The sequence below is a fragment of the Archangium gephyra genome (assembly GCF_049060025.1).
Classification (GTDB): Bacteria; Myxococcota; Myxococcia; order Myxococcales; family Myxococcaceae; genus Archangium; species Archangium gephyra_A.
This window is the reverse complement of sequence record NZ_JBMEQQ010000002.1, coordinates 1,377,446-1,435,116: the sequence shown is the minus strand read 5'-3', so window position 1 is coordinate 1,435,116 and position 57,671 is coordinate 1,377,446. Positions and strand designations below refer to the sequence as shown.

Annotated in this window: 43 protein-coding genes and 6 pseudogenes (2 of these 49 running past the window's edge); 30 read left to right on the top strand and 19 right to left on the bottom strand. The window is 69.4% G+C overall.

Going from position 1 to position 57,671, the window contains the following annotated elements; all coding sequences use genetic code 11:
- Window positions 1–2,534: the 5' portion of an FG-GAP-like repeat-containing protein gene (locus ACN28I_RS06440; protein ID WP_420941231.1), read on the bottom strand. It extends 3,667 nt beyond the left edge of the window; 2,534 of the gene's 6,201 nt are visible here — the first part of the coding sequence; it begins with the start codon at window positions 2,532–2,534; its stop codon lies off the left edge, out of view.
- Between the two features lie 205 nt (window positions 2,535–2,739).
- Between ACN28I_RS06440 and ACN28I_RS06435 the strand changes: the two genes are divergently transcribed.
- Both ACN28I_RS06435 and ACN28I_RS06430 read left to right on the top strand, forming a co-directional pair.
- The gene (locus tag ACN28I_RS06435; RefSeq protein WP_420941230.1) at window positions 2,740–3,471 is read left to right on the top strand and encodes a hypothetical protein; all 732 of its coding nucleotides are present in this window, start codon (window positions 2,740–2,742) and stop codon (window positions 3,469–3,471) included.
- Window positions 3,472–3,481: 10 nt separating this feature from the next.
- Window positions 3,482–4,222: a hypothetical protein gene (locus ACN28I_RS06430; RefSeq protein ID WP_420941229.1), complete on the top strand. Its 741-nt coding sequence runs from the start codon at window positions 3,482–3,484 to the stop codon at window positions 4,220–4,222.
- A gap of 10 nt (window positions 4,223–4,232) precedes the next feature.
- On the opposite strand, the gene ACN28I_RS06425 is transcribed toward ACN28I_RS06430, so the two are convergent.
- Both ACN28I_RS06425 and dhaL read right to left on the bottom strand, forming a co-directional pair.
- The gene (locus tag ACN28I_RS06425; RefSeq protein WP_420941228.1) at window positions 4,233–5,000 is read right to left on the bottom strand and encodes an alpha/beta fold hydrolase; all 768 of its coding nucleotides are present in this window, start codon (window positions 4,998–5,000) and stop codon (window positions 4,233–4,235) included.
- A 3-nt stretch (window positions 5,001–5,003) separates the two neighbouring features.
- A pseudogene (gene dhaL / locus ACN28I_RS06420) lies at window positions 5,004–6,702 on the bottom strand (dihydroxyacetone kinase subunit DhaL).
- A gap of 63 nt (window positions 6,703–6,765) precedes the next feature.
- Between dhaL and ACN28I_RS06415 the strand changes: the two are divergent.
- From ACN28I_RS06415 to ACN28I_RS06380, 8 genes are all read left to right on the top strand, one after another.
- Window positions 6,766–7,338: a DUF1801 domain-containing protein gene (locus tag ACN28I_RS06415; RefSeq protein WP_420941227.1), complete on the top strand. Its 573-nt coding sequence runs from the start codon at window positions 6,766–6,768 to the stop codon at window positions 7,336–7,338.
- Between the two features lie 18 nt (window positions 7,339–7,356).
- Window positions 7,357–8,160, top strand: coding sequence for a hypothetical protein (locus ACN28I_RS06410; protein ID WP_420941226.1), 804 nt, complete (start codon window positions 7,357–7,359; stop codon window positions 8,158–8,160).
- Between the two features lie 152 nt (window positions 8,161–8,312).
- Window positions 8,313–9,302, top strand: a complete 990-nt coding sequence (locus tag ACN28I_RS06405; RefSeq protein ID WP_420941225.1) for an ATP-binding cassette domain-containing protein — start codon at window positions 8,313–8,315, stop codon at window positions 9,300–9,302.
- Window positions 9,303–9,338: 36 nt separating this feature from the next.
- Window positions 9,339–10,058 (top strand): ABC transporter permease subunit, encoded by a 720-nt coding sequence (locus ACN28I_RS06400; protein ID WP_420941224.1) that lies wholly within the window; start codon window positions 9,339–9,341, stop codon window positions 10,056–10,058.
- Window positions 10,059–10,066: 8 nt separating this feature from the next.
- A complete protein-coding gene (locus ACN28I_RS06395; protein ID WP_420941223.1) occupies window positions 10,067–10,375 on the top strand; it encodes a DUF7088 domain-containing protein in 309 nt (102 codons plus the stop codon).
- A complete protein-coding gene (locus ACN28I_RS06390; RefSeq protein ID WP_420941222.1) occupies window positions 10,372–11,703 on the top strand; it encodes a GldG family protein in 1,332 nt (443 codons plus the stop codon). Before ACN28I_RS06395 ends, ACN28I_RS06390 begins: the two co-directional genes overlap by 4 nt.
- Window positions 11,704–11,723: 20 nt before the next feature.
- A complete protein-coding gene (locus ACN28I_RS06385) occupies window positions 11,724–11,909 on the top strand; it encodes a hypothetical protein (protein WP_420941221.1) in 186 nt (61 codons plus the stop codon).
- A 13-nt stretch (window positions 11,910–11,922) separates the two neighbouring features.
- A complete protein-coding gene (locus ACN28I_RS06380; protein ID WP_420948581.1) occupies window positions 11,923–13,221 on the top strand; it encodes a DUF4340 domain-containing protein in 1,299 nt (432 codons plus the stop codon).
- 6 nt (window positions 13,222–13,227) lie between these two features.
- Here ACN28I_RS06380 and ACN28I_RS06375 read toward each other — a convergent pair whose 3' ends face one another.
- On the bottom strand, window positions 13,228–15,561 hold the full coding sequence (locus ACN28I_RS06375; protein WP_420941220.1) for a hypothetical protein: 2,334 nt from the start codon (window positions 15,559–15,561) through the stop codon (window positions 13,228–13,230).
- Window positions 15,562–15,694: 133 nt separating this feature from the next.
- On the opposite strand from ACN28I_RS06375, the gene ACN28I_RS06370 reads away from it, so the two are divergent.
- Complete coding sequence (locus ACN28I_RS06370) at window positions 15,695–16,414, top strand: dienelactone hydrolase family protein (protein WP_420941219.1); 720 nt, start codon at window positions 15,695–15,697, stop codon at window positions 16,412–16,414.
- An 8-nt stretch (window positions 16,415–16,422) separates the two neighbouring features.
- On the opposite strand, the gene ACN28I_RS06365 is transcribed toward ACN28I_RS06370, so the two are convergent.
- Window positions 16,423–16,923 carry a PaaI family thioesterase gene (locus ACN28I_RS06365; RefSeq protein WP_420941218.1) on the bottom strand — a complete coding sequence of 167 codons (501 nt, stop codon included), beginning with the start codon at window positions 16,921–16,923 and terminating at the stop codon, window positions 16,423–16,425.
- 277 nt (window positions 16,924–17,200) lie between these two features.
- Between ACN28I_RS06365 and ACN28I_RS06360 the strand changes: the two genes are divergently transcribed.
- The 9 genes from ACN28I_RS06360 (at window position 17,201) to ACN28I_RS06320 (ending at window position 30,528) form a co-directional block, all read left to right on the top strand.
- On the top strand, window positions 17,201–19,498 hold the full coding sequence (locus tag ACN28I_RS06360) for a metallophosphoesterase (protein WP_420941217.1): 2,298 nt from the start codon (window positions 17,201–17,203) through the stop codon (window positions 19,496–19,498).
- A 140-nt stretch (window positions 19,499–19,638) separates the two neighbouring features.
- Window positions 19,639–20,676 carry a hypothetical protein gene (locus ACN28I_RS06355; protein ID WP_420941216.1) on the top strand — a complete coding sequence of 346 codons (1,038 nt, stop codon included), beginning with the start codon at window positions 19,639–19,641 and terminating at the stop codon, window positions 20,674–20,676.
- 100 nt (window positions 20,677–20,776) lie between these two features.
- Complete coding sequence (locus ACN28I_RS06350) at window positions 20,777–21,412, top strand: hypothetical protein (RefSeq protein ID WP_420941215.1); 636 nt, start codon at window positions 20,777–20,779, stop codon at window positions 21,410–21,412.
- Window positions 21,409–22,053 (top strand): hypothetical protein, encoded by a 645-nt coding sequence (locus ACN28I_RS06345; RefSeq protein ID WP_420941214.1) that lies wholly within the window; start codon window positions 21,409–21,411, stop codon window positions 22,051–22,053. The genes ACN28I_RS06350 and ACN28I_RS06345 overlap by 4 nt, the downstream gene beginning before the upstream one ends.
- Window positions 22,054–22,969: 916 nt before the next feature.
- A complete protein-coding gene (locus ACN28I_RS06340; protein WP_420941213.1) occupies window positions 22,970–23,140 on the top strand; it encodes a hypothetical protein in 171 nt (56 codons plus the stop codon).
- Window positions 23,141–23,188: 48 nt separating this feature from the next.
- On the top strand, window positions 23,189–24,133 hold the full coding sequence (locus tag ACN28I_RS06335; RefSeq protein ID WP_420941212.1) for a hypothetical protein: 945 nt from the start codon (window positions 23,189–23,191) through the stop codon (window positions 24,131–24,133).
- Entirely contained in the window at window positions 24,130–24,882 is a 753-nt protein-coding gene (locus tag ACN28I_RS06330; protein WP_420941211.1) for a hypothetical protein, read from the top strand. The genes ACN28I_RS06335 and ACN28I_RS06330 overlap by 4 nt, the downstream gene beginning before the upstream one ends.
- A gap of 37 nt (window positions 24,883–24,919) precedes the next feature.
- Entirely contained in the window at window positions 24,920–28,324 is a 3,405-nt protein-coding gene (locus ACN28I_RS06325; protein WP_420941210.1) for a CHAT domain-containing protein, read from the top strand.
- A 140-nt stretch (window positions 28,325–28,464) separates the two neighbouring features.
- Entirely contained in the window at window positions 28,465–30,528 is a 2,064-nt protein-coding gene (locus tag ACN28I_RS06320; RefSeq protein WP_420941209.1) for a lipoxygenase family protein, read from the top strand.
- Between the two features lie 31 nt (window positions 30,529–30,559).
- On the opposite strand, the gene ACN28I_RS06315 is transcribed toward ACN28I_RS06320, so the two are convergent.
- Window positions 30,560–31,828 (bottom strand): PQQ-dependent sugar dehydrogenase, encoded by a 1,269-nt coding sequence (locus ACN28I_RS06315; protein WP_420941208.1) that lies wholly within the window; start codon window positions 31,826–31,828, stop codon window positions 30,560–30,562.
- Window positions 31,829–32,029: 201 nt separating this feature from the next.
- On the opposite strand from ACN28I_RS06315, the gene ACN28I_RS06310 reads away from it, so the two are divergent.
- From ACN28I_RS06310 to ACN28I_RS06285, 6 genes and pseudogenes are all read left to right on the top strand, one after another.
- A complete protein-coding gene (locus ACN28I_RS06310) occupies window positions 32,030–33,451 on the top strand; it encodes a hypothetical protein (protein WP_420941207.1) in 1,422 nt (473 codons plus the stop codon).
- 201 nt (window positions 33,452–33,652) lie between these two features.
- Window positions 33,653–34,900 carry a glycosyltransferase gene (locus ACN28I_RS06305; protein WP_420941206.1) on the top strand — a complete coding sequence of 416 codons (1,248 nt, stop codon included), beginning with the start codon at window positions 33,653–33,655 and terminating at the stop codon, window positions 34,898–34,900.
- A 61-nt stretch (window positions 34,901–34,961) separates the two neighbouring features.
- Window positions 34,962–35,815: pseudogene (locus tag ACN28I_RS06300) on the top strand (alpha/beta fold hydrolase).
- A gap of 23 nt (window positions 35,816–35,838) precedes the next feature.
- A complete protein-coding gene (gene rox, locus ACN28I_RS06295; RefSeq protein ID WP_420941205.1) occupies window positions 35,839–37,269 on the top strand; it encodes a rifampin monooxygenase in 1,431 nt (476 codons plus the stop codon).
- Window positions 37,270–37,398: 129 nt separating this feature from the next.
- Window positions 37,399–37,965, top strand: a pseudogene (locus tag ACN28I_RS06290) (SUMF1/EgtB/PvdO family nonheme iron enzyme); the annotation flags it as partial.
- 118 nt (window positions 37,966–38,083) lie between these two features.
- A complete protein-coding gene (locus tag ACN28I_RS06285) occupies window positions 38,084–38,371 on the top strand; it encodes a hypothetical protein (protein WP_420948875.1) in 288 nt (95 codons plus the stop codon).
- Window positions 38,372–38,572: 201 nt separating this feature from the next.
- Here the strand turns inward: ACN28I_RS06285 and ACN28I_RS06280 are convergent, their stop codons facing one another.
- The gene (locus tag ACN28I_RS06280; protein ID WP_420941204.1) at window positions 38,573–39,022 is read right to left on the bottom strand and encodes a TPM domain-containing protein; all 450 of its coding nucleotides are present in this window, start codon (window positions 39,020–39,022) and stop codon (window positions 38,573–38,575) included.
- 153 nt (window positions 39,023–39,175) lie between these two features.
- Window positions 39,176–39,616: a hypothetical protein gene (locus tag ACN28I_RS06275; RefSeq protein WP_420941203.1), complete on the bottom strand. Its 441-nt coding sequence runs from the start codon at window positions 39,614–39,616 to the stop codon at window positions 39,176–39,178.
- A gap of 256 nt (window positions 39,617–39,872) precedes the next feature.
- Here ACN28I_RS06275 and ACN28I_RS06270 point away from each other — a divergent pair, with 256 nt between their 5' ends.
- Window positions 39,873–40,304, top strand: a complete 432-nt coding sequence (locus ACN28I_RS06270) for a MarR family winged helix-turn-helix transcriptional regulator (protein WP_420941202.1) — start codon at window positions 39,873–39,875, stop codon at window positions 40,302–40,304.
- A 31-nt stretch (window positions 40,305–40,335) separates the two neighbouring features.
- Window positions 40,336–41,082: an NADPH-dependent F420 reductase gene (locus ACN28I_RS06265; protein ID WP_420941201.1), complete on the top strand. Its 747-nt coding sequence runs from the start codon at window positions 40,336–40,338 to the stop codon at window positions 41,080–41,082.
- Between the two features lie 63 nt (window positions 41,083–41,145).
- Here the strand turns inward: ACN28I_RS06265 and ACN28I_RS06260 are convergent, their stop codons facing one another.
- The 10 genes and pseudogenes from ACN28I_RS06260 to ACN28I_RS06215 form a co-directional block, all read right to left on the bottom strand.
- Complete coding sequence (locus tag ACN28I_RS06260) at window positions 41,146–41,493, bottom strand: cytochrome P450 (protein ID WP_420941200.1); 348 nt, start codon at window positions 41,491–41,493, stop codon at window positions 41,146–41,148.
- 67 nt (window positions 41,494–41,560) lie between these two features.
- A pseudogene (locus ACN28I_RS06255) lies at window positions 41,561–42,475 on the bottom strand (cytochrome P450); the annotation flags it as partial.
- Between the two features lie 420 nt (window positions 42,476–42,895).
- Entirely contained in the window at window positions 42,896–46,099 is a 3,204-nt protein-coding gene (locus ACN28I_RS06250; RefSeq protein WP_420941199.1) for a two-component regulator propeller domain-containing protein, read from the bottom strand.
- Between the two features lie 106 nt (window positions 46,100–46,205).
- Window positions 46,206–48,507 (bottom strand): annotated as a pseudogene (locus ACN28I_RS06245) (molybdopterin cofactor-binding domain-containing protein).
- A 10-nt stretch (window positions 48,508–48,517) separates the two neighbouring features.
- Window positions 48,518–48,980: pseudogene (locus ACN28I_RS06240) on the bottom strand ((2Fe-2S)-binding protein).
- Complete coding sequence (locus tag ACN28I_RS06235; RefSeq protein ID WP_420948580.1) at window positions 48,977–49,576, bottom strand: Isoquinoline 1-oxidoreductase subunit; 600 nt, start codon at window positions 49,574–49,576, stop codon at window positions 48,977–48,979. The pseudogene ACN28I_RS06240 and the gene ACN28I_RS06235 overlap by 4 nt, the downstream one beginning before the upstream one ends.
- Window positions 49,577–49,738: 162 nt before the next feature.
- Complete coding sequence (locus ACN28I_RS06230; protein ID WP_420941198.1) at window positions 49,739–50,089, bottom strand: HU family DNA-binding protein; 351 nt, start codon at window positions 50,087–50,089, stop codon at window positions 49,739–49,741.
- 111 nt (window positions 50,090–50,200) lie between these two features.
- On the bottom strand, window positions 50,201–50,614 hold the full coding sequence (locus tag ACN28I_RS06225) for a group I truncated hemoglobin (protein ID WP_420941197.1): 414 nt from the start codon (window positions 50,612–50,614) through the stop codon (window positions 50,201–50,203).
- Between the two features lie 108 nt (window positions 50,615–50,722).
- The gene (locus ACN28I_RS06220; RefSeq protein ID WP_420941196.1) at window positions 50,723–52,810 is read right to left on the bottom strand and encodes a hypothetical protein; all 2,088 of its coding nucleotides are present in this window, start codon (window positions 52,808–52,810) and stop codon (window positions 50,723–50,725) included.
- Window positions 52,811–52,939: 129 nt separating this feature from the next.
- Window positions 52,940–54,376 carry a GuaB1 family IMP dehydrogenase-related protein gene (locus ACN28I_RS06215; RefSeq protein WP_420941195.1) on the bottom strand — a complete coding sequence of 479 codons (1,437 nt, stop codon included), beginning with the start codon at window positions 54,374–54,376 and terminating at the stop codon, window positions 52,940–52,942.
- Window positions 54,377–54,462: 86 nt separating this feature from the next.
- Between ACN28I_RS06215 and ACN28I_RS06210 the strand changes: the two genes are divergently transcribed.
- Both ACN28I_RS06210 and ACN28I_RS06205 read left to right on the top strand, forming a co-directional pair.
- Window positions 54,463–55,263, top strand: coding sequence for an ABC transporter ATP-binding protein (locus tag ACN28I_RS06210; protein WP_420941194.1), 801 nt, complete (start codon window positions 54,463–54,465; stop codon window positions 55,261–55,263).
- On the top strand, window positions 55,260–56,990 hold the full coding sequence (locus ACN28I_RS06205; RefSeq protein WP_420941193.1) for a putative ABC exporter domain-containing protein: 1,731 nt from the start codon (window positions 55,260–55,262) through the stop codon (window positions 56,988–56,990). The genes ACN28I_RS06210 and ACN28I_RS06205 overlap by 4 nt, the downstream gene beginning before the upstream one ends.
- A 5-nt stretch (window positions 56,991–56,995) precedes the next feature.
- On the opposite strand, the gene ACN28I_RS06200 is transcribed toward ACN28I_RS06205, so the two are convergent.
- Window positions 56,996–57,671: the 3' portion of a DUF3396 domain-containing protein gene (locus tag ACN28I_RS06200; protein WP_420941192.1), read on the bottom strand. The gene runs 236 nt beyond the window's last position; the window shows 676 of its 912 coding nt (coding positions 237–912); the start codon falls outside the window, past its right edge; it ends in the stop codon at window positions 56,996–56,998.

Here is a 57,671-nt window from a genome sequence, read left to right as displayed (position 1 = left end):
GGATCCACCTGCTCCTGCGTCACGTTGCCGTAGGCATCGAAGCCGCGCGTGGTGACGGCGCTCTCGGCGAAGTTCCCCGAGGCGTCATACCGGTAGAGGATCTGCCGGGTGTTCAACGACGTGTAGGGGATGGCCGAGCCGTTGGTGGTGTACTCGTTGTAGATGACCGAGAGCGTCGTGCCCGTGCCCGCGTACTGGTAGAGCCACTCCACCTTGGAGATGGAGCCGTAGTCCTGCTTGAAGTACGTGTCGTTGTAGGGGCAGGCGGACTCGCCGGAGATGCAGGGCCGCACCTCCCGGACGTAGCGGAAGCCGAGGAAGCGCCGCTCCAGGCGATCATAGAGGCCACCCGAGTAGGTGTAGTTCGTCGTCGACGTGCCGCCCCGGCCGTCCTGCACCGTCACCGACGTCACGGTGGGCAGGGGCGGGGGGTTGTTGGTGTTGGACCACCGCGAGGCGGAGGCGTACTGAATCCGCGTGGTGGCGCCCAGGCTGCTGGTGAAGGAGCTGAGCAGATCCGGCGTGGAGCCGCTCGCCACGTAGGAGATGAGGGCCATCTTCCCGCCGTTGCTCCACCCCTGGACGAGGTCCGTCTTGCCATCCCCGCTCACGTCCATGGGCCAGAAGCCCACCGCGTTGACGCCCTGGTTGCCCGCGGTGCCCACGGCCGGGCCGAAGCCGGAGCGATTGGAGGGGTGGACGATGAAGTCCAGCCGGCCGTTGTTGTTCCACCCCTGCACGAGGTCCGTCCGGCCATCGCCGTTGACGTCCATGGGCCAGAAGCCCACCGCGCTGGCTCCCTCTTGCGTCCCGGTGTGGCGCGCGGCCTCGAACTGGGTGCCGTTGGACAGGTAGGTGATGAGGCCCAGCGTGCCGTTGTTGCTCCACCCCTGGACGAAGTCCGTCTTGCCGTCGCCATTCACGTCCATGGGCCAGAAGCCCACCGCGCTCGCGCCCTGGCCCGTCGTGAAGCCCACGCCCGCGTGGAAGCCCGCGCCGTGGGCCTGGTAGGTGACGAGGACCAGCGTGCCGTTGTTGCTCCACCCCTGCACGAGGTCCGTCTTGCCGTCGCCATTCGCGTCCATGGGCCAGAAGCCCACCGCGCCCACGCCCTGGCCCGTCCAGGAGTGGAGGGGGCTGCCGAAGGTGGTGCCGTTGGACAGGTAGGTGATGAGGCCCAGCGAGCCGTTGTTGTTCCACCCCTGCACGAGGTCCGTCTTGCCGTCGCCATTCGCGTCCATGGGCCAGAAGCCCACCGCGCCCACGCCCTGGCCCGTCGAATAGCCGGTGCCCGCGTAGAAGCCGGAGCCGTGGGACTTGTAGACGATGAGGACCAGCCAGCCGTTGTTGTTCCACCCCTGGACGAGGTCCGTCCTGCCGTCTCCATCCACGTCCATGGGCCAGAAGCCCACCGCGCCCGAGCCGTCACTCATCAACTGGTTGTTGGTGCGGTTGAGGCCGTTTCCATCGGACAGGTAGGTGATGAGGCCCAGCCGTCCGTTGTTGTTCCAGGCCTGGACGAGGTCCGTCTTGCCGTCGCCATTCACGTCCATGGGCAGGACCGCCAGCGAGTCGGCGCCCTCGATGGACGTGCGGTTGGAGGCCGTGACGAGCTGGTTGCTGCCGGCCGAGTACGAGAGGCTTGTCGGCGGCAGGCTCGTCCCGCCCGTCACGGCGCCCGACGTGCTCAGCACCACGTCCCGTCCGTACTGCGTGAACTGCGTGAGCTGCGAGGCACCCGTCACCGGGTTGTTCTGGTAGCTCAGCGCATACGCCCGGGCGCGCTGGCCGCCCACCCGCACCTCCACCGTCTTGAGCCGGCCATGGAGCGTCTCGAAGCCGATGCCATTGGACGTCAGCTCCCGGTCCGGGCGGGCCTCCCAGTACAGCTTGACGAGCGTGCCCCCGTAATTCACCGAGTCCGGCACCACCCAGCAGCACCCGATCGGGTTCTGCGCCCAGTTGTACATCACCGTGTTGCCGTGGGTGTCCCGCACCTCGGTGAGGCCGTACCGCCAGGTGTACCAACCGCCCCACTTCGGCACGTCGTGGATGGGGCGGAACGTCGCCCGCATTCCATCCTTGCTCCAGACGTACCAGGCGCCGCTGGCGTCGAGCTTGATGCGGGTATAGCTCTCGAGCTTCGTCGAGTGCGTGCCGCCCGTGGTGCAGCTCGGGCTCACGCTGCCGCTGGCGCACGGCACGAGCTCCTCGCCGTCCAGCAGGAAGATGTCCGACCCATCGTAGTTGGGGGCGCCCTTGCCGCGGCTGGTCCGCTCGATGACGCGGAAGCCCGACAGGTTCCAGCCCACTCCCACCAGGCCGTTCACCGTGGACGAGGAGTACTGCAGCCCCAGCGCCGGCTCCATTCCCTGGTAGGGAGGAACCGCGAAGGGGATGGACTCCTGATACGTCCCGAAGAAGCCATCCACCTTCTTGTCGGTGCCCTGCGCAACCGCGAGCGACGAGACCGTCACCCCCAGCAGCACCCACAGCGCCCACTTCTCCGAAAAAGCCCGGGATTTCGAGAACAAGCTGTACCCCTCGTCAATCCGCGAAAGATACAGGAAGGCTGGAAATCTTTGAAGAGGGGGTTTTTACGTAGTGGCCCGAGCGGCTACCTCCACCACCCTGGAGGAGGCTGGCGGAAGGTTCGCTTCACCTTGCTCCACTTGCCATAGACGACGTGGAGTCCGCAGGAGGCGCAGATATGCTGCCCCCACCCTCGGGGAGGATGCGGTGAAGACCATCCAGACGCTCATCATGGAGTGGCTCGACGCTCAGACGCGGCTCTTCCAGGAGGCGATCGAGAAACGGAAGGCCGAGTACCTGAAGAAGAAATGGGCCTGGAGCGACAAGGCGGTGAGCGACTTCAACCGCCGGCTGGACGAGCTCAGCGCGATCCACTCCTCCGTGCTCACCGAGTTGAGCGCCGGCAAGGCCTACGGCAACGACCTGCTCAACCTGGCCAACATCGTCTTCAACGAGGCGGGCTCGGTGAGCAAGAACGCCAAGGTGGCGGTCGCCTATGCGTGGCTCAACCGCACGCGCGGGGCCATGCGCGAGCCAAAATCCGCCGCGGAGATCAGCCACTACATCCCCTTGTTGGAGCGTTGGAACGGGCTGAACGACATCCAGCGGATGACCTTCCTGCCCAACTTCGCCCTGTGTTTGAACGCAGCCCGGCAGCGGCTCGCTGATGGTGCGCCGGCGAAGAACGACCCCACCCGGGGGGCGACCCACTGGGTCAGTCCGATCGCCCTCGATCCCTACAAGAACCAGGCGGGCCGTTATGCACGCACGGTGGGAAAGGCGGCCAACCGGGCATTTCCCACCTGGGCACGCGGCAACAGCGACCCCGAGGTGGAGAAGATGAAGAAGCTCAGCCAGGTGAAGCCGACGTATGCCGAACTCACCGTGCCGGGCGTCGATCAGACCGAGTTCCTCTTCTATGTCGGCGTCAACTACTAGGTGCGCACTCATGGGAAACTCCAAGATGTCGCGCACCGTGCTCGTGCTGTGGGTCCTGGTGGCGGGTTGTGAAGATCGCAAGCCCCTCGAGACGCCTCGGACTCCACCTCGTATCGAGAGCAGCCAGCCCACGGTCCCGGAACCGCCAGCGCCCCAGCGGAGCGATGCGCAGGAGGTCTCCTCTGACGCGGGTGCGGACCCCGTTCCCGGCCCGGGCCCTACCGAGGCCGCGGGCATTCCCGGGTCCGTTCTTTCACCCGACAAGCGCTTCGCCCTGGTCGTGCCCGAAGGAGACCGGGTTCGTCACATCGATGTCCACGATGCGTCCAGTCAGCGGCGGCTCACGCGCATCACCCTCGACAAGGCCACCGTCGTGCGCTCGACGAGCGCACGTGTCCGGTGGACCGCGGGCAATCACATCCTGTTGACCTGGACCGCGGGGAGTGACGCCGCCAGCGGGATTGTCTACGGCACGGATGGGAAGACCCTGCTCGAGGTGACGGGCCCGGCGATGGAGGTGTCGCCCTCGATGAGGTACCTCGCCACCTTCCCAACGCTCTTCGCGGCTCCACCCATCATCGAGGTCTACGATCTGTCCGCCGGACGCAAGGTGGCACGAAGGGCCGCGAGCGATGGCACCTTCTGGGTGGTGGATGAGCTCGGGTGGAAGGGGCAGCAACTCGTGGCGAGCTGCCGGGACCAGAAGGAGCAGATCCAGGAAGTTCGCATCGATCTCGACGCCCCCCCGTGAACTCCGCGCGTCACACGAGCTGGAGAAGGGCGCGGCCAAAGCCCTCGGGGTCATCCTCGCTGAACGCGTGCCCGGAGTCCGGCACCGTGATGACGGGAATCCCGGAGGCCGCCACCTGGCGCGCCGTCTCGTGGGTGGCCGCGTCGCTGCGCCCACCGAGGATGTAGCCCTTGCGCTCGAGGGGCAGGGCGGCGAAGCGCTCCAGCATGTGCGCTCCGTGGTGGACGAGCGACACGGCGCTCCGGTGGAAGGCGAGGGGATCCGCCTGCTGGAGGGTCTCCCGGTACCAGGCCGAGGAGGTCTGGCGAATCCAGCCGTCCCAGTCGCGGAGGAACTTCTCCGCCGGGGTGGCGGCGGCCCGGGCGCTGCCGGTGGCGTCCTCGGGCCGGAGGTTCGGCTCGGCGAGCACGAGCGCATGCAACGGGCGGCCGTCCCGCTGGAGGCACTCGGCGAGCAGCACGGCCAGCGTGCCGCCCATGCTGTGGCCCACCAGGACGAGGGGTCCCGGCTCCGAGCCGAGCAGCGCCGTCAGCAGCTCCGCCTGCTCGCTCAAGTCGTAGCTGAAGTCCGTCGGCCGCTCGCTCTGGCCGAAGCCCACGAGGTCCACCCAGAGGCTCGCGCGTCCCTGGAGCGCCGCGCTGCGTGCGACGGGCGGCCAGTCCCGGTTTCCGGCACACCCGAGCCCGTGCACATAGACGAGGAGCGGACCCGAGCCCGGTGAGCGGCCCATCGCCAGCCGGGGCGTTCCGCGAGGCATGGAGGGAGGAAGAGGAGGCATGCCTCACCGGACGTAGGGGGAGAGGGGCTTCAGCCAGACGACCACGGCGGCTGCCCCGGCATCGGGCACACCGAGCACGCGGTCGCCGAGATAGCTGGCCCGCCCCAGGCGCGGCTTCATCCGCGTGGTGGCCTCCGCGCCCTTTTCCGCCGCCTGGACGCAGGCTTCCCAGGCCTGGGCGAGCGGCTGGCCATTCTTCAGCGCTCGCGCGAACGCGTCCGCGGCGGGATGCAGGGCATCGAGCATCGTGCGGTCTCCGGGGCGGGCGCCACCGAGCTCCGCCACGGCCTCGACACCGGCCCGGAAGGCCTCGGCCCAGGCGCTCGCATCCGGCCGCTCGTGCGCGAGGTGCCGGGCGGCGCGCAGCAGCGCGGTGGCGTAGAAGGGCCCCGAGCTCCCGCCGATGCTGCGGCGCAGGGCCTCGCCCATCGCCGTCAGTGCCCGGGCGGGACTCGACCAGGAGGAGTCGGGCAGGGCGCGCAGGGCCGCCGCGCCGCGCGCCAGGCTGATGCCGAGGTCTCCATCTCCCGCCGCGCTGTCGAGCTCGGTCAGACGCGGTTCCGCCGCCTCGAGTGCATCGGCGACCGCCAGGACGGCCTGTTTGAACCGGGCCATCTCGGGATGCGCCGCGTTGGCGGCCTCGGGTGCTGGCGTCGCGGGCGCCACGGGCTGGATCCGGCGAACCGGGGCGAGCTTGCCATTGCGCGGCCAGGCCGGTGCGGTGGTGACCGCGTCGAGCCGGCGCAGCCGCTCGTCGTCCACCCGCAGCACGGTCAGCGAACAGCCCGGCATCTCCAGCGCCGTCAGGAACGAGCCGCACCAGGCCCGTTCCACGACGATGCCTTGTTCGCGCAGCACGGCCAGGGCGCGGCGGGCGATGATCGCCAGCTCCATGGGCGGAGTGCCCCCCAGGCCGTTGACCAGCAGGGCCACGCGCTCACCCGCGACGATGCGCCGATCCTCGAGAATGGTCGTCAGCAGGGTGTCCACCAGCGCGTCGGCCGGCTGCATGGGGACGCGCCGCACGCCCTGTTCACCATGGATGCCCAGCCCGAGCTTCCATCTCGTCCTCGCCGAGCGTGAAGCCGGGCCGGCCCGCGGCGGGCACGGTGCAGGGGCCGAGCCCGACGCCCATGGAGCCGAGCCCGGCGGCGGTGGCGGCGGCTTCCCGTGAGACCTCCGCGAGCGAGGCGCCCGAGGCGGAGGCGGCGCCGGCCACCTTGTGCACCAGCACGGTTCCGGCGATTCCGCGGCGGCGCTCGGGCTCGACGGTGTCATGCAGGGAGACATCATCGGCGACGATGACGATCTCCACCGGGATGCCCTCCGTGCGGGCCAGCTCGGCGGCGAGGCCGAAGTTCAGCCGGTCGCCGGTATAGTTCTTCACGACGAGGAGCGCGCCCGCCGGACCCGAGACCGCGCGGATCGCGGCCAGGACGGCGTCGGTGCTGGGCGAGGTGAACACGTCGCCAGCGACCGCCGCGTGCAGCATGCCGGTGCCCACATAGCCCGCGTGCGCGGGTTCGTGTCCGCTGCCACCTCCGGAGATCACCGCGACCTCACGTTGCCGGGGGTCCGCGGGAATGTTCGCGCGGACGACCACGGATTCGCCCTCCAGCAGCGCCTGCTCCGGAGAGAGCGACACCAGACCCTCGAGCATCTCCCCCACGACGGCGCGCGGGGCATTGACGAGTTTCTTCATGCGCGCACGGTGGACGCACGACCCGGTCGCGTCAAGCCCGGGAAGCGCTACACTCGCTGCCCCATGCAGAGCAAAGCCACCACTGTCGACCAATACCTCGCCTCGCTCCCGGAGGATCGCCGCGCGGCCATCTCCGCCGTGCGCGACGTCATCCTCGAGAACCTCGATGAGAAGTACGAGGAGGGCATCCAGTACGGGATGATCGGCTACTACGTCCCGCACAAGGTGTTCCCCGCGGGCTACCACTGCGATCCGAAGCAGCCGCTGCCGTTCGCCGCGCTGGCCTCGCAGAAGAACCACATGGCCGTCTACCTGATGGGCATCTACGGCGAGCCGAAGCAGGAGAAATGGTTCCGCGACGCCTGGACGAAGACGGGCAAGAAGCTCGACATGGGCAAGTCGTGCGTGCGCTTCAAGAAGCTCGAGGACGTCGCGCTCGACGTGCTCGGCGAGGCCATCCGCCGTGCGCCCGCGAAGGCGTATATCCAGCAGTACGAGTCGGTGATCCGGCCGCCGGAGAAGAAGAAGAAGGCGCCGGCCGCCGCGAAGAGCAAACCGGCCGCGAAGAAGGCAGCGGCGAAGAAGCCCGCGGCGAAAAAGACGGCGGCGAAGAAGACGGCGGCGAAGAAGCGGTGAGGAGAGGAGGGCGGTTCCATGGCGGACACGAAGCGCGAGAAGGTGCGGAAGCTGGGTCCATTCCGGCTCGGCAGGGCGCACGGGAACACAGACGAGTTGGAGTTCATGAGGCTGGGCCCGCTCTACGAGGCTCGCAACGAGCGCACGGGGGCGGCGGCGGTGGTGCTGGTACCGGGGCCGCACGTGGGCTGGAAGCCCACCGAGGATTGGACGGTGCGAGCCACCTGCAAGGCCTCCTCGTCCTACGTGGCGCTGGAGGTGGAGCAGGGGCCCCCACGGAGCCAACTGAAGGACCTGAGCAGGCTGTTGGAACTGCTCACCTCGGTCTCCTTGCGGATGAAGTACATGGAACCGGTGCAACGCCACCTGACGAGTGGAGCGAGGACACGGAAGCAAAGGGGGGAGGCGCGGAGGAGGGTGTGGCCGGTGGTGGCCTACGGGCTCGCGGTCGGCATCGCGACGCTGGTGCTCTTCCTGGGGGTGGAAGCCTGGAGGGCGAACATGGGGGCGCCGAAGGGTGCGCAGCCCGTGGCCGCCGGGGTGGCGGTGCAGGCGGTGGTGGAGAGCCAGTCGCCCACGCTGGCGGCCAAGATCAACGATGGCGCGTCGATCATCGCCTACCCCCTGCCGGACAAGCCGTTCAGCGATCAGGCGAAGGCGCCTTGTGAGGACGACGAGGTGCAAATCAAGGGGGGTTGTTGGGTGGAACTGGCCAGGCGCCCACCTTGTTCGAAGAATCAGGCGGAGTACGGAGGGAAGTGCTACCTGCCGATCTCGGCACGCTCGAGGAAGCCGCGCGAGCCGCAGTCCCTCCATCCGTGAGTCGCGTTCCACCCCAGGTGAAATCCACGGCCACCTGGGGCCGGAAATAAATCCGCACCAGGTCGAGTTGACAGGGCCGCTCGCTGTCTTAAGTGCAGACGGCGTTTGGAACAAAACCGTTCGTTTCATGGGGTGAGGTCGTGACTCAACCAATGATCCGGATCGAAGGACTGACCAAGACCTACGGGGCCACGCAGGCACTGCGAGGGGTCAGCTTCGAAGTCCCCCGAGGACAGGTGGTGGGGTTCCTCGGGCCCAATGGGGCCGGCAAATCCACCACGATGAAGATACTCGCTGGCTTCGTGACGCCCACGTCCGGCACGGCGAGTGTCAATGGCATCGACGTCTCCGTCGATCCGGTCGCGTCCCGGCGATTGATCGGGTACCTGCCGGAGAACAATCCCCTCTACGAGGAGATGATGGTCCGGGACTTCCTGGACTTCATCGCCGACGTGCGGGGCATTCCCAAGGCCCGACGCGCCGAGCGGATCCGCAGCACGGTGGAGCGCTGCGGCCTTCGCGCGGTGCTGGGCAAGGACATCCACCAGCTCTCGAAGGGCTACCGGCAACGTGTGGGCCTGGCGCAGGCCATCGTGCACGATCCGGATCTGCTCATCCTCGACGAGCCGACCACGGGTCTGGATCCCAATCAGATCGTCGAGATCCGCGGCCTCATCAAGGAGCTGGGGAAGGAGAAGACGGTCATCCTCAGCACGCACATCCTCAGCGAGGTGCAGAGTACCTGCAGCCGGGTGCTCATCATCAACGACGGACGCCTGGTCGCGGACGACGCGCCGGAGCGGCTGGGGAAGGGCGAGGGCGGCACGGTCACCGTCGTGCTCGCGTCGAGGACGGGAGCCACGCTGCACCCGGACGAGGTCCGCTCGGTGCTCGAGCGCGTGGCTGGCGTCACGGGCGTGGAGCCGGCAGAGGGGGAGGGGAGTGGGACGTTGGGCTTCCGGCTGCGGTACGGCGACGAGGACATCCGCCGTTCGCTCTTCGATGCCGCCGTGCGCCACGAGCTCTGTCTGCTCGAGGTGAAGCGGCAGCACGTCAGTCTGGAAGAGACGTTCCGCAAGCTCACCGGAGGCGAGGGGCCACGCGCCCCCCAATCCCCTCAGGTACCGCCCTTGGCGGCCTGAGCTGACTCCGAGACATCCGACATCACGAGGTAGAGAATGGGAACGACACTGGCCGTCGCCAGGCGTGAGTTCAGGAGTTTCTTCAACTCGCCCGTCGCGTACATCGTCATCGGCGTGTTCCTGGTCGTGGCGGGATGGCTGTATTTCAGTACCGTCTTCATCGCCGGACAGGCCTCGCTGCGGGCGTTCTTCAGCATCGCCCCGGTGCTGTTCGTCGTCTTCGCTCCGGCGGTGACGATGCGGCTGCTGGCCGAGGAGCGCAAGAGCGGCACGCTGGAGCTGCTGCTCAGCATGCCCCTGCGGGACTGGGAGGTGGTGGCGGGCAAGTTCCTCGCGGCGCTGGGGATGGTCGCGGTGGGCCTGCTGTGGACGCTGCCCTATCCGCTCACCGTGGCGGGCCTCACCGCCGAGGGCGCCCGGTTCGACTGGGGCCCGGTGGTGATGGGCTACCTGGGGCTGTTGCTCATGGCCTCCAGCTTCCTGTCCCTCGGGCTCTGGGCGAGCGCCCTCAGCCGCAACCAGATCGTCGGCTTCATCATCGGTCTGTTGCTGTGCTTCGCCTTCTACTTCATCGACAAGTTCGCGATGGTGCTGCCCGAGTCGATCGGTGAGCTGCTCCAGTACCTCTCGGCCGACTACCACTTCGCGAACATCGCGCGCGGCGTGCTGGATACGCGTGATCTCCTTTTCTACCTGTCGCTCACGGCCGTGGGACTCGCGCTGACCACGCGCACCCTGGGCAACGTCCGTCAGTGAGGTCGACGATGAAACCCGGTTCCTCCAACGCGAACATCTTCCTCGCGGCGGCCATTGGCTGCCTGGTGTTGATCAACATCCTCGGTCTGCGCACGTTCGGCCGCTTCGATGCGACCCGTGACGGGCTCTACACGCTGGCGCAGGCCTCAAAAGACACGATGGCGGGGCTCGAGGATCCCGTCACCGTCACGGCGTACTTCACCGAGGAGCTTCCGCCTCCCTACTCGAGCAACGCGCGCTATGTGCGCGACCTGCTCGAGGAAGCCTCCGGGCCGCCTCCAAGGGCCGGCTCTCCTTCGAGTTCCTGGACCCCATGAGCCAGGAGACCGCCGAGGACCAGGAGACCAAGCGGGAGACGAAGCGCGACATCTTCGGCCGGGTCTTCCGCGAGCCGACCTCGGTGGAGCGCGAGCTGGCGCAGGTGGGCGTCCAGCCCGTGGAGATCCGCGTCATCGAGGATGATCAGATGCAGACGAAGCGCGCCTACATGGGCATCGTCATCAAGCATCAGGAGAAGAAGGAGGTCATCCCCGTCGTCCAGGACATCCGGACGCTCGAGTACGACCTGACGTCGCTGGTGCGCAAGCTGACGCGCCCGAAGACGCCGGTGCTCGGGGTGGTGCAGGGGCATGACGCGCCCGCGCTCCACGAGAAGCTCACGCGGCTGCAGACGTTGCTCAGCCAGATGTACGAGGTCCGCCCGGTGGACCTGTCCGGCAAGGAGCGCGTGGACGCGGACGTGGACGCGCTGCTCGTCATCGGCCCGAAGACGGCGTTCCAGAAGAACGAGCTGAAGGCCATCGATCAGTTCGTGATGGAGGGCCGGAGCGTGGCGTTCTTCCTCGACTCCGTCCAGGTGGACCTGAAGACCTTCGAGCCGAGCGAAGCCACGCATGGGCTCGGGCCCCTGCTGGAGACGTGGGGCATCACGGTCGGGGAGCGGCTGGTGGCGGATGTCGAGTCGGCCCAGCTCAGCGTCCAGGAGCGCCGCGGCTTCATGGTCGTCTCGATGCCGGTGCAGTACCCGTTCATCCCGCTGCTCGAGCGGCTCGAGGGCGACAGCCCCGTCACCGAGGGCCTCTCGGGGGTCTCCCTGCCGTTCAGCACGGCCGTCACCGCCACCGCGCCCGAGGGGGCCCAGGTGACGGTGCTCGCGAAGTCCTCGCGGAAGAGCTGGCTGGAGAGCAAGCCCTACAACATCGATCCGCGGCGCGACTGGCGCTCGGAGACGATCACCCCGGACGGTCCGCACCCGCTCATGGTGCAGGTGAGCGGGAAGCTGAAGAGCCACTTCGCCGCTGAGGCGCAGGCCAGCACCGCCAGCGGTACGCCCGTGCTCGCGGAGAGCAAGGGAGAGCCGCGGGTCATCGTGGCGGGCGGCTCGGCGGCGCTGTGGGACGACTTCATGGGCCGGCCGAACCAGGCGCTGCTCCTGAACGTCGCGGACTGGTTGCTGCTGGATCCCGCGCTCCTGGCGATGCGCACCCGCGGCCTCGCCGAGGCGCCGCTCCAGCCCGAGCTGAGCGCCACGACGCGCAACGCGGTCAAGTTCGGCAATGCCTTCGGGATTCCCTTCGCGCTCGCCGCCTTCGGGCTCGTCCGCTGGCGGATGCGGGAGTCGCGCCGGGCCACTGTCACCGTCTGAAGCAAAGCGGAGGAAGATCCATGAAGAGAGGAACGCTCATCGCCCTTGGCGCGTTCGCCGTGCTGCTCGTGCTGGTGCTCGCCACCCGGGAGCGGCAGGTCAGCGTGGGGGTCCGCAAGCTGGAACTGCCGAAGTTGGACAAGGCCCAGGTCACGGCGCTGGAGGCTCACGGGGGCCCGCAGTGCCTCCCTCCGCAAGGAGGGTGAGGGTTGGATCGTGATGGACCCGGGCAAGCCGGACACGAAGTACGCCGCGGACGAGCGCCTGGTGACCGGCGTGCTCGAGGCGCTCGGGGAGGTGAAGAACCCGGACTTCGTCACCGACCGGGCCGAGCGGCTGGCGGAGTACGAGCTGGATGATGCGAAGGGGTTGAAGCTCGAGGTCACCCAGGGCGGTGGTCCGGCCGTGAAGCTGGTGCTCGGGAAGACGGCCAGGAACGGCGGGGTGTACCTCCGTCAGGTGGGCAGCAACGACGTCTTCGCGCACCGGGGCCGGTTGGACTGGACCGTGCGCAAGGAGCTCAAGGACTGGCGCAAGCGTCAGCTCCTGTCGCTGAAGACGGAGGACCTCTCCCAGCTCGTCCTCCGTTCGAAGGACGGAGGGAGTGTAACGGTGAAGGCTGGAGCGAACCCGGGCGAGTGGAGCCTCGCGGAGGGGACGCAGACGCCCGCGGGCTTCCGGTTCAGCTCGCAGACGGCCCAACAGCTCGCGCAGCAGTTGGCGAGCCTGTCCGCGCAGGACTTCCTCGAGGGTGAGGCCGCGGCGGATGCGGTCACGGGGCTCGCCGAGGCGCACGACAGCGTGGAGGCGCACCTGAAGGACGGCAAGAAGGTGGTGGTGCACCTGGGCCGGCAGCCCGAGGCGAAGGACGGTTCGGCCACCGTCGCGGCCCGCGTCGAGGGAGACGCGCAGGTGTATCAGCTCCCGCGGTACACCGCCTCGCAGCTTCGCAAGCGCCTCGTGGACTTCCGGGACATGAGCCTCCTCGGTTTCGAGCCGGCGAAGGTGACGAAGCTGAAGGTCCAGGCCGGAGGCAGGACGGCCGTGGTGGTGAAGGAAGGGGAGGGGTGGAAGCTCACCGAACCGGGAAAGCTCCCGGACGGCTTCGAGTTCGACCCCTCGCAGGTGGACGTGCAGCTCGCCTGGCTGCGGAGCCTTCGCGGAACCCGTCTCGTCGAGGGCCCGCTCACGGATGGGCAGGCGGGGCTCGCGTCGCCGGCCGCGCTCGTGGAGGTGACCGTGGAGGGCGCGCCCGTGCAGACGCTGCGGCTGGGCAAGGAGGCACCGGGCGCGGCGAACGGCGGGAAGGAGCTGTTCGCCCGGAGCACGCTCGACACGCTCACCCACGCCGTGGACGAGGGCGCGCGCACCCGGCTGGCCCAGGGCGTCGAGCTCTTCAAGCGCCACCCTCGGCCTGGCTTCGCCGGGGGCGGGCAGATGCAGGGCCTCGAGTCGCTCCCGCCCGACGTGAGGCGGCAGTTGGAGGCCCAGTTGCGCGCGAACGCTGGAAACCGTTGAGCCGGTTCAGAGGTTCATGCCGATGTTTCCCAGCGAGATGCTGGGCCCGAAGATGAGGGCCCAGCGGCCTACCTCCCTGCCGGGTGAGCCATCCACGGGCTTGGTGAAGTAGGCCTCGCGGAACTCGTAGGCCCCCCAGATGTGGATGCTCAAGGCGGCCTGTCCACCCGCCGGACCGCCACCCAGGGGGACGCGGATGCCCAGTCCCGCGACGGCCGCCAGTGTGGGGGGATAGTCGTTCAGCAGGCCTCCCGTCTGCACGAGCCCCACGCCCATCAGCCCCAGCTCCAGGCCGAACAGCCCCTCCTTGCCGTGCTCGTCCAACAGCGTGAGCCGTGACAGCAGGCCGAAGTTCAGCGTGAGCTGCCCCGTCGGTTGATTCAGCCGGTAGAGGCCACTGGGGATGGTGGCGGTGGCGTACAGGCGCAGCCGCGAGCCCTCGACCGTCGCCGCCCACTGCACCGAGGGCAGGCTGGCCCGGGACGAGGGCGCCGCCAGCAGGTAGCGCGACTCGTCCACCACGTGGCTGACGCGCACGACGATGCGGTCGAACTGCTCGAGCACGTTCTTGAGCCAGAACGTCCGCGGCTCGCCGCCGGGCTGGAGCACCATGCGCTCGTTCACCCGCGCCGCCTCGCGTACCACCCCATTGGCGCTGGTGACGTCCACCTCGAGGATGATCTCCTGCAGGCCATCCTCGGGCCGCAGCCGCTCCCGGTGGATGGCGATCCGGCAACTGTCGCGCGCATCGAAGGGGATACGCGTCGGCTGGCCGGGCAGGATGCGCTGGGACTTCCCCTCCCGATCGGCGCACAGGAACTCGACGAGCGGCTCCTCGGACAGCGCCGACGCGCCGAGCGGCGCGGGCACCGAGGCCTCCCGCAGGGCGCGCTGGGTCCGCTCTTGCACGACGGCGAGGTCCACCGAGCGCAACGCCTGGGGCAACCCCTCGACGCGATAGCCGAAACGCAGCGGGACGAAGCCGCTGCTGTTCTCATCGCCTCGCACCCGGAAGCGCCCCTGCTCCATCCGCACCGAGTAGGCCCCCACGACGGGCAGTGGCACGAGCCTCGCGGCCTCGGCCGGAGACGCCACCGAGAGGCTCGCCTCCCGGTTGGTGGGGATGAAGTCGATCTTCCCGAAACCGGGAAGCTCGAGGCTCGCGCGCGGCTGGGGCACCGGGAGGGTGTCCGCCGAGGTGGTGGCGATCACCGTCGGATCCACCTCGGAGCGGGTGGCCGTGAGGGTCAGCCGGTCCGCGCCCAGGCGCCCCACCCGCAGCAGCACGAAGGCCACCTCCTCCTCCCGCACCACCTGGACCACCTCGGCGGGCTCGCCGTTGGCGCGCCAGCGGAAGGAGCGCACCCCTTGTGCGCAGCGCGGGTCCACCCGCACCACCACCCGCACGTCCTCCGCGCCTCTCAGCGGTGGCCCCGATGCGAGCTCCACCGGGCAGTGCAGCAGTTGCAGCACCGCGGAGGCGGTGCTCTCGAGCGCCTCGCCTCGCGAGACGAACACCCGGGGCACCAGGCGCACCCGGAGGCCCAGGCTCGTGGGGAGACCCGGCACGGCGCGCACGAAGACGCCGTCCTCGCTCAGCTCGCAGCGGGCGGGGCTACAGTCGACGGCCGCGATGGCCTCGGGGTGCGGCAGCGCCAGACGCCCCTCTCCGGCGGACAGGTCCAGGGCGAGCACCCCCGGCAGGACCGAGGCCAGGACGACGCGGCTCGGGCGCAACCGCAGCTCCGCGGGCTCGAGCCGCCGGCCCGAGGCATCGAAGGTGAGCACGCCGTCCCCGAAGCGCGCTCCCGCCGGGAGCAGGAAGAGCGGCACGTCCGCCGGCACGCCGCGACGCACCGGCAACACGCACGTTTGCGGAAGCTCCGAGGGCCCGGCGTCGAGGCAGGTCTCGTGCTCCAGGCGCCCGTCGCGAGAGGCGCCCGGCCAGAACACCTGGGCTCCCGTCAGCCCCCGCCCGCGCAGCTCGAGCCGCCCCTCGTCCGCGGCCAGCAGCACGCTCGCCGGATCCGCCTCGGGGAACGCCCCTGTCGCCACGAGCGTGATCGTCTCCGGAGGGCTGGTGCATTCGCTCGCGGTGGGCGCCACCTGGAGCACCCCCGGCTGGCCCACGCGGCCACCGCGGGACGAGGGCGGGCGAACGGAGCGTGAATCCTCGCTCACGGTCCAGCCCTCCGTCGCGGGGCCGCAGGCGACCCGGCCGGGAAGGGGCAGGGGCTGGCCCCCGAGGGGCGCTTGCACGACGGTGGCTTGCGCCCAGGCCGCGCCTCCGGCCAGCGACCACACGACGAGCAGCGCCACCCACCTTCTCTGCCTCTTCATGTTCTCTCCACCCCTCGGGCAAGCGAGCCGAGCATCGATAGGAAGGATGCGCGAGGTTCCCATGAGCCGTTGACAGGACACGGGCCTTTCTGCTTGTGACAAACCATCAACGCGAGGGCAAGGGAGCAAGGCGATGAGCGCAAGGGGCGAGTGGGTCGAGCTGGGCGACGGGCTGCGGGGTTATTACGCACGGCCCGAAGGGGCGGGGCCGTTTCCGTGCGTCGTGATCTACATCGAGGCCTATGGCCTCAACGATCATTTCAAGCGGTTGACGGAGCGCTTCGCCGACGCGGGTTTCGCCACGGTGACGCCCGACATCTACGGCGGCGCCGTCTACGCGTACTCCGATCTGCCCAACGCCATCGCACACCTGAAGCGGCTGGACGACGCCACCGTCATGGCGCAGACGGAGAGGACGCTCGACTTCCTGGCGGCCCGGGAGGAGACCGACTGGACCTCGGTCGCGGTGATCGGCTTCTGCATGGGGGGCCGGTATGCGTTCCTCGCGAACGCCACGCTGCCGTCGCGGTTCAAGGCGGCCTCCGCGTTCTATGGCGGCGGCATCGGCCCGGAGGCGGACGCCTTCGGCCGCAAGACCCTGCTGGATCGCGTGGGGGACATGCAGGCCCCGATACAACTCTGGTACGGCACGGAGGATCAGTTCATCCGGCCGGAGGAACATGGCCGCATCGCCGAGGCGTTGAGCAGGGCGGGCAGACAATACACCCTGACGGTGTTCGCCGGGGTGACCCACGGTTTCTTCTGCGAGGACCGGGAGAGCTACCACAAGGACACCGCGCGGCGGGCGTGGCGTGCCACCACGTCGTTCTTCCACGAGTACCTGGAGGCCTGACGGCGCCGTCAGCTTTCTTGCGTCGTGCCGTGCGCCGCCGCGGTCAGTTGCGCGGCATCGACGCGGACGAAGATCGAATCGCCCATCGCCGTCAGCACCTCGCCGGCATGGACCTCGCAGAGGATCCGGGTCTTGCGGCCGACTTCGCCCTCGACCCGCGCACGAAGGGTGAGGGGCACCCCCATGGGCGTGGGTTTGATGTACTTGACGCCGAGGTGGCCAGTGACGCACTCGATGCGCGGCAGACTGCCGGGTTGGCGGCCCTCGGCGCGGTAGTGGTGGGCCATGGCGGTCCAGTTCGAGTGGCAGTCGACCAGCATGGCGATCAAGCCGCCGTACACCAACCCGGGCCACCCGGTGTACCTGTCGTCGGGGGTGTGCGTGGCCAGGACGTGGATGCCGTCCTCATGCCAGTAGCTCTTGATGTGCAGACCGTGCGGATTGTTGCCGCCACAGCCGTAGCAGATGCCTTCTGGCGCGACGATTTCTTGCAGAGCTGCGGTATCCATGGCGGTTCCCTCGTCCGGAGCGGAATTCACGATGGCATGGCCGGAAGGCCTGGGGCCATCCAGCGGAGCCCTCCGCCACCACTTTCCGTGACACGCCCCTCCCGGTGAGCTGAGCGCTTCATTGGCGGAATGGGGAGCGAGCCCGCTCATGCCCCACGCTTTCCCGCGCGGGTGGTGATTACCAAAACCATGGTGATGGCTCCAACTCCACTGGGCTCCAGGAGCGTGCAGGTTGGCCGCAGGAGCAGCAAGCGGCCTTTGCATCGGGAAACAGGTCATGGCATCGGCACGCACCCTTACGTGGCTGCATCTCTCGGATGTGCATTTCAAGGCCGACGAGCACTGGGAGCAGAGCATTGTCTTGAATGCCCTCAAGCGCGATGTCCTCTCGGCACTCGAGAGCAGTGGCCTCCTGCCGGATATCGTATTCGTGACAGGAGACATCGCGCACAGCGGCGCGCGAGAAGAGTACGCGCAGGCGCACCGCTTCTTCGAGGAGGTGGCACGAATCACCCGGACCGATCCACACACCCAATGGTTCCTCGTCCCTGGCAACCATGATGTGAGCCGGAGTCTGGTCAAGAGTTTCGCGAAGCAGAGCGCGCTCGGGCTGCAGCATGGCTCCGATGTGAGCGACATCCTGAGGGACGCGGATTGCCGGAGGCTCTTCACCGTCCGCCAGCGGGACTTCTTCCAATTCACCTCGGAATTCCTCGGCCCCTCTCGCGCATGGACGGACGAGGAGCCGTGGAAGGTCGAGGTCCGCACCCTCCACGAACTCAAGCTGGCGGTTCTCGGCCTCAACAGCGCATGGGCGTCCGAAGGCGGCAACGAGGATCAGGGCCGCATCCTCCTCGGAGAATACCAGGTCCACAAGGCGCTCCTCGATGCCGAGGGTCATGGGCCGGACCTGAAGATCGCGCTCGTGCACCACCCGCTCGACTGGCTTCGTGGCTTCGACCAGGAGCGTGTCAAGGCGCGCCTGCTGGGACCCGGCGGTGCGCACTTCCTGCTGCGCGGACACCTGCACATGGGGCAGCTTTCGAGACAGACCACCCCCGATGCCCAGTGTATCGAATTCGCCGCGGGGGCCTGCTGGCAGGACGCGAAGTATCCACATGGCGTGATGGCTGTTCGCGTCGATGTGGAGGCGGGGCTCGGAGAGGCGCATCTCTGGCGGTACTCGAGCGAGGGCCGTGGCTTCTGGAAGCGCGACAACTTCCTCTATGAAAACCTGCACGAGGGCCAATGGTCCTTCCCTCTGCCCGAGCAGTGGGGGTTCGGACCCAGAATCAGTTCCCCGCTTCCCAATACGTCCCAGCAAACCGCCGGCGTGAACCTCCAGATCGTGTGGGATCGCGCGAGCTATCGTCACGGGGCCGACGTGTGTAGAGCCCTCGTCTCCCTCTCCCTCGACCCGCAGGCACTCGCTTCACGGAACGAGCACGAGCCCCGGCCGATCAGGACTCCCGTGCACCACCTGCTGGTCCTCGATGTCTCCGGCTCGATGGACAGATCCGACAAATATCCCGTCTTGCTCGAAGCCGTTGATCTCTACCTCCGCATCGTGTCCGACGACGATCTGGTGACGCTGATCCCGTTCTCATCGGAATCCGATGCGCTAGTGAGCGCGATGCCCGTGGGACACGTTCGTGCACGCTACCCCTCCATCGGTGCGCTGCTGACCAGCTGGCCACACCGGCTCCGAGGTACGAGCATGGCCCCGGGGCTGGAGCGGGCGCTCTCGCACGCCATCGGCGCGCGGCGCCGGGGTTTCGCGGGCGTGGAGCGATTGAGCTGCCTCACCGACGGCCACATCCACGACTACCTGGCGTGCCAACTCATCGCCCGGCACCTTCGTGAACTCGGGGCGGGAATGAGCGTCTTCGGATTCGGAGCTGATTTCGATGCGGCGGGAGCCGAAGCGCTCGTCGAAGCTGTAGGAGGCACCGTCCGATACGTGCCGACTGGCGGCCACGAGTTGCAGGAGTACTTCGGCCACATGGCGCGAACGAGTCAGCGCATCGTGCTGCGGAACGCCGAATTGTCGATCGAGGTTGCGCCGAATGTGACGTGTTTCGATGTCTTCGCATGCCGGCCTCACGAACGGCACGTGGGCAACTTCGCCGACCAGCCGAGCCCCGTGGTGACCCAGCATTTCGGCGCCATGGAGTATTCGAAGACGTACATCCTGCTCGTGGAGCTCCGGTCCTGGCAGAAGCTGTCCGAGGTCGGGAAGGTCCACTTCTCCGCGGAGGGACCGAACGGGCAGATTCACGTGTCGCAGTCCCTCCGGCCCGTATTCGACGCGCACTCCGCGCCACAGGATCCACTGGTTCGAACGATGGCCGTGTCTCTGGGCGCGCTCGTCAGGGATGATCGCGAGACACAGATCGCGGCATTGAAGGCCCGCATCGTGCTCTACAAGCGTGAGGGACGTCCGCCACAACATGTGGCCTCGTTGGAGAGGCAACTGGCGGTGCTCCAGAGAGGAGGCTCCGTCCAGGAACTCTCGGAGGATGACCTTCACTTCGCCAGAGCAGATGCCGCGACGCGGACAGGAATGGGGAGCTGAATCCAATGAGGCGCACTGTCATGGCGGATGATTCCAAACGCTGGCTGAACTCCGCCATGGTGGACAGGCTCCGGAAGTTGAACCCCCCAGCCGGTGACGGCAGATCATTCGATCGGATTGTCGTGCCAAAGGACCTCGCGATGCTGGTCTCGCCCGGGGAGCTCGCGCAGATTCTTCGTGAGGTGGAGCGTCAGCGGTGGGACGGCGAGCGCTCGCAGGAGATTCCGGAGCTTCTCGCGCTTCGGATGGCGGCAAGTGGCCGGCACGCGCTACTGGACCACGTGCGCAGGATCGGCTCCTTCGAGCTGGGCAAGCACTATCGAGTGCTGCGCCTCTTCGACTTTGGCGCCGAAAGCCTGGTGTTCCTCGGAGAGAATCGGGATAGCGGGGAGACGGTCATCGTCAAGGTGCCATTCGTCGATTACACGGACCTCGCGCATCTCGACGTCGGGCAACTCCTGCGCCGGCGGCACCGGCTCGTCCACGAGGCCGAGCTGTTGCGTGTACTCGAAAGCACGGCGCTCCCCTCGTTCGTGGGGGAGTACACGGGCTGCAATCCGATGTTTCCGGCGGGGCTGCCTCCGTTCCTCCGGACCCAAGAGCAATTCCTCGTCATGGAGTACATCCAGGGCACCCGGCTCGATGCGCTGGCTCGCGAGCTTCATCAGCAGGAGCGCGGTTGCTGCACGATGCGCCTCGCCGTTCAGTTCTCGGTCGTGTTCCTGCGTCTGGCCGCTGAAATCGGGCGCCGCCTGGGCCCCATGGCGGCCTACACGGACATCAAGCCGGAGAACGCGCTCATCCAGGGCACGGACATCCGGATCGTCGACGCGGCGAGCATCGCCCGGGAGCCCGCGCCGGGCGTTCCCCTGGCCGTGAGCGAGCTGTACCTGGAGCCCGTCGACCTCGTGCATTCCCGCGAGGGCACGCTCGTACCGGACACCGCCTTCACCCTCCGCTCCCTGAGCCGATGCATGCGGCTGCTCGTCTCGAACGCACCGATGTTCGTGGGGCAGGCGGCACCTGACTGGCCGCCGTTCGCGGCCTGGACACTCGGGCCGAGCATCGACTCGCTGCTGGCCCGCTCCCGCGTGACATCAGAGGAGGCCGCCACGGCGCTCCAGGAGGCACTCGAACAGCTCCAGTGTGCGCATGGGAATGGGCCGTTCCTGGCGTAGCCCTTGGAGGTGCCGGGCGCGAAGGGGCTCGACAACCGCCGCCGGCTGGGGTTCTCTTCTCCCGCGTCCGCGGCGTTGCCCCCCGAGGACCGCCTCCTCCATGCGTTGGATCGCGCTCCTCTTCCTGCTCTGCTCTACCGCGGCCTTGGCTGCTCCCGAGGGTTCCTCCCGCGGAACCTCCCGCAAGAAGCCGAAGGCTCCTCCGCGGGAGGTGCGCCCCGAGCCCCCGCCCACGAAGCCCGCGGAGGAGATGCGCTACTCCCTCGCGCTCGCGGGTGGCGGGTTCCACGGCGGTGACTTCAACCGCGGCCCCCAGGGCTCGGCTCAGCTCACCCTGACGCCGCCCGGCTGGGGCCGCTTCTCCCTCGACGTGGAGCTCGGCTGGCGGCTGGCGCGCTTCCGCACCGGAGCGGGCGTCTCCGCCATGCACTCCGTCCCACTCCTCGCGGTCGGGCGGATGAATCTCGTGCGGATGAAACACCTCGGCCTGGACGTGCGCGCCGGCGTGGGACCGCTCCTGGCGCTGCACCACCTCTCGAGCGACTTCTCCGCGAGCTCCGTGCGCTCGTCGCTCGGCTGGGAGCTGCTCGCGGGGGTCCAGCTTCGCTTCCCGCTGGGGGCGATCGAGCCCTTCCTCGACGGGCGGGTGGGGCTCGGCGAGGCGTACATCCCCTTCGTCGTCGGACGCGCGACGGGTGTGCAGGGGCTCCTCGGTGTGAGGTATCTGCTGCCATGAAGAAGCTCGTCTCCCTCGCCGCGCTCCTCCTGCTCCCGGCCTGCCAGGAATGGCCGGAGCCGGTCATCCGCTCGGTCTCCCCGTCGCAGATGCGCGCGAGCGAGGCCACGGCGCTCGCCCTCGACACCGAGCTGCACCTGCCCACGACGGTCGACTACGGCAAGGGGACCCTCGACGTGGATACCCGGGTGTCGGTGCGCATCGGGACGCTCGAGGTGCCCACGCTCGCGCTCTCGCCCGAGGGCATCTCCACCCTCGTTCCATCGGTGCTCGCGCCCGGCAGCTACGACGTGACGGTGACCCTCGGGGACGGCCGCACCGCCGTGCGCCGGGGCGGCCTCACCGTCGTCGAGGGGGAGTGGCCGGAGGGCTACAGCATCGACCCCATCGGCCCGCAGCAGCGCCTGGTGCCCTTCACGCTGACGGTGCGCGCGACTGGCGCCGGCGCGGCGGCGTTTCGCGGCAACGTGCGGCTGGAGACAGGGGCCGGCGGCAGCATCGGCCCGCGCGTGAGCGAGCCCTTCGTGGACGGGGTGCTCACGCAGCAGGTCGTGGTCGACTCCGTCCAGTCGGACGTGGTCATCCGCGTCACCGACATCGCCGGCCATGTGGCCACGTCGAACACGTTCTTGCTGCGGTGACGAGGTGGAGAGGAGCGGGAGATGCGGGGAGAAAAGAGGCTGGTGAGGTGGAGGGTTCGAGCCCTCCTGCTCACGCTGGTGCTGGCCGGGTGTGCTTCGAAGCTGGCCTGGCGGGTTCCGCTGGCGGACGTGCCCCCGGAGTTACAGGGGACAGCGCCCGAGCAGGCCGTCACCCTCTTGCCGCTCGGCGGTCCTCTTCAGAGCGAGAACGCCGAGCTCTCTGGCCTCGCCTGGTACGGGGAGCACCTCGTCATGCTGCCGCAGTATCCCGGCTGGCGGAGCGACAGCACTCCCTGCCTCTACACGGTGTCGAAGGCAGAGATCCTCGCGCGGCTCGAGAACACGGCGTCAGGGCCTCTCGAGCCCCGCTGCATTCCGTTCGACAGCGGGGGCCTCGAGAAGCGCATCCCGGGCTTCGAAGGCTATGAGGCCATCGGATTCCTTGGGGACCAGGCCTATCTGTCCGTGGAGACCCGCCAGGGCACGGGAAAGGGCTTCCTGGTGACCGGCCGCATCGCGCCGGATCTGAGCGGGCTGAAGCTCGAGGTCTCACCTCAGGCCTCGCTTTCACTGCCCGGCAAGGTGTCGAACGCGGGCTTCGAGACATTGGTGGTGGGTGGGGAGCGCCTGCTCGCCTTGTACGAGGCCAACGGGGTCCGCGTGAATCAGGCCCCCGCCGCCGAGAGCTTCGATCGATCGCTCACCCCGTCCGGCAAGCTCACGCTCCCATCGATCGAATACCGCCTCACCGATGCCACCTCCCTGGACTCCGCGGGCCGCTTCTGGGTGATGAACTACAGCTTTCCGGGGACCTCGCACGCCTACGATCCGGCGCCGGATCCCCTCATGGCCCGGTACGGCACCGGGCCCACCCATGCCCAGAAGCCGCAGGTGGAACGGCTCATCGAGCTTCCAGGTGCAGCCCACCGGAATCGTGCTCACGGATCGGCCTCCTCTCCAGTTGCAGCTCTCCGGCGAGGCGCCACGCAACTGGGAGGGATTGGTGCGGCTGGAGGAGCGGGGCTTCCTGCTCGTGACCGACAAGTTTCCGGGGACCCTGCTCGGCTTCGTTCCGGGCCCGCCCTGAGCGACAGCCTCGTTTTCTTTTCCACCGCACTCCTGCCAGACTGCGCGTGTGGCGGAGAACTCGTCGGAGAGCAGGTGGAAGGATCGGCTGGAGCTCGCGGCCCAGGTCGCCCTCGTCATCGCCGTGGGGGGCTACCTCTCGCACCGCGCGCACCTCAACAGGCTGGGCGTTCCCCTCGGCACGCCCCTGAGCTTCGAGCGCTACCTGGCCGAAGCCGCCTACGTGGTGAGCGACAGTCTGGAGGTGCTGCTCCGGACTGCGCTGGTACCGCTCGTGCTGCTGCTGTTGGGCTCGGCGGCCGTCGCGTTCCTCGCGAGCCGCAAGCGATTGCCGCAGCCGCCCGTCTGGCTTCGCCGCTGGAAACCGCAGCACCTCGAGCTCGTGCTGCCATTGGCCCTGTTGCTGGGCCTCATCGTCCTCCTGCAAAACCTCTTCATGCCCCCCGAGCTGCCCTTCGGCGTCGTGGTGGGGCCCTTGAGCGTCAAGAGCCTCGAGGCTCCGGGGCCGGCGGAGGCGCGGTTGCTCTACGGTGTGGCGATGCTGGTGTGGCTGCTCTGCATGGGGGCCATCTCCGTGCTGGCTCCGCCGGGGAAGCGCGGCGGCCTCGCCGGGCTGGCCTGGTTCGGATGCCGCGGGGTGCTGCTGCTGGGAGCCGTCACGCTCTTCATGCACTACGGGGTGACGGTCCATGAGAGCACCTATCCCTTCGTCGAGGTTCGCCACGCGAAGGAGCCGGAGGACTCGTCCGGAATCGGGCTCACCTCGGGGGCCCTCGTCGTCGAGTCCGCGGAGGCCTTGATCGTCTGGAACGCCCAGCAGGGGACCGGCACCCTCACGTCCATTCCTCGCGACGCGGTGCTGTCCATCCGCATCAAGCCGGGTGTTGATGTCCTGGCCGTGGCGCGCGAGGAGGCGGTCCGGGGCGCGAAGGTCCCCACGGCTCCGAGCGTACAACCCTCCGCGGTCATCTCTTCCCCGGCAGGTGGTCCATGAAACGCGACGTGCTGCGAACCGGTCTCTGTGTGGGAACCGTGCTGTTCACCTTCCACGCCCTGGCGGCGGGTCCGAGCCTCTTCGAGCGGCTCGGAAAGCTGCTCGGGCTGGACAAGACTTCGGTGGCCCGGGTGTCCAAGCCTCGCGGCGCCGATGCCGCCTCCTGTTCCCGGCCCAGGGAGGGCACGGTCCTGTTGAAGCAGGACTGCGCCGCCGGGACCGAGTCCGTGCTCTGGCGTTGTGACGGGTGCTGGTCTCCCGTCCAGGCCGGTGACGCGGGGGTCGCTGTCATCCGCGCGGATGGCCTCTGGCTGGTGGGTGCTCCGGACAAGGCCCGCCGGCTCGTGGAGGGGCAGGGTTTCATCTCCCTGCTCGGGTTCTCGGCGGAGGGTGGGGGGACCCTCACGGTCCTGCGCGAGCGCCCGGAGGGGGGCATCCCGCTTCTCGGGCGCGTCGAGGTGGCGAACGGCACGTTCTCCGAGGCGCCCCTGCAGCCCGCGACCCGGGAGGAGGGGAACGGGTTGCGCAACGTCCAGCCCGCCGCCCTCCAGGACACGCGGCTGCTGAGCACCGTCGAGAAAGGCCGGGGCCGGTGCGGTCCCCGGGAGGTGCGCGTCGAGAAGAACCGGGGACAGGCGAAGACGCTGCTCTGTGAATCCCAGCCCGCGCCCGACAGTGGCACCTGGGATCGCTTCGATCCGGCCTGGTCCGGCGAGGGCGCCGTCTACGTGGCGCGGCCGGTCGACTGAAAGTGGGCTGAAAGCGGGCTTCATCCGGGGGGAAGACATGCGCTTGGGTTTCCTGGCCGTCTCGTTGATGGCCCTGCTCTCATTCGAGAGCCGGGCGGAGCAGGGCACTCCCGCGACCTGGGCATCCACCTGGCTGCCCCAGACGTCGTGGCATCCGGCCGCCGCGGAGGGGAGTCCGGACGCCGCGGAGCTGATGCGGCGGGGCCGGTTCGCGGAGGCCCTCCAGCGCCTCTCCGCGGCGGCTCCACCGCCAGCGTCCCCCGAGCACCTGCGCCATCTCCTCTCCGTGCGGCTCCTGGTGTCGCGGCAGCACTCCTTTCCCGGTGCTGGCATCTGGCTCACGGGTGACGTGCTGACGTTGCGGCCGGAGGTGCTCTTCCTCCTGGAGCACTCCTTCGACACGAGCATCTCCGCTCGGTTCGAGCAGCTCCCCGAAGCCTCACGCGGGCGCGCATCGCCGGATCTCCGGTTCGAACGCGCGTTCACCCGGCTCCTCAACATGCGCTCGGTCATGCGGGCCCAGCGCATCTTCTCGGACCTTCCGTTCTCCAGCTCGAACCGGCTGCGCGTCGACATCCTGGGCATGGCCCCGGCGCCAACATCACCGGGTCTGGATGGCTGGGATGCCCTGCTCCGGGCGCGTCTCGAAGGGGAGCTGTTCTGGGCACAGGGAGCGATTCCAGACGCCCTGCGCACCCTGTTGGCGGGAGAGCAGCTCGCGCTCTCCTCCGGTGCGCTCTGTGCGGCCGGGGAGCTGGCCATGCTCCAGGGCGATGTGCGGGCGGCTCCCTTCGGACCGGTGGAGACGCAGGGCCTGGACCCGTACAGCAGTGGCTTCACGATGGGCCTCCTGCGGATGCGCTTCCTTCCGCCGCATCTCCAGGCGCTGCCCGCCGAGCTGCTCGTCTCGGCGCGAGGGGATTACGGCCGGGCCCGGGGCCATTTCAACCGGGGCCGCTGCCCTCGTACCGAGGGACTGCTCGCGCTCCGGGGGGCCTATCTGGCCTGGCGGGGCCGGGAGCCTGCCGCCCTCCAGAAATACCTGCGGGCCGCCGAGCTCGCCGGGCGCGAGGGCCTGGAGCGTGAGGCCGCGCTCGCCCGGATCGCCGCGTCGGTGATCGATGGTGACGGGGTGCGGCTCTCGAAAACGATCGCCCTCGCCGCCCAGAACGGGGATCCGGGGCTCGTCCTGGCCGCGGCCCATCTGGTGCGGGTCCGCGCGGGGGAGCGCTGGTTGATCCAACGGGATTGGCAGGGGGCCCTCCAACTGGTGGATGCCATGGGCAAGGCCGCCGAGGAGATCGGGCTGAAACAGACGGCCGCCGACATGTTCCAGCTCGAGGGAGAGATGCTCCTGGAGCTCGGGCGCTCGGATGTGGCCGTCTCCCTGCTGCGGAAGATCGTGGCGCTGCGTTCGGAGCACCTCCAGGCCGTCCAGGACGCGGCCTCGCGGCTCGCGGGTGCCGACGCGCTCCCGAAGAGCTTCGCGCAAACGATGAACTCCGAGCGCTTCTCCGTCTTCGATGCCCAGGCGCAGCTCATGCTGACGTATGGGCGGATGGCCATCGACGAGGGAAATCCCCGATGGCTCCGGCTCTTCAAGGAGGCGAGGGCGGAGCTGGAGCCCCTCTTGAAGCTCGCGAAGGAGCAGGGCTTCACGGCGGAGCACGACTTCACCGCCACCGAGGTGGCCCTGTCCATCCGCGAGGCGCTGGGCGCGAGCCGAGGCTCCGAGGAGCGCACCGCGAGCTTCGAGCGGGCCCGGAGCCTCGCTCGCGGCATGGGAGAGCCCCTCGCCCTCATCCAGGTGGATGCCATCGAAGGGGATGACGTGCCCGAGGCCCGGGCCCGCGCCCGCGAGGGCTTGAGAGCGGCCGCGCCGGTCGCGCGGGTGGCGGACACGCTCCGGGCGATGCACCAGCCGCCCACCATGCAGGATGCCCTGGAAGTCGCACGCGCCATCGCCGCGCTCGATCGGCACCTGGACCTCGTGGAGCGGGCCGGTGCGGAGGAGCTGCTCGCCTCGTGGGCGGAGGAGCTGCGCCCGCTGGTGCGCGAGCCCGGGGTGGTGCCCGAGCTCGAGAACGTGGTCTCCTATCTGGAGTCGCTCCTGTTCCAGCGAGAGGGCCGGCTCCCGGAAGCCCGGGCCCTCCTGGAGCGGCTGTTGGCTCCCGCGCGGGGGCTCGATCCCGGGCTGAGAGTCCAGGCCACCGAGCTGCTCATCGAGGTCCTCGCGGGGCAGGGCGAGGCCGAGCGGAGCCTCCTGCTCCACGAGTCCTTCCTGGTGGAGCAGGCGGGTCTCCAGTCGCTGCGCAATGGGAACGGCAGCGAGGCGACCCGCGCCTTCGCGGAGCGGCTGGCCCTGGAGCGGCTGGCGGTCATGGGCAGCCTGACGTCAGCGGAGCAGGAACGTCTGGAGCGGCTGCGCGCGCGCACGGGCCCCTTCCTCCCCGGGTTTCCTCCTCCCACGCTGGCCTCCCTGCGGCGCGGGCTCCAGGCGTTGGGCAGGACGCGCGTCTTCATCGGCCTGCGGCCCCTGCGGCATGCCATCGTTCTCTGGACCTGCTCGGAGCGCGAGGGGCTGAAGGTCCAGCTCTTGAATGCGCCCTTGCGCCCGACGGTGCGGATGGCCGACGAGCTGGTCCAGCTCCTCTCGCATCAGCTCGACGGCTGGGAGCCGCTCGCGGCGGAGCTGCGGGCGCGATTGCTGGCACCCGTGGGAAGTCTGCCCGAGGGCGCCACGCTGGTGGTGATGGCGCCCGGCGCGCTGGGCCGCATCCCCTTCGAGAGCCTCGGCGGGACACATCCCATCATCTACACCGATCGCATCACGGAGCTCCCCGGGCGCAAGCCCACGAAGGCGCGCGGAGGCTCCACGCTGGTGGTGGGGGTCAACGGTGAGCAGTTGCTCTTCGCGGAAGACGAGGCCCAGGCCGTCGCCGGCGCGCTCCACACGCGGGCGATTCTGGGCGACGAGGCCACGGAGGAGTCGATCACCTCCTCCCTGGCCTCGGCACGTTACGTCCACATCGCCACGCATGGCTCACTCGACACGGACAACCCCTTCCGCTCCTTCGTGGAGCTGGCGGGGGGACGGCGGCTGGAGGCCTGGAAGCTGCTCCAGCGCACCACGCGCGCCGAGCTGGTGGTGCTGAGCGCATGTGAGACGGGGCTGGGTCTCGATGCCACCCGGGAGAGCGAGACCGCGAGCCTGGGGGCCACGGCCCATAGCGCCGGGGCCCGGTGGGTCATCTCCAGCCGGTGGAAGGTGGACGATCAGGCGACGGCGGAGATGTTCGTGAAGTTCTACGAGGAGCTTCCACGCCAGGGCATCGCCGAGGCCCTGCGGCGGGCCCGGAGCATCCAGGCCGGCTGGCACCCGCGCTACCGCGATGCCTTCGCGCTCTCCGTGCGATCCGTGAGCGCCTTGGCCTCGCCCTGAGTCGCCGGAGATGGCTCCGTGGCCGAGGAGCCAGTCGCCCGCGAGGCCCTGGGTCTGGTACCTTTCCCGTGGCATGAGCCCCGGCCGTCGCGTCACCTCCAACGACGGCGGTCCCGAGGTGCTCTCTGGGAGTCGGGGTCATGAGTACCACGCTGCACCGCTTGATGTCGGCTCTGGGCCTCGAGGAGCGAGCTGCCGAGCCCGAGCTCCTCGAGCCCGCTGAACTGGCCAGTTGGTACGCGAGCCTGGGCCCCGACGAGCGCGTTGCCGTCACTCGCGAGCTGGCCTCGCGTGTCCGCGCACCCCGGACCCGCCGGGACCCCGCAACCCTGCCGGCCGTCGCCACCGGACGGCTGGTGTTCGAGCAGGACGGCCCCCAGGGTTCCCTCCCTCTGCACCACCTCAAGGTCGAGCTGTGGGACCGGGATCCCGGCGCTCCGGACGACTTCCTGGGCGAAGGCTTCACGGACAGCGAGGGGTACTTCGCCATTCGCTACGATCCCGCCGATGCGGGGATCGGGGATCTGCCGGACCTGGAGCTTTGCTTCTTCGAGCCCCAGCACACCTTCCGCAAGGATGGGCGGGTGGTGGAGAGCTGGCGGCGCATCGGCTCGCAGCGGGGCCCCGATGATCACGGTGGGCTGCACTACGACTTCGGCACCATCCGGCTGCCCTACTGGGAATACGATCCGACGACCCCCCTGGCCCGGCTGTTCGTCACCGAGGAGGGCACTCCGCCGACGGCCTACGCCCCGGGGCGCTCCCTGGCGATGCTGAAGGCGGTGTCCCCCGTCGAGCTCGTCAAGCGCCAGCACCTGCTGCAGATCCGCCTCGGACACGTCCCCAGTGTGACCCGCCTGCAGGCCGACTACCCCGAGTCGATGACCCTCCGCATGGAGCGGGAGGCGCCGGGTTCCTCCCGCAGCGACGCCTTCTTCGGTGAACGCCTGCTCAACGGCATGTTCGCGACGGTCATGGACCGGGATCCCGAGGTGCCTGGTGATCCGAATGCCTTCCGGCTCTATTTCCCCTGGAATGCCTACGAGCAGGACGGCCTCCACTGCCTGCCCGATGTCGATGTGCGGCTGCGCCTGGTGGACGGCCGGGTGCTGCCCGTGCGCATCCTCCTGGGGATGCGGGAGCCGGGAGCGACGGCGCCGGGCTCACCGGTCACACGCCGGACCTTCACGCCGGAGGATGGCGCCGAGTGGGAGGCCGCCAAGCGCATCGCCCGGGTGAGCGCGACGCTGGACACCGAACTGGGCAACCACCTGGGGCAGTGCCACTTCAACGTCGAGCAGTACGCCATCGCCGCGCATCGGAACCTGCGGCGCAACCCCCTCCGCTGGCTGCTGCTGCCCCACCTGAGGGAGGTGGTGCTGATCAACCACTCGGCCAGCGGGTTCCTGGTGGGACCGGACGGCTACATCACCCGCGCGAGTGCGTTGACGGAGCGGAGCGTCGACGCGCGGCTGTTGCATCTGATGGGCAGCTACGACTGGAAGGGGTTCGCGCCCGCGGCACCGGTGTGCGAGGGGCACCGCTACGCCCGTGCCGCGCAGCTATTCTGGCGGTTGCTCGGGGAGCACGTGGACGCCTTCTTCGCCGAGCACGGTGCCGCGGTGGAGGCCGAGTGGAAGGAGGTGCGGCGTTTCTCGGACGACCTCGTGGCCCACGCGGTGCCCGCCTTCGTGTGCCGCTATCTGCGGGCACGGGTCGCGGGGAAGGAGGCTCCGTGGTTCGTGCGCTCCGAGCGCATGGACCTGGACGTGAAGGCCGCCGAGCCGCCGCCGCGGGCCGTCAGCGCGGTGACCCACACCGAGGTACCCCAGCCCGGAGAGCTGGACGCGCTCAAGCAGCTGTGCCGCTACGTCATCTTCTTCGCGACCTTCCGGCACGCCTGGGCCAACAACCTCCAGTGGGAAGACGCCGGCGAGGTCCTGTACTCGAGCCTGGGGCTGCGCTGGGGGAAGGGCGGGGTGCTGGTGGCCGAGGACGACCCGGACGTCGCCCCGCCGCCGGAGGAGGCCACCGAGATGCTGTGGATCTCCTGGATGCTGTCCAAGACGAACTACGGCTTCATCCTGGCCAACGAGGAGGATGACGTGCATCCCCGGCTCGTGGAGCTGCTCCGCGCCCACTCCGCCGAGTTCGCCGCGTTGGGCCTGGACGTCAGGACGATCAGCTCCCGCATCAACATCTGAGCGGGCCACCCCTCGCCAGGCCCAGACCGGTTCAGCGCGGGGTGAGCTTGAGCAGCTTGCCGTTGGTCTCGTCGGTGAGCAGGTAGAGCGCGCCCTCGGGGCCCTGCACCACCTCGCGGATGCGCGCGTTCAAGCCCGTGAGCAGCCGCTCCTCGCCCACCACGCGGTCATTCCTCATCATCAGCCGCACCAGCGCCTGGCTGGACAGTCCTCCGATGAAGACGTTGTCGCGCCACTCGGGAAAGAGTTCCCCGGTGTAGATGGTCATCCCCGAGGGCGAGATCACCGGATCCCAGTAGTACACGGGCTGCTCCATGCCCGGGCCCTGCGTGCTCTCGTGGATGGGCGCGCCCGAGTACTCCTCGCCATAGCCGATGGTGGGCCAGCCGTAGTCCTTGCCCGCCTCGGGGCGGTTGAGCTCGTCTCCTCCGCGCGGTCCCATCTCCACTATCCACAGCCGCTGCTGGCGGTCGAGCGCCGCCGACAGGATGTTGCGGTGCCCCACCGACCAGATCTCCCGCTTGGCCCCCTCGGTGTTCACGTACGGGTTGTCCAGGGGCACCGAGCCGTCGGGGTTGATGCGGACGACCTTGCCGAAGTGGCTCCGCACATCGCGCGCCTGTACGCGGCCCGCGAGGATGGAGCGCTCGCCGAGCGTGACGAACAGCTTGCCGTCGGGGGTGAACACCAGCCGTCCTCCCGCGTGCAGGGTCGACTCGAGCGTGGGCATCATGCGGAAGATGACCTGCACGCCCTCCACGCGCGGCTGCGCCCCCTCCACGAGCTTCGCGCGTGCCACCGCCAGACCATTGCCGCCCGAGCGCGGCTCGTAATAGGTCCAGTAGATGAGGCCGCGCTGGGCGTAGTCGGGGCCCACCTCCACGTCGAGCAGACCGCCCTGTCCACGGCCGTCCACGGGCGGCAGACCCGCGACGGCGGGAGACTTCGCGCCCTGGGGCGTGACGATGTAGAGCGAGCCGGTGGGCTTCTCCGTCACCAGCATGCGCTGGTCGGGGAGGAAGGCGATGGCCCAGGGATTCCTGAAGCCCGAGGCGATCTCGGTGACCTGCACGGCCGTCTTCGTCTGGATGGCCGGAGCGCGCGTCTGACCGGGGAAGGCCGGTTGGAACTCGGGCACGTTGGCAGGGCCCGTCGGGACGGGGGGGCCGCTGGGAAGGGGTTCCTCGGGAGGCGGCTCCGTGTCCCCGGGGGTTGGCAGCGGGCCGTCCGGGTTGGGGCGCTTGCTGGGACAGCCCGCCAGGAGGGCGGCGAGGAGGATGGTCATCGACAAGGTTCGCATGGAACTCTCTCCAGGACAGGGGAGGGAAGGGGTGCCTGCTGGCGGTCCAATAAACAAGGAGGGAAGGGGCACGCCATCAATCGATCGGGCGGGTGTCCCGCGTCAATCAATGACTGAATGCGTCAAACCCCCTGAGAAGAAACTGCTCGGAGCCTCGGCCCGATAATCCCAGCGGACGTTCGCCTTCAAACGAGACCCGCCATGACCCTCCGGATTCCGCCTTCCTCCCAGCCTCGGATCTCCCAGACCGCCAAGACGGAGATCGCGAAGGCCGCTCCCAAGCCCGCCGAGAACAACGTGGCCACGGAGCTGATGAAGGACCGGATGGACCGCTTCAAGACGATCAAGGCGCCCGTCAAGCAGCTCTTCAACGACTTCAAGCTGCCCGAGAAGCTCGGCGGCGAGCGCTCCACTCGAGACGCCCTCTCGGAGATGGACACCCTCTTCCTGGGGCCGGAGACCCACGGCTCGTCGGATGGAGGCGCCACGGTGGTGCGGGACGCCCCGAATGTGAATGACCGCCGCGACACCGGCGGACCACTCGGTGGAATCGACCTGGGCGGCATCCTCGGAAAGGGAAAGACTCCCACCCCCAGCCGCAAGGAGGCCGCCGAGGCCCAGTTGGAGGCCAACGCCGCGCTCGAGCAGGAGCAGCTCGCGAAGATGTCCCCCGAGGATCGCGCCCGCTACGAGGCGGTGCAGCAGTCCTGCCTCGACGCGGGCGATCCGGTGGCGGCACTCTCCCTGCAGAAGCTGCTCTTCGAGGGCAAGCTGCCCGGCGAGGAGGCGCTGGTGGGCGGAGGCACGCTGCTGGAGCAGTTGGCCACGGCGGCCGATCCCAACACCCCCATGGCGGAGGGCCTGGATCGGGGGGCCTTCCTCTGTGATCTGGTGCAGGAGCTGGCCACCCCCAGCGCCATCAACCAGGGCAGCGTGGGCACCTGCGCCCCCACCACCGTCGCGATCGATCTGGCGATGCAGAATCCCGCCGAGTACGCGCGCATCGCCCTGGGGCTCGCCAGCCCCAGCGGAGAGGTCGAGCTGGCCGGAGGCCAGACGCTCACGCGCGAGAAGGGCACCGTCCTGGATGACGGCAAGGGCCGCTCCAACGTGCAGCGGCTGATGGGCTCGGCCTTCATGGAGATGGCCAACGGCGATCGCAACTACGTCAACTCGACGGAAGAGGGCGATGGCGCGTGGTCCAACGATCTGGACGTGCTCTACGAGGCGGTGTGGGGCCGGACCATGTCGGACAAGCGGCTGACCACCGCGGAGCAGCGAGCCGGCGCCATGGACATCATCGACACCCAGCTCGAGGCAGGCCGCAATGTGCCGGTGGCGGTGTCCTGGGGCGACGGCTACCACAAGCTGCTCGTCACGGGCACCGAGACCATCGATGGCCAGGAGTACATCAAGTACACCAACCCGTGGGGCCGCGAGGAGCGCATGCCCCGCGAGGAGTTCGAGGCTCGCCTGGCGGACATCAACTACGATCCGAGGGTCCAGCTTCAGGCCCTCCTGGGCGGCGGGAGCGTCCCGCAGCCGAGGCCCACGCCGCCGCACCGTTCGGAGAGTGACCTGGATCTCAAGCGGCTGCGGCGGCACGCGCAGGTGCGCGGCTAAGCCAGAAGGGGTAGGTCCTGTCAGGGGGGAGGTTCCGGCCGCGATGGGGAGCAACTGGTCCGATGGTCGGACCACCCAGGAAACCCCGGCGGCCGGAGCGCAAACCCCTCCCTCGCACCCTACGAATGATGCAGCGGGCGGTTGGCGGGAACCTGTTCGCGCCCGAAGTTGTCTGCACCGTTCTCGAAGCTGGGAGGACCTATGCGCGTAGGCATTCAGGGGTGGGGCTCCGAAGGCGACCTGCGTCCGCTGGTCGCGCTGGCGGCGCGGCTCAAGCGCGACGGTCACGCGCCGCACCTCGTCCTCACCTCCATCGATGGGACAGACTACACGCGTCTGTGTGACACCCTTGGCGTTCCGCTCACGGTCACGCCTCGCGAGCTCGCCGTCTCGCTTCCGAGCCTCGCGAAGGAGGGCACCAGCAGCGACCCCTCGAAGCTCTCGCGGGCCCTCCTCGACCAGGCGTTCTTTCCTTATCTCGAGGAGATGTATGCCGCGGCCGTCCAGCTCTGTGAGCGCTCGGACGTGGTCGTCGGCCACCTGTCCTGCTGGTACGTGAAGGCCGCCGCGCTCGTCACGGATACGCCGTTCGTCTCGCTCCACTACCACCCGGGCCTGGTTCCGTCGCGTCACCAACCGCCGCCGGGCCTACCGCCGTGGGGTTGGTTGAACCGCCCCGGCTGGGCGCTGCTTCGCGCCGTGCTGGATCTGGCCTTCCGCAAACCGGCTGCCGCGTTCTTCGCGAGCAAGGGACTGCCGCGCATCCGCCACGCGCTCCCGGATCTCCTCTTCTCCGACCAGCTCAACCTCTTCGCGGCCAGCCCCGTCCTCTGTCCACCGCCTCGGGACCTCGCACCCATTCACGCCATCTGCGGCGCGTTCTCGATGGAGGCGGAGGTGACTCAGTGGGAGCCCTCGGCCGACCTGCGCGCCTTTCTGGACGGCGGGGACAAGCCGGTGCTGCTCTCACTGGGTACCATGGAGCATCTGGCCCCCACCCAGGCGCGCGAGTTGCTCATCGCCAGTGCCCGTGAGGCAAAGGTGCGGGCCGTCATCCAGACCAAGCGAGGTGCGCCTGAAGGGCAGGACGGGAATCTCTACTTCCTTCCCTGGGCACCGCACGACCGGCTGCTGCCGCTGCTCTCCGCCGTCGTCCACCATGGAGGTGCGGGAACCAGTCACGCGGTACTCCGCGCGGGGCTGCCCGCCGTCATCCTCCCGTTCATCTTCGAGCAGGCGATGTGGGCCAATCAGGTCCACCGGGTGGGTGCGGCTGCGAAGCCGCTCTCGTTCTGGAAGGCGAAGCCCATGCACGTCGCGGCGAGAATCCGTCAGACGCTGGAACTGGAGGGACTGCGACAGCACGCACGAACGCTCGGCGCGGCGATGGCCATGGAGGATGGGACCGGAGTCGCAGTGGCACGGCTGCTGAGCGCGTTCCCCGAGTGACGGCCGCCGCTACTGAACCAGCGATGGAGATTTCCGAGGACCGTCCTGCGAAGCTGGGACCATGGAACGCTTCGTCGAGGTCGCCGAGGGAGTCTCGCTCTGGGTCGAATCACGAGGGCCGGAGGATGCGCCCGCCGTTCTGCTCATCATGGGCTCCACCGTCTCGGGACTGGTCTGGCCCGACGAGCTCGTGGAGGTCCTGGCCCGGAAGCACCGGGTCATCCGCTATGACCACCGGGACACCGGAGCGTCCACCTGGGCTTTCGACAGGGTCCCTTACTCCGCGACCCGGATGGCCGAGGACGCACTGGCCATCCTCAATGCGCTCGGCATCGAGCGCGCGCACGTCGTGGGCCTGTCGTTGGGAGGCTTTCTGGTGCAGTGGCTCCTGGTCGCGCATCCCGAGCGGCTGCTCAGCGCGACGGTCATCGGGGCGCCCGCCCTCGAAGGCGCGCCCGCCCGCGCCAACGTGACGGCGCGAGCCCCCGTAGCTCCCGGCCTGTACGAGTTCTGGCGCCACATGTTCGAGCCGCGTGAGCGCGAGGCGCAGATCGAATGGCGGGTCGAGAACTGGCGCAGGCTCAACGGCGAGGCGATTGCCTTCGATGCCGAGGAGTTCCGTGCGCTCGAACGGCGCATCATCGCCCACGCCGGCCGTCACGACACCTCGGAGGCCCATGCGCGGGCCGACCCCTCCGGACTGGCTCGGGGGCGGAGCTCGCTCACGTCACAGTGCCCACGCTCGTCATCACCACCCCGGAGGATCCCACCAATCCCGAGTCCAACTCACGGTTCCTCGCGGAGACCCTGCCGCGCTCGACCCTGGTGAAGATCGACGGGATGGGGCACGCGATTCCACGTGCCGTCGTGCCCCCGCTCGCGGCGGCGCTCCTGAGCCACATCGAGAACCACTGAGATTCTACGGAAATGGGGTTGTGATGATCGACGTGATCATTGCCGGCGGTGGACCGACCGGGTTGATGTTGGCCAGCGAGCTGCGGCTGGCTGGGGTGCGAACGGTCGTGCTGGAGAAGGAGACGGAGCCGACCCGGTATGTCCGCGCGCTCGGTCTGCACGCGCGCAGCGTCGAGGTGATGGACCAGCGCGGTCTGCTGGAGCGGTTCCTCGCGCTCGGCCAGCAGTACCCGCTCGGTGGTTCCTTCGCCGGCATCGTCAAGCCGCGGCCGGACCGGCTGGACACCGCACATCCGTACGTCCTCGGCATCCCGCAGACCATCACCGATCGCCTGCTGACCGAGCGCGCCAGCGAGCTCGGCGCCGAGCTCCGGCGCGGCTGTGAACTGGTCGGGCTGAGCCAGGGCGACCACGGGGTGACCGCCGAGCTGGCCGACGGCACGCGGCTGCGCTCGCGCTACCTCGTCGGCTGCGACGGCGGCCGCAGCACGGTGCGCAAGCTGCTCGGCGTCGGCTTCCCCGGTGAGCCCACCCGGGTCGATACGCTGCTGGGCGAGATGGAGGTGGCCGTACCGCCGGAGACGGTGGCTGCCGTGGTGGCCGAAGTCCGCAAGACCCAACTCCGGTTCGGCGTCGGGCCCTTCGGGCAGGGGGTGTACCGCGTTGTCGTGCCCGCAGAGGGGGTGGCCGAGGACCGCTCGGTCCCGCCGACCCTCGAGGAGTTCAAGCGGCAGCTGCGGGTGTTCGCCGGCACCGACTTCGGCGTGCACTCACCGCGCTGGCTCTCCCGCTTCGGCGACGCCACCCGGCTGGCCGAGCGCTACCGGACCGGCCGGGTGCTGCTGGCCGGCGACGCAGCGCACATCCACCCGCCGACCGGAGGGCAGGGGCTCAACCTCGGCATCCAGGACGCGCTCAACCTCGGCTGGAAACTGGCCGCCGAGGTCAACGGCTGGGCACCGGAGGGGCTGCTGGACAGCTACCACACCGAACGGCACCTGGTGGCCGCCGACGTGCTGGACATCACCCGCGCGCAGTTCGAGCTGCTGTCCCCCGAGCCGGGCCCCCGGTCCGTGCGCCGGCTGCTGTCGGAACTGATGAACTTCGAGGACGTGAACCGGTACCTGATCGAGAAGATCACCGCGATCGGGGTCCGCTACGACTTCGGAGAGGGGCATGAACTGCTCGGCCGGCGGATGCGGGACGTGGCGCTGAAGCGGGGGCGCCTCTACGCGCTGATGCACGGCGGCCGAGGGCTCTTGCTCGACCAGACCGGCCGGCTTTCGGTGGCGGGCTGGGCAGACCGGGTCGACCACGTCGTCGACGTCAGCGAGGAACTGGACGTGCCCGCGATACTGCTGCGGCCGGACGGCCACGTGGCGTGGGTCGGTGAAGCTCAACAGGAGCTGCTCAGCCAGCTTCCAAAGTGGTTCGGCGATGCTGCCAGCCGCTGAGTCCCCGACGGGTCAAGCCGCTCGCGGACGCCCGCGCGGTGGCGGTGTCCCCTGCGGGGCCCCGGAGTAGGATGCGCCTACCCTCGGCGAGCTTTCGCCCGGTCCCCAGACCCATCCAGGAGAAGAAACATGACGGGATCATCCCTGGGCTCGCGTGCGACAACGCTCGCGTGCCTGCTCGCGGCACTCGTATTGGCCGGCTGCAATACCGGAGCACAAGGCCCCCAGGGCCCGCGGGGCGACACAGGCCCGCAGGGCCCCAAGGGTGACACCGGAGCGCAAGGGCCCCAGGGGCCTCAGGGGCCTCAGGGGCCAGCCGGTCCCGTGGGCACCTCTCCCAACTGCCCGTATGGCTACACCCAGGACGACGCAATCACCGCGTACACCGTCTGCAAGAAGGGCGTGGACGAAGTGGTGAAGGTCGGCTTTGGCGCGAGCGCCTTCTGGATCGACCGCTACGAGGCCAGCATCTACCAGAGCGCGGATGGCACCGGGACGCAGTACGGTGCGGGGAGCCAGGACTACCCCTCCACCTTTCCCATCAATGGCCAGGGCTCGGTGGCCCACCTGCGCTACGCGCAGAGCGTCGCCGGCAAGACGCCCAGCACGTTCCTCAGCTGGTTCCAGGCCGCGCGCGCCTGCCGGGCCAGCGGCAAGCGGCTGCCCACCCATGACGAGTGGCTGGAGGCGGCGGCCGGCACGCCGGATCCAGGCTCCAGCAGCGGAAGCGGAGGCACCTGCAACACCAGCAGCGGCGCCAAGCGCCTGACGGGCAGCGGCACCGCGTGCGAGAGCTCCCTGGGGCGCCCAGGACATGATTGGCAACGTCCACGAGTTCGGCGCGCAGTGGGGCGCCTCGCTGGGCAACGCCACGCCGAGCGCGTCGCCCTGGCCAGGCTCCGCCTTCGCCGCGGATGCCACGGTGAACATCACCTCCAGCGCCTACGGGTTCTCCGGCGCCGTGGTGGGCATGCCCGCCGCCATGCTCCTGGGCGGCAGCGCCGTGGATGGCACCGGCGCGGGTGTGCTCGCCATCAACCTGAGCAACGGCCCCGTCGCCACCAATTGGAACCTCGGCTTCCGCTGCGTCATCCCACGCTAAGCCAGGAGGGGTATGTCCTGTCAGGGGGTCCGGGCGCGATGGGGAGCAACTGGTCCGATTGTTGGACCAGTCGGCACGCCGCGCGGCCGGAAGGCGCTCCGTGCGTTCCCGCCCCCTGAAAGAACTGACTTCCACTGGCTTGGCGGCAGCGGGTTGCTCCACGGGCAGGCGGCGGGAACGCGCCGCGCCGGGTCGAGCCGCTCACCCCTGGCTCACCCGGTCCGGCAGCTCGTTGCCCGCCACGTCCTCACCCGGAATGACGGTGCGCAGCAGTCCACCAATGCGCTCCACCGCCACCTCCAATCCGGACACGGGCTCGCCCCGCTTGGAGCCCTCGGCCACCGCCTCCACCACGGACTCCCAGAAGCCGGGCATGGCCGCGCCGTGCACGCCCCGGCCCGCGTACACGGCTACTTTGCGATCCTCCACCGCCACATAGAGGATCACCCCGGTGTCCGCGGCCGTCTGGCGCACGAGTTTCTCGAAGAGCGCCATGGCCCGAGCCAGCGCGTTGCCGCCCACGCACCGGCGTTCCACGTGCACGAGGACCTCGCCCCGGTTGCCCTGCTCCGCCCGGCGGATGGCCTCGACGAGACGCGCCTCCTCCTGGGGCGTCAACACCCGCTTCACCCGCTGCCACGGCCATTGCATTCCCGGAGGATAGACCATCCCACGCCCACCGGCCCAACATCCAGAAGGCGCGTCGAGCGTCGCCTCGATCTCACGGAACAGCTATCGCCTCGGCGAGGGCGTTGAAGGAGCTCGTCGGCTCCGTGCCGGTGCCGCGGTAGGGCTTGGGCTGCCTCACGGATCCATCAGCGTGAGGTGGAACGGCGCGGCCATGCGGCCGTAGGCGGGCAGGGTGAGCTCGTGCGTGGCCTGGGGGGCGGTGGGAGCCGGGGTGCAGGCGGTCGCCTTGCCCGCCGTCTCCATGCACTCGAGTCCCGAGCCGTCCACATCCATCCAGACCTTCACCACGGCCACTTCCTCGCGGTGCTCCGAACGGGGCGAGCAGCGGCTGATGTTCTGCTCGCCGGAGAGCAGCGGCCGGATCTCCGCCTCACTCGAGTGCACCGAGGTGTAGCCCATGGTGCCCTCCTGGGAGACCAGGGTGGCGAGGATGGGCCCCTGGGCGCTCCCTTCATAGGAGACGGTGAAGCTCACGCAGACCTCCTGATCGTAGTCGTAGACGAGGCAGCCGGAGGAGGCGACGGACAGGGCGAGCACGAGGGCGAGGAGACGCATGGTGGGGAAACTCCGAGGTGAAGGAGGCGCCGGCACTCTAGTCCTCACGCCCGGTAGGCGGCCTCCCTTCCACCACGTGTCGTGCCACGGGGTGTCGCTCAAACTTCCCTGGGAGTTGATGCCAGAACGGAAGGAGGGCGAGGAGGAGGCCTCATCGCGCCGAGCCGTGAGCAGGAGGTGGCTTGACATCCCACCGCTTCAAATTTAACTAGTACGCTAGATGTTGAGACGCTAGATGTTGGAACACTGGAGAGCCATGGCTTCGAAACGGCAATCCGTCGGCACACAACTTTCCTTCGCGCTTTATGGTGCGGCGAACCGAATGGCGCGGATGCACAAGCCATTCCTCGAGCCGCTGGGCCTGACCTTCCCCCAGTATCTGGTGATTCTCGACCTGCTGGATGGCGCGCCACTGACCGTCGGCACGCTCGGCGCCCGCTTGGACATGGACACGGGCACGATCACGCCGCTGGTCAAGCGGTTGGAGAGCGCCGGCTTCGTGACGCGCACCCGCGATCCGGCCGACGAACGCCGCGTGCTGGTCGACCTGACACCCCGTGGCCGTGCCCTCGAAACCGAGGTTCGGGGCATCACCGACAAGATCAAGTCGGCCTGCCAGCTCACCAACCAGGGCTTGGACGAGCTCCGTCGCACGCTCGAAGCGCTCGCCCACCCGACGAGCGAGTGAGACCTTCAAGGACTGAAGAGGAGACGCAATCATGAAGATCGGCATTTTGGGGACTGGCCACATCGGGAAGACCCTGGTTCGAAAGCTGAGTGCGGCCGGACATGACGTGAAGGTGGCCAACTCCCGCGGCCCGGACACCATCGAGGCCGACGTGCTGTCCTCTGGGGGACGCGCGGTCACGGCGGCGCAAGCCGTGGCGGACGTTGACGTCGTGATCCTGTCGATCCCCCTCCATCGTCTTCCCGAGGTCGCGCCGCTCATCGCCCGCGTACCAGCCGAGACGGTCGTCATTGACACGTCGAACTACTATCCGGGGCGGGACGGCAGGATTGACGCCATCGAAGCCGGTCAGGTCGAGAGCCTGTGGGTGTCCGAACAGTTGGGCCGTCCCATCGTCAAGGCATGGAATGCGATCGGGTCCGACTCTTTCGCGAAGAAGGGCAAGCCCGCGGGGAGTCCGGACCGCATCGCGCTTCCCGTTGCAGCCGATAGTGACAGGGATCGCAAGGTGGGAATGGCACTCGTCGAGGACACCGGGTTCGACGCCTTCGACGCGGGGACGCTTGCGGAGTCCTGGCGGCAGCAGCCTGGCGCGCCCGGCTACTGCACGGACCTCACCCGCGAGGAGCTGGCGGCCGCCCTTGCCGCGGCAGAGCGGGCGCGATTGCCGAAGCGGCGCGACCTGGCTGTTGCCGCAATCGTGGAAAGGGTGGGAGACGGCACAAGGAACCCGGATGCGGAATACGGCGTCCGCCTGAGTCGTGCGTTGTACATGTGAGCCCCGGCCCCGGTACGGGGGCCCTCTCAGGGGGAGTGCCGGCGGCCCGCCGATGCGCTGACTTCAGGTCCGGGCCTCTGGCACCAGGCGGACACCCTGGGGAATGAGGAAGGAAGCCGCCGCGAAGGGAGAGACCTTCGCGCCCGCGGCGAGCGTGAGGCGGTAACGGCGGACCACCGTCGCGATGACGAGCACCAGCGCCAGCTTCGCGAGCGAAGCGCCCATGCAGAGGCGAGGGCCACCCCCGAAGGGGAAGTACGCGTACTTCGGGAGCCCCTCGAGTGAGCCATCGAGCCAGCGCTCCGGGCGGAACGTGTCGGGGTCCGCGAACCACCGGGGGTCCCGGTGGGCGACCCAGGGGCTCAGCGCCAGGCTGACACCCCCGGCGATCCGGTAGCCGCCGAGCTGCACCTTCCTGGAGGGACTCCCGGGCCGTCATCCAGACGGGCGGGTAGAGCCGCAGCGTCTCCTTGATGACCGCGTTCGTGTAGACGAGGCGTTCCGCATCTTCGGTCGTGGCCCGCCGGCCACCCAGCGTCTGCTCCACCTCGGCGGCCACCCGCGCATCCACCTCCGGGTGCAGCGCCATCAGGTAGAGCGTCCACGCCAGCGCGATGGCTGTCGGTTGATGCGCGGCGAGCAGCATGATGGCCACCTCGTCGCGGGGGTACCAGGGCGGGGCCAGACAGCCATCCTCCCCATCGCGAGCCTGGTGCACCAGCTCGAGGAGGTTGGACGAGCCGTGGCTCCGCTCCCGGAGGCGCTCGATGAGCCCGTAGATGGCCCGGTCGAACTGCCAGACCGACCACCTGAACCGGAGGTTTCGAGGCGTGGGGAGCCAGCGCGGAATCCGGATGGGGAGCGGCCGGAAGCTCCACGCCAGGAAGGAAGTGACCCGCCGGATCTCGTTGGCGCTGAGGTCCGAACCCAGGAGGAACCGCCCGACCACCTGGGCCGAGAGGGGCGCGACATCGCCCTCGAGCGCGCGCACCTCGCCAGGGCGCCAGGCGGCGATCATCTCCTCGGCGGCGTCGACGATCGGCTCCGCGCGGGTGTCGACGCGGTCACGCTTGAACAGGGGCTGGAGGAGCCTGCGCTTGTAGAGCCAGTCCTTCCCGTCCGTGTGCATCAACGCATGGTGATACGAGCCCGTCTTGGCCCAGGTGGGCTTCTGCCCGGTCTCCTTCGCGAAGCTCCGCTGGCTGTTGACGAAGACGTGCTCGATGTCGCGGGGATGGCAGAGGAGATAGTTGTCCTGGCCCAACCGGACGACATCACCGAACTCCCGGGCGCACCGGGTCACGAACCGGAGCGGGTCGGCGTGGAAGTCCGCGACATTGGCAATGCCCCACGCCCCCTCGGGGCCGGGCGGCTCGTGATGAATCGCAGTCATGTGAACTCTCCTCTCGTCGACAGCAGGTGCTCGCGCCAGGAGAACCGGCCAGCGGCATGAGCCCGCGGCTGGCCGGTTCAAGTCATGACTTCAACCGTTGACTCAGTACCCGCCACCCGGCGTGAGGGCCTGGTACTGGCGCGTCAGCTTCTTCGGATTGGACAGGCCCAGCGCCACCGCGATGTAGAAGAACGTCTTCATGTTCGAGCTCCTTGTTTGGGCTTGGAAGTGCTTCAGCCCACCAGGATGGCTCTGCAGCGCCCATGCCGTGTCAGGGGCTCTCATGTGTCGAGGGATTGAGACGTCGAAACACACGGGCTGACGCGCCACAGGCCGGGCTGACACGCCAACGGCCGGGCTGACACGTCGGAACCGCCGGCCGCGTGGACCGAACGGCGTCCCCTCAACAGGCCTTCCCTCCTACCTGTACTCCCAGGCACAGGGGGGGAGGGTGACCGCGAAGGTGGTGCCGCGTCCCGGCTCGCTCCGCACCTGGATGTCGCCGCCCATGGACTTCAGGTGGGTGTGGCAGATGGACAGGCCGAGCCCGGTTCCCTCTCCCACGGGTTTCGTGGTGAAGAAGGGCTCGAAGATGCGCGGCAGCACCTCGGCGGGAATTCCCACCCCCGTGTCGCTCACCTCGATGACGGCGTGCCCCCGCTCGTCCCGGCGCGTGGTGACACGCACCTCGTTCCGCTCCGCTCCTCCCTCGGGGATGGCCTGGGCGGCGTTGACGATCAGGTGGAGGAAGACCTGGCCCAGCCGCGTCTCGTCACCGAGCACCGTCGGCGGCGTCCCATACTCCTTCACCACCCGGGCCCGGGGGCGGAGCTGCCCGTCCGCCGTCGCCAGGGACACGTCGAGCAGCGCATGGAGGTCCACCTCCTTCGAGGGCTCCCGGTGGGCGCGGGCCAGGGTCCGCAGGTCCGCCACGATGCGGCGCACCCGCTCCGCGCCCACCTTCGCCTCGGAGAGCGCCTGCTCCACCTCCTGCCAGCGCTCGGACTCCTCCTCCCGCTTCGTGAGCTCTCGCAGCTCCCCCGTCACGTAGTTGAGGTTGGAGAGGATGAAGGCGAGCGGGTTGTTGATCTCATGCCCGACGCCCGAGGCGAGCGTCCCCACCGCGGCCATCTTCTCCGCCTGGACGAGCCGCTCCCGGGTGTCCTGGAGTTCCTGGAGGCGGGCGCTCAGCTCGGTGGTGCGCTCCTCGACCCGCGCCTGGAGCTGGCGCTCGCGCAGGCGGTGTCCGCGCAGGCGCAGCCACACCCCACCGCAGAGGACCAGCGCCCCCCCCAGCGCGCAGGCCGCCCGGAAGAGGAGCGTCTCGTGGAAGCGGGGCCGCTGCTGGAGCCTCAGCTCCGCGACGGGCGTCGTCCGGCCGTCCTCCGTCGAGAGCGCCATGACGCGGAACCGGTAGTCCCCCGGCGGCAGGTGGGTGTAGTCGGCCTTGCGCTGCTCCGGCCCGGCCTCCACCCAGTCCTTGTCGAGGCCCTCGAGCTGGTAGCGGAAGCGCAGGCGCTGCGGCGCTCCCAGGCTCGGGGACGTGTAGTGGATCTCCACCCGCTCCGCGCCGGGAGGGATGTGACTCCACTGGGAGGCGGGCACGGTCCGCCCATCCACCCGGACCTCTTCGAGCAGCACCGGTGGCGGCGAGGCCACGGGCGCTGCCTCGTGCTCCGGATCGTAGGCGACGGCGCCGCGGATGGTGGGGAACCACAGCCGCCCATCCCGGGTGCGCAGCCCGGACGGCCACCCCACGGAGTTGCACTCCGGGGAGCGCATCCCGTCGTCCGTCCCGAAGAGCCGCGAGCGGACCCGTGCGAGCCGGCCCTCGGCCACCGCTTCCAGCTCCTCCAGGGAGACGCGGAAGATGCCCTTGTTGCAGCCCACCCACAGGTTGCCGCGCCCATCGGGCATGGCCTGGAGGATCATGTCGTCGAAGAGCCCCTCGGCCCGGGTGAAGCGCGTGAGGCGCCCCGCCTTCCATCGGAAGAGGCCCGTGGTGGAGCCCACCCAGAGCGTGCCGTCCGCCTCCTCGTGGATCGTCAGGATGGAGCCGGCGAGCGGCTTCTCCCCGGACGCCAGGGGAACGAGGCGGCCCGCCTGGACGGAGCCCAGGCCGCCGTTGCCATGACCCACCCAGAAACCTCCCGCGGCCCGCGGGTGCAGCACGGTGATGGAGGCACCGGGCCACCCGTCCCGTGGAGAGAGCAGCTCGAAGCGTTTCCCATTCCATCGGGCGAGCCCCAGATGGGTTCCGGCCCAGAGGGTGCCTTGCTCATCCTCGTGGACGGTGCGCACGCCCCCGTGCAGTCCCTCGGCCTCTCCGAGCGAGCGGGTGATCTTCCCCGCCCGCCAGCGGCTCACGCCTCGCTGGGTGCCGAGCCAGAGGCCGCCGTCCCGCGCCTCGGCGATGGAGAGGACCCGGTTGCTGGGGAGCCCTTCGCGCGTCGTCCAGTGCGTCATCTCCCCATCCTTCAGGCGGGTGAGGCCGCCGCCCAGGGTGGCGAACCAGAGGCTGCCGTCGTGGGACTCGTGAAGGGCGGCCATCATGTCGTGCGGCACTCCCTCGGGGCGGCCGTACGGGGAGAAGAGCCCATCCTTGAGGCGGTGCAGTCCCCGCGACTCCGTCCCCACCCAGAGGTTGCCCTCGGCGTCCTCCAGCAGGGCGAAGACCGCGTCACCTGCCAGCCCGGAGGGGGTTTCCAGGACGGAGCGCTGGCCGTGGGTCAGGCGCAACAGCCCGCGGTCCGTGCTCCCCACCCAGAGCGTGCCCGGCCGGTCCACGAGCAGGATCCCGATGGGGGTGCCCGGCAGGCTCGCCTCGGGCACGGGGTGCATCATCCCGTCCCGCAGCCGGTACACGAGGCCATTCAGGGTGCCGGCCCAGAGGGCGCCGTCCCGGTCCAGCGCGAGCGACAGCACCCGGGAAGGCGTGTCCGCGAAGGCGGGCCCCTTCTGGAAGGTGGCGCCGTCCCATCGCAGCAGGCCGCCCTGCGAGGCCACCCAGAGATTCCCGGCCGCGTCCTCGGCGAGCGCATCCACGTGATCGCTGCCGAGCCCGTCTCCGGCCTTCCACACCTGGAAGTGTCCCTGGGAGAGACGCAGCAGCCCGTGACCGGCCGTGGTGATCCACAGGCTCCCATCCCGGGCGGGCAGCAGGCGGCGCAGGTTGGTCAGGGTGATGCCCTGGGGTGGGGTGACGCGGAAGAAGGTGCCCTCCCGCATGCCGGCGAGCCCCGAGCCCGTGCCGATCCACAGCGTCCCGTCCTGGCCGCGGGCGAGGCCCCAGATGAAGCGATCCGGGAGGGCCGGCGTGTTCTCCGGGTCGAAGACGGTGAAGCGCACGCCGTCGAAGCGCACCAGCCCCTCATAGGTGCCGCTCCAGAGGTAGCCGTCCGCTGTCTGGACGAGGGACAGGATGCTGTTCTGCGGCAGCCCGTTCTCCGTCTGCCAGGTGCGGGAAGGGAACTGGGTCAACGCCTTGCCCGGCTCCAGGGCCCAGGCACTCCCGGCGGCTGCCAGCAGGAGGCCCAGCAGCACCCGCGTGGCCAGCACACTCACGCGGACCCGGTCAGGTGCGAGGCGGGACTCGTTCCAGAATCCGCGGAGGGCAGGGGGCATGAGGGACGGCGAGCCTACGGGCAGAGCCGTCCGGAAGAATAGAGGAGGTCGTCCCTGCCTCCCATCCCCCCCCTCTCGGGGAGAGAGGGGGCAGGCTGCCCGGCGCTCAGGCCTTGAGCGCCTTGGAGATCGGCAGCTCGCGCACGCGCGTTCCCGTGAGCGCGAAGACGGCGTTGGCGATGGCCGGCGCCACGGGCGGCACACCCGGCTCGCCAATGCCTCCCGGCGCCGCGTCGCTCTGAACGATCTCCACGTGAATCTTGCGCGGCGCCTCGCCGATGCGCGCGAGCCGGAAGTCGCGGAAGTTCGACTGCTCGACCGCGCCGCCCTTCATCGTGATGGCACCGTACAGCGCGATGCTCATTCCGAAGATGATCGAGCCCTCCATCTGGGCCCGCACACGGTCCGGGTTGATGACCGTGCCGGCATCCACGACGATCCACGCCTCGTCCACCGCGACCTTGCCGTCCGGCTTGCGCACCACCGAGGCGACCACGCCCACGTAGGACAGGAAGCTCCGGTGCGCGGCCAGGCCCAGCGCCCGGCCGTCCTTCTTCCGGTCGCTCCACCGCGACAGCTCCGTCACCCGCTCGATGACGCCCCGCAGGCGGCCCACGTCCACGGGATGCTTCTCCAGCGGCTGGCCGTAATTGGCGAGCTTCTCGACGCCGAGCCTCCTGCACCGTCTTCACCGCTCGCGGCGGCCCGAGCACCTCCAGCATGACGTCCCGCGTGTCCTCGCCCCGGGCGTGGGCGATCTCGTCGATGAAGGAGTTGACCGAGAACGCGTGGAAGATGTTGTAGACGGATCGCAGCCAGCCGATGCGCACGTGGGCATTGGCCTCGCACGCCTCCGCGCGGATGTTGGGCACCCCGATTCCCAGGTCCAGCACGCCCTGCTGCAGATCCCCCACGGAGGGCCGGTTGACGGGCCCGAAGGTCGAGCCGATCGGCGGGAACGCGGTGCGGTGTCTCCAGGCCACCACCTTGCCGCTCGCGTCCAGGCCCGCGGTCAGCCGCTGCGCGCTGACGGAGTGGTAGTAGTCGTTGCGGAGGTCGTCCTCGCGCGTCCACTGCACGCGCACCGGCACGCCCGCCTCCTTCGCGAGCAGCACCACCTCGGAGATGAAGTCCGCCTTGGACTTCCGCCCGAAGCCGCCGCCCAGGAACGTCACGTGGACCGTGACCTTCTCGGGGGGAAGCCCCAGCGCCTGCGCCGCCGTCGCGCGTGCCGCCTGCGGGTGCTGCGTCGGGGCCCAGATTTCACACGTGCCTCCCTCGACGCGCGCCACCGCGACGGGCGGCTCCATCGGCGCGTGCGCCAGGTGCGGGACGTGGTACTCGGCCTCGATGACCCGCGCCGCCTTGGCGAGCGCACCCTCGGCATCTCCGACGCTGCGCAGCACGGTGCCCGGTGCCTGCACGGACGCGCTCAGCGTCTTGCGGTACTGCTCCGAGTCATAGGCCGCGTTCGGGCCCTCGTCCCAGATGATCTCCAGCGCGGCGCGGCCCTTCATCGCCGCCCAGGTGTTCTCCGCGAGGACGGCGATACCTCCCCAGGTCTGGAAGGCGTACGGAGCCTTCGGCGCCGGAAGCTCGATGACCCGCTTCACCCCGGGAACCGCGAGCGCGCGGGTGGCGTCGTACCGCGTCACGCGGGCCCCGACGATCGGCGGCCGGGCGATCACCGCCGTGAGCATGCCCGGCAGCCGGATGTCGGCTCCGAACACCGCGCTCCCGTTGACGTAGGCGGGCCCGTCGATCAGCGGCAGCTCCTTGCCCACGTTGCGCAGCTCGGACTTCGGCCGGAGCTTGACCTCCGCCGGCTTGGGCACGGTCTGCCTGCCCGCCTCGAGCGCCAGCTCTCCGAAGCCGAGCGTGCGCTTGCTGGGGCGGTGGAGCACCACGTGGTTGCTGGCCTCGCAGGTGTCCGGGGCCACCTTCCAACGCTTCGCCGCGGCCGCCACCAGCATGGTGCGCGCGGTGGCTCCCGCCCGGCGCATGTCCTCGTAGATGCCGCGGACGCTGTTGGAGCCGTCCGTGTTCTGGTCTCCGTAGGCCGGATCTCCGTCCGCCTGGACGATCTTCACCCGCGCCATGTCCGCGCCGAGCTCGTCGGCGATCAGCACGGGCAGCGAGCTGCGGATGCCCTGGCCCATCTCGGAGCGGTGGCAGACGATCGTCACCAGGCCGTCGGGAGCCACGTGCACGAAGACGTTCGGGTTCAGCCCCGGGGCGGAGGCCTCCTCGGCCTGGGAGCTCGTCGGCGGCCTGGGCCCGGAGAGCTTCCCGGTGGGCTCGTCCGCGAGGCTGTCACTGGAGAAGAAGCCGATGGCGAGGCCGCCCACGGCGAGGTTCAGGCCCGCGAGGAAGGTCCGCCGGGCAATCAACGGGTGCCGGTTGCTCATCGCGTCCTCCCTATTCCTCGTTCATGCCCGCGGCCTTCTTCACGGCCGCGCGGATGCGCGTGTACGTGCCACACCGGCACAGGTTGCCCGCCAGAGACTGATCGATCTCGGTGTCGGTGGGCCGCGGCTTCTTCGCGAGCAGGGCCGCCGCGCACATGATCTGTCCGGCCTGGCAGAACCCGCACTGGGGAACGCCCAGGTCCACCCAGGCGCGCTGCAGCGGGTGTTTGCCGTCCGGCGAAAGCCCTTCGATCGTCGTCACCGAGTGTCCGTCCGCGCGGCGGATGGGCGTCACGCAGGCGCGCACCGTCTGGCCGTCGAGGTGGACGGTGCAGGCGCCGCACAGCGCCTCGCCGCAGCCGTACTTCGTGCCGGTCAGGCCGAGCACATCCCGCAGCGCCCAGAGCAGCGGCATCTCGGGATCGACGTCGAGGCTCCTTGTCGACGCCATTGATACGGACTCGAATGATCATGGCCGTGACTCCTCGCTCGGGCACTCCGCGCCCGTCTCCACCCATGCCGATACGATGGCGCCGAAGCGCTCCTGCGTACCCGGTGCCGGCTCGCGGTCCGCACCGGGCTTCCAGCCCCAGCCCACCAGCTCATCGTGCGCGTTGTGCTCGACGATCTGCGCCAGCGACTTGCCCCCGTTGCGCTTCGGGTCCTTGAGCTGCTCGCACACCTGGCGAGGCGTGCGGCCCACCCAGGCCATCTCCAGGGGCGCGAGGTGCCAGTTCGGCGCCCCGGGCACCCGTGAGAGCTCCGCGTTGCGGTCCTGGTGGCAGCTCGTGCACTCCATGCCAGCGATGCCGCGGTCCTCGGGGCCGCGCCGGACGGGAGGATCGTGGAGCTGCCAGCCGGTCCGCTGGTAGGGCGAGTCCCCATCGGGATGGCAGTTCGCGCACCGCGGATGCAGCAGCACCCGGCTGGCCTCCAGGAAGAGCGCGCGAGAGCGATCGGCCCGGTCCGTGATGACGCCGAACGCCTCGGGGGCGCGCAGCTCGGAGGGGCCAACCTCGGGAAGCATCTCGGACGGCGACGGTGCGGGCTGACGCCGGCCACAACCCATCGCCAGGAGGACGAGGGCGGACGCACAGAGACGGACGTACGGCTTCGTGGTCGTTCTCAAGCCCTCGGACGGTACTCCAAACGGGTGGGCCCCGGAAATGAATCGGGGGCCGAGCCCACCAGGCCCCGGCCCCCGTCTTCAGCTCTTCAGCGATTCAACGGCTTAGAGCATGTCCTTCAGCGCCTTGAGGGGCTGGATCTTCACGACCTTGCGCGCCGGCTTGGCCTTGAACATCGTCTCCTGGCCGGTGAACGGGTTGATGCCCTTGCGCGCCTTGGTGGCCGGCTTCTTCACGACCTTCATCTTCATCAGGCCCGGCACCACGAACTTGCCGGGACCGCGGCCACCCATGCTCTTCTGGATCTGCCCGCTGAGCGCCTCGAACACGGAGGACACCTGCTTCCTGCTCAGCCCGGTCTGCTCGGCGATCGACACCAGCAGCTCGGACTTCGTCGGGCCCCTGTCGGAGGATGCAGCCTTCTTCGCGGTAGCGGTCTTCGTCTTCGCGGCCATTGTGGTTCTCCTTGTGAAAAGGGATGAATTCTCACTGCCAATATCTATTCAGCGAGAAATCGGCAATGGATCAAACGATCTGGCGATGCGGATCCGCTGGAGATCCGACGATCAGCCGGCCTTGGCCACCGGGCTCTCGACCACGATATCCGAGCGCGTGCTGCCGACGATGGCGAAGAGCTCGGCCTGCTCGGCCTCGGGGACCTTGTACTCATCCAGCACGGCCTTGAAGATGCCGGCGAACACCACCCACTCCGAAGCCGAGATGTTCAGGTGCTTGTGGGACTCGGCCATCGTCTTGCCCGTGTAGCGCTGGGGGCCGCCGGTCACCTGGCACACCATCTCGGTGACCAGGTACTTGAAGCCGGCCTTGGGCACGCGGTGGTGCGCCTCGTCCACCAGCGGGTTCGCGTTCAGCTCGGGGGCGACCATGATGCGATCGATGAAGGTGTCCACCACCGCGGCAATGGCGTAGACGCCCCCCAGCCGCTCGTACAGCGAGGGCTTCTTCGTTTCCGTGCTCATTTCCGGCTCCAGATGGGCCCGTGGGTTCATCCCCGGGCTCCGGCACCGGACCTTATGACAGGACACGTGGACGCAGGAAGGCCGCCTCCCGGGCGAGCGGCCCCGCCGCTACCTGGCGAGCGGACCGAACGTCCATTCGGGATTCGACGGCCCCCGCCCATACCGCACCCGGAACGGCTCGCCGGCCTTCACCCCGGCGAGCTCCCGCGGGGTGAGCGTGAACACCACGCGCCGCTGATCATTCGGATCCGGGTAGCGGCTCGACGCGAGCTCCAGCTCTCCCATCACCAGGGTCAGCAGCTCGTCCCGGACGGTGAAGGGGACGTCACTGCGCAGCTCGAGCTCGAGTCGTCCGTCCTTGCGCCGCTCCAAGCGGACGACGCTGCCGGACACCTGCCTCCGGACGAGCGGCAGGGGACGCAGCTCCCTCCCGGGCTCGGACCGCGTGGCCAGCGGATGGCTCGAGAGGGCGCCCTGCCTGGAGGCGCGGAGGTTGGCCAGGAAGAGCTCCCCGCTCGGCGTCTTGTCGAAGGTGAAGCGCACGCCCCGGATGGCGTGGAGGTTGTCCGCCCGGAATGCCGCGAGCGGCAGCCGGACCGTCTGCAACATGGCGTGGAAGTCCCCGAACGGCCCCCCGGGGGGCCCCCGCAGATCCACGAAATCGGCGATATCGAGCGGCTCCGAGAGGCCCCCCTGCGCGTCCACCAGTTGCACGGAGAAGTGGACCGGCTCGAAGTAGCTGTTGAGGCCGCTCGGGGCGCGCTCGATGCGGACCTCCAGCGTGGCGTAGGACTTCAGCGACAGCCCCTTGCCGGGCCGGGTGAAGTTCGCCTGGAACCAGGTGTCCTCCCCGGCGGACGTCCAGGAGATCCGCCCCCCCTGGAGCAGCGCATCATGCTCGGGGAGCGGTCCGTGCTCGATGTGGATGTTGCTCGCGTCGTTGGGGATGCCGGACGTGCCGAGGCCGGTGGGGCCGAGGAAGTCCTCGAGCCGCAGGGTGACCTCCTCGTCCGCCGTGGGGGTCATGCCCCGGTCCACGCGGGTGATGGCGGCGAGGCTGGGCGGCACGGGGAACTGCGGATCGAAGAGCCGATCCCAGACCGCCTCCCGGTGCGGCCCGACGTTGGCGAGGAAGAAGGCGAGCATGGGGATGCGGCCCGTCTCCTGCTGGGCCGTGGAGCCCGACACCCCCGGCCCGGTCGAGAACAGGGGCTCGTGGCCGGTGCACCCCGGCGAGTCCGACTCCTGCCACTCGGTGTTGTAGTAGTTGTGGTTCGCCCCCCAGACGGTGAGCGTGGACTTCATCCGCTTCGGCTGCTCGTCCTCGGTGAGCAGCATGCGATCGAAGGGGCGGACGCCCTGGAGATTGTAGACATCCCCGTCACACACGGGCAGCAGGACGTTCCACCGCGTGCCGTTGGCATCGAGCACGCGTTCCGTCTGCCCGTCCACGGGGCCGATCTCGAAGATGGCGTTGAAGCGCAGCCTGTCGGGGATGCGCTGCTTCCAGGGGCTGCCGGGGTCGCCATATTGGACGTAGGCCGCCCGCGCGCCCTCGCCGCCTCGCGAGTGCCCCATCAGCCCCACCTGCTGGAAGTCCAGTTGCCCCCTCAGGCTCACCCCCAGCGAGCCGGGCGTGGGCTCGTGGCCGCGGTTCCACCGGCTGAGCAGGGCGAGGTGCTTGAGGATGAGGCGCCCCCGGGCCAGGTTCAGGCCGAAGTCCCCGGCGACGCCCTCGCCCGCGTTGATGCCGCGGTTGGCGTTGATGGACACGACGATGTAGCCCCGGGCCGCGAGCGGCTCGGCGATGTAGCCATACCCGGCGTGGCTGGGGACCACCTCGTAGCCCGGCGGGCACGTGCCCAGCCCGGTGTACTCCACGCTGTCGTCGATGCGGGGGTTGGAGCCCGTGCCGCACGTCGCGTGGTTGCCGTGCAGGAAGACGATCACCGGGTAGCGTTGGCCCCGCTTCAACGTGGCCGGGCGGTAGATCCGCGCCCACAGCTCGGTGACGCGATCCGGCAGGATGTCCGGATCCACGGTGGCCGGGAGCTTGTATTCTTCGCTGACGACGGGTTGCAGTGCCCGCGTGGCGAGCGCCGCCTGGGACCGCGCGAGGGCATCCTCCTCCGGCTCCCACGAGGTCTCCGTGGCCCCGCATCCTCCCGCGCCCGAGATGACCAGCGCGGAACACACGAGTGCCCTCACATATCGGCCAGCCCCCATCGCTTCCCCCCCTCCAGGCCCACCCAGCCCCTACCGAGCAAGGTTGTCTCGCTCGTCCGGGGTGTCAATCCGGTCTGGGAGTACGGGGTGAGCGGGCCTTCACCAGCTCGTGCGGACCGGGCGGCCCTCGTCGTAGCCCGCCTGGCTCTGCACGCCCACCACGGCCCGCTGGTGGAACTCCTCGAGCGTCCGCGCGCCCGCGTAGGTGCAGGAGCTGCGCACGCCCGCGATGATCTGATCGATGATGTCCTCGACGCCGGGGTGATCCGGGTCCAGGTACATGCGCGAGGTGCTGATGCCCTCCTCGAAGAGCTCCTTGCGGGCGCGATCGAAGAGGGACTCGCCGCGCGAGCGGGCCTTGACGGCACGCTGCGACGCCATGCCGAAGTTCTCCTTGTAGAAGCGACCGTCGCTGTCGCGCAGGACGTCCGCCGGGCTCTCGTAGGTGCCCGCGAACCAGGAGCCGATCATCACGTTGGCCGCGCCCGCCGCGAGCGCGAGCGCCACGTCACGCGGATGCCGGACGCCGCCATCGGCGCAGGCATGCTTGCCGTGCTTCCGGGCCTCCTCCGCGCAGTCCAGCACCGCGGAGAACTGGGGCCGGCCCACCCCGGTCATCATGCGCGTGGTGCACATGGCTCCGGGTCCCACGCCCACCTTCACCTGATCCGCCCCGGCCGAGATGAGCTCCCGCGTCCCCTCGCGGGTGACGACGTTGCCGGCCATGACGGGCACGGAAGGGGAGAGGGAGCGGATGCTCTCCACCGCCTCGAGCATCCGGCGCTGGTGGCCGTGCGCCACGTCCACGACGAGCAGATCCGTCCCGGCGCGCAGCAGGGCCTCGGCCTTGGCCTTCACATCCCCGTTGATGCCGATGGCGGTGGCGATCAGCAGCTTGCCCTTCGCATCCAGCGCGGGCTTGTAGAGCGTCGAGCGCAGCGCGCCCTTGCGCGTCACCACGCCGATGAGCCGGCGCCCGCGGACCACGGGCGCGGAGGTGAGCCGCTTGCTGGACAGGCGATCGAAGATCGTCTCCAGCGGCGTGCCCTCGTCGATGGTGAGCAGATCCGTGGCCATCACCCGCTGGAGCTGGGTGAAGCGGTCGAAGCCGGCGGCATCGTTCTCGGTGAAGATGCCGACGGGCTCCTCCTGCTCGTTGACGATGATGACGGCGCCGTGGGCGCGCTTGTGGATGAGGTTGAGCGCCTGCTGGATGGTGTCGCCGGGCCGCAGGGTGATGGGCGTCTCGTAGACGGGGTGGCGCGACTTCACGTAGGCGATGTTGCTCTCGACGATGTCGAGCGGGATGTCCTGGGGCAGCACGGAGATGGCCCCGCGGCGCGCCACCGTCTCGGCCATGCGCTTGCCCGAAACGGCCGTCATGTTGGACACGACGATGGGGAGGGTGGTGCCCAGGCCATCGGCCGGTGTCAGGTCCACGTCCAGGCGCGAGCCGACGTCCGAGCGGCCCGGCACCATGAAGCAGTCGTTGTAGGTGAGATCGTAGGGAGGCTTCTGGTCATCGAGGAACCGCATCACACCCTCCAGGGGGGCGTACCCTAACGCCTGGCGGCGGCCCCATTGATTGGAATCCGCCCGGGGGGCCGCGTATTTTGTCGCACATGAGCGAAGCCGGGACGAGGGCGCCGGTGCTGGATGTGGAGGGGCTGGAGAAGGCCTACGGTGAGGTGAGGGCCGTGCAGGGGCTGAGCTTCCAGCTCGCTCCGGGCGAGGTGCTCGGGCTGGTGGGGCCCAACGGGGCGGGGAAGACGACCACGCTGCGCTGCCTGGCGGGCATCCTGCCGCCCTCCAGCGGGCGGGTGAGGGTGGCCGGGCATGATCTGGCGAGCGCCCCCGTGGAGGCCAAGCACGCCCTGGCCTTCCTCCCGGACGAGCCGCGCCTCTTCGAGTACCTCACCGTCTGGGAGCACCTGAACTTCGTGGCCCGGCTGTACGGGGTGGCGGACTGGGAGGAGCGGGCGCGGGCACTGCTCCTCGAGATGGAGCTGGCCGGCAAGGAGAAAGCCCTGCCCGGAGAACTGTCGCGCGGGATGAAGCAGAAGCTCTCCATCGCCTGCGGCTTCCTGCACTCGCCGCGGCTCATCATCCTCGACGAGCCGCTCACGGGATTGGATCCCCTGGCCATCCGCCGCATGAAGGCCTCGCTGCGCCAGCGCGCGGAGGCGGGGACGGCGCTGGTGCTCTCCTCGCACCTGCTGCCGCTGGTGGAGGAGCTGTGCCACCGCATCCTCGTCATCGCCGGGGGGCGAGCGGTGGCGCTCGGGACGCTCGCGGACATCCGCGCGCAGCTCAGTGGCCCGGACGGCTCGGCCGCGTCCCTGGAGGAGCTCTTCATCCGGATCACCAGCGCGCCGCCCGAAAGCGCGCCACCCGAGCCCCGGCCCGAGCGGGAGGGCGCATGAGCTTCCCCCGCGCGGTGACGTTCCTCTGGCTGGCCTCGACGCGCAACCGGTTGATCCGCCAGTTCCAGCGCCTGCGCCAGCCGAAGTACCTCCTGGGCGCGGTGGTGGGCGGGCTGTACGTGTACTCCGTGTTCCTGCGGCGGCTGAGCTACCCGGGACAGGAGGGCACGGTGCCTCCCATGGCGCAGCTCTTCAGCCAGTTCATGCTCGCCTCCGCGATGCTGGGCACGGTGCTCTCCGCCTGGGCGCTGGGACCGGACCGGCCCTCGCTGTCCTTCAACGAGACGGAGATGCAGCAGTTCTTCCCCGCGCCCGTGTCGCGGCGGGGACTGCTGCACTACAAGCTCGCGCGGGGCCTGGCGGGCGCGGCCGTGGGGGCCTTCTTCGCCACGCTCTTCGTGAGCCGCGTGGTGTCCGGGCACCCCGTCCTCTTCTTTATCGGCGCCACCCTGACGCTCGCCACGGTGCACCTGCACGTGACCGCGGCCTCCTTCGTGCGCACGCGGCTCGCCCAGCATGGGGGGGTGGGCACGGCGCTGCGCTGGGCCGCCCTCACCGCCGTGAGCGCCTTGCTGGTCATGGCGGGGATCTCCGCGCTGGGCGAGCACCCCCTGCCCACGCAGTTCAACCACCCCCGGCAGCTCCAGGCCTGGCTGGCCTCCTTGCTGGATTCTCCGGCGCTGTGGCCGGGACGGATGCTGGTGGCCCTGCCGCTCGCGCCGGACCTGGGCTCCTTCCTGCGGACGCTGCCGCTCGGGCTCGGACTGTTCGCCGTGCACTACGTGTGGGTGATGCGGGCGTCGGTGCCTTTCGAGGAGGCGGCGGTGATCCGGGCCGAGCAACGGGCCCGGCTCCGGGAGCAGCTCTCGCGCGAGGGCGGCCACCGCACGCTCCTGCGTGCGCGCCCCGCGTTCTTCCGGCTCGCGCCCACGGGCCGGCCGGAGGTGGCGATCGTCTGGAAGAACCTCGTCGCGGGGCGGCGGCTGGGTGGGGCAGGGCGGCTGCTCGTCGCGGGGCTGGTGGGGGGATTGGTGGCGACCGTGGCCTCGGGCCGGGGCACGTCCGAGGTGCTCGCCAACGTGCGCCTCTTCATGGCGCCGTTGTGCGCGGGGCTCGCCGGAGTGCTGTGCTTCTTCGGGCCGTCCGCCCTGCGATTCGATCTGCGCATGGACCTGCCCCGGCTGGAGCAGCTCCGGGCGTTGCCGCTCACGGGCAGGCAGGTGGTGGCGGCGGAGCTGGCCGCGCCCGCGCTGCTGCTCGGGGTGACGCAGATGGGGCTCCTCCTGTTGGCGGTGGCGCTCTCGGTGTGGCAGGGGGGCGAGCACACCGCGCTCTGGGTGGCGGGGGGACTGGGGGCGATCTGGGTGATGCCGGCGGTGTCACTCGGAGGGCTCTTCGTGCAGAACGCGGCGGTGGTGCTGTTTCCGGCGTGGCTGCCGCCCGAGGGCGAGCGGGTGCGTGGCCTGGAGGCGCTCGGGCAGCGGTTGCTGACGCTGGTGGGCACGCTGGTGGTGCTGCTGGTGGGGATGCTGCCCGCGGCGCTGCTGGCGGCGCTGGTGGGCTTCGCCCTGGACCGGATCCTGGGCCTGGGTGTGTGGGCGCTGCCCTTCGCGGGGCTCGTCGCGGCGGCGGTGCTCGTGGCCGAGGTGGCGCTCGGAGTGGTGGGCCTGGGCCACGCCTTCGACCGGCTCGACGTGTCGATGGAGGGGACCGGGACGGCGCCGTGAGCGTGTCAGTCGAGGAAGCGGCGTTTCCACTGCCGCATGTCCTCCCGGGAGAAGCCGCCCCAATCAAAGCGCTCCTCGTACAGCCAGGGCTCCAGGACACGTGCCAGCTCGCGATAGGCCGGCAGGAGGCGGCCTTCTTGTACGTCTCCGGCTTCGGGCCATGGCCCCAGTGCCACCAGTCCCCGCTCGCCCTCCAATTCCCGTACGGTGGTGCCGGGCGAGTGCAATCTGGAGCGCAGACCCTCGGCACCGCCCAGCGCTCCCCACATGGGCTGACCCAGGAGATTCAGCCAGTGCACTCCCTTCACCCGTGTTCCGATGAACATGGAGGCAGTGCTGAAACCCGGAACATCCAGGCCCGGGTAGCGTAAGCACTCGTCGCGAAGGGACTCGATGGTTCCGAGGACTCCTTCCGGGAAGAGGAACGCGAGGCCCGCATGACCGGAGTTGTAGGGCAGCTCCGCCGCCAGCTTCAGGGCCAGGTCTCGCACCCGATCAGGGCCATGCTCTTCCAGGTACTCCGTGGGCAGCCAGAAGATCACCGCGCACATGGGCTCACGGGGGGGGAACTCGTTGGACTGTTCTCCATGGTAGGAGAACTCATATCCAGCGAGGTCATCTGGTGACCCGGCCAGCAGGATATTGGCACCCTGCGGATGCAGCAGCTCGCTCCGGATGGCT

Bases quoted from the DNA above. Each gene is read 5' to 3' on its own strand.
- ACN28I_RS06385 (WP_420941221.1), top strand. From the start codon at position 11,724: ATGAAGAGAGGAACGCTCATCGCCCTTGGCGCGTTCGCCGTGCTGCTC.
- ACN28I_RS06355 (WP_420941216.1), top strand. From the start codon at position 19,639: ATGCTGGTCTCGCCCGGGGAGCTCGCGCAGATTCTTCGTGAGGTGGAG.
- ACN28I_RS06215 (WP_420941195.1), bottom strand. From the start codon at position 54,376: ATGCGGTTCCTCGATGACCAGAAGCCTCCCTACGATCTCACCTACAAC.
- ACN28I_RS06370 (WP_420941219.1), top strand. From the start codon at position 15,695: ATGAGCGCAAGGGGCGAGTGGGTCGAGCTGGGCGACGGGCTGCGGGGT.
- ACN28I_RS06315 (WP_420941208.1), bottom strand. From the start codon at position 31,828: ATGCGAACCTTGTCGATGACCATCCTCCTCGCCGCCCTCCTGGCGGGC.
- ACN28I_RS06395 (WP_420941223.1), top strand. From the start codon at position 10,067: ATGAAACCCGGTTCCTCCAACGCGAACATCTTCCTCGCGGCGGCCATT.
- ACN28I_RS06345 (WP_420941214.1), top strand. From the start codon at position 21,409: ATGAAGAAGCTCGTCTCCCTCGCCGCGCTCCTCCTGCTCCCGGCCTGC.
- ACN28I_RS06375 (WP_420941220.1), bottom strand. From the start codon at position 15,561: ATGAAGAGGCAGAGAAGGTGGGTGGCGCTGCTCGTCGTGTGGTCGCTG.
- ACN28I_RS06380 (WP_420948581.1), top strand. From the start codon at position 11,923: ATGGACCCGGGCAAGCCGGACACGAAGTACGCCGCGGACGAGCGCCTG.
- ACN28I_RS06305 (WP_420941206.1), top strand. From the start codon at position 33,653: ATGCGCGTAGGCATTCAGGGGTGGGGCTCCGAAGGCGACCTGCGTCCG.
- ACN28I_RS06235 (WP_420948580.1), bottom strand. From the start codon at position 49,576: ATGGGTTGTGGCCGGCGTCAGCCCGCACCGTCGCCGTCCGAGATGCTT.
- ACN28I_RS06320 (WP_420941209.1), top strand. From the start codon at position 28,465: ATGAGTACCACGCTGCACCGCTTGATGTCGGCTCTGGGCCTCGAGGAG.
- ACN28I_RS06210 (WP_420941194.1), top strand. From the start codon at position 54,463: ATGAGCGAAGCCGGGACGAGGGCGCCGGTGCTGGATGTGGAGGGGCTG.
- ACN28I_RS06400 (WP_420941224.1), top strand. From the start codon at position 9,339: ATGGGAACGACACTGGCCGTCGCCAGGCGTGAGTTCAGGAGTTTCTTC.
- ACN28I_RS06410 (WP_420941226.1), top strand. From the start codon at position 7,357: ATGGCGGACACGAAGCGCGAGAAGGTGCGGAAGCTGGGTCCATTCCGG.
- ACN28I_RS06405 (WP_420941225.1), top strand. From the start codon at position 8,313: ATGATCCGGATCGAAGGACTGACCAAGACCTACGGGGCCACGCAGGCA.
- ACN28I_RS06275 (WP_420941203.1), bottom strand. From the start codon at position 39,616: ATGCGTCTCCTCGCCCTCGTGCTCGCCCTGTCCGTCGCCTCCTCCGGC.
- ACN28I_RS06280 (WP_420941204.1), bottom strand. From the start codon at position 39,022: ATGCAATGGCCGTGGCAGCGGGTGAAGCGGGTGTTGACGCCCCAGGAG.
- ACN28I_RS06250 (WP_420941199.1), bottom strand. From the start codon at position 46,099: ATGCCCCCTGCCCTCCGCGGATTCTGGAACGAGTCCCGCCTCGCACCT.
- ACN28I_RS06325 (WP_420941210.1), top strand. From the start codon at position 24,920: ATGCGCTTGGGTTTCCTGGCCGTCTCGTTGATGGCCCTGCTCTCATTC.
- ACN28I_RS06350 (WP_420941215.1), top strand. From the start codon at position 20,777: ATGCGTTGGATCGCGCTCCTCTTCCTGCTCTGCTCTACCGCGGCCTTG.
- ACN28I_RS06225 (WP_420941197.1), bottom strand. From the start codon at position 50,614: ATGAGCACGGAAACGAAGAAGCCCTCGCTGTACGAGCGGCTGGGGGGC.
- ACN28I_RS06310 (WP_420941207.1), top strand. From the start codon at position 32,030: ATGACCCTCCGGATTCCGCCTTCCTCCCAGCCTCGGATCTCCCAGACC.
- ACN28I_RS06365 (WP_420941218.1), bottom strand. From the start codon at position 16,923: ATGGATACCGCAGCTCTGCAAGAAATCGTCGCGCCAGAAGGCATCTGC.
- ACN28I_RS06390 (WP_420941222.1), top strand. From the start codon at position 10,372: ATGAGCCAGGAGACCGCCGAGGACCAGGAGACCAAGCGGGAGACGAAG.
- ACN28I_RS06265 (WP_420941201.1), top strand. From the start codon at position 40,336: ATGAAGATCGGCATTTTGGGGACTGGCCACATCGGGAAGACCCTGGTT.
- ACN28I_RS06430 (WP_420941229.1), top strand. From the start codon at position 3,482: ATGGGAAACTCCAAGATGTCGCGCACCGTGCTCGTGCTGTGGGTCCTG.
- ACN28I_RS06425 (WP_420941228.1), bottom strand. From the start codon at position 5,000: ATGCCTCCTCTTCCTCCCTCCATGCCTCGCGGAACGCCCCGGCTGGCG.
- ACN28I_RS06330 (WP_420941211.1), top strand. From the start codon at position 24,130: ATGAAACGCGACGTGCTGCGAACCGGTCTCTGTGTGGGAACCGTGCTG.
- ACN28I_RS06230 (WP_420941198.1), bottom strand. From the start codon at position 50,089: ATGGCCGCGAAGACGAAGACCGCTACCGCGAAGAAGGCTGCATCCTCC.
- ACN28I_RS06205 (WP_420941193.1), top strand. From the start codon at position 55,260: ATGAGCTTCCCCCGCGCGGTGACGTTCCTCTGGCTGGCCTCGACGCGC.
- ACN28I_RS06360 (WP_420941217.1), top strand. From the start codon at position 17,201: ATGGCATCGGCACGCACCCTTACGTGGCTGCATCTCTCGGATGTGCAT.
- rox (WP_420941205.1), top strand. From the start codon at position 35,839: ATGATCGACGTGATCATTGCCGGCGGTGGACCGACCGGGTTGATGTTG.
- ACN28I_RS06270 (WP_420941202.1), top strand. From the start codon at position 39,873: ATGGCTTCGAAACGGCAATCCGTCGGCACACAACTTTCCTTCGCGCTT.
- ACN28I_RS06415 (WP_420941227.1), top strand. From the start codon at position 6,766: ATGCAGAGCAAAGCCACCACTGTCGACCAATACCTCGCCTCGCTCCCG.
- ACN28I_RS06285 (WP_420948875.1), top strand. From the start codon at position 38,084: ATGATTGGCAACGTCCACGAGTTCGGCGCGCAGTGGGGCGCCTCGCTG.